We start from the raw sequence: 57,671 nt of genomic DNA, 5'->3' as shown, positions 1-57,671 counted from the left end.
CAATCGATTAAATCGCTACATATTCAAATCATGGTTGTTCTCTTAGTTATATTGTTCATTACTATTGCCCTTTTTATTTGGGGTAAATTTCCGCCAGATGTGGTTGCCTTGATGTCAATGATCGCTTTATTTTTGAGCGGAATTTTAGACTTATCAGAAACCTTAAGTGGCTTCAGCAATCCTACAGTATTAATGATCGCGGCGCTGTTTATTATTGGTGAAGGGCTTTCTCGAACCGGGTGGACAGCACTTGCAGGCCAAAAATTTGTCGCTTGGGCCGGGAAGAGTGTCCCAAAACTTTTGGTCTTAATAACTTTAGGCTCTGGAGTGCTTTCTGGGTTTGTTAGTAATACAGGAACCGTAGCTGCATTATTGCCAGTGACGGTATCGGCAGCATGGAAAGCTGGCACTGTACCTTCTAAACTTTTAATGCCAGTCGCTTTTGGTTCAAATACAGGAGGATTATTAACATTGACAGGAACGCCACCCAACATTATTGTTAGCAACACACTTACCGAGAAAGGGATGGAGAGTTTCTCCTTTTTTGAATTCGGACTTATAGGGTTACCTTTATTGATAATCGCAATTCTGTATTTCAAATATATAGGGTACCGATTGTTACCCAATCACAAAACTCAAAACCAACCAGTAAATATAGACAGTGAAGTGCATAAATGGATATCGAATTACAGCATAGGTAATAACATGTACCGTTTACGCATTCGATCCATGTCTCAATTGATTGGCACCAAGATTGGAGATTGGGAGTTTGAACAGAAACATAACGTGTCTGTCATGCGCTTACGCCGAAGGCATCCTAGTATTCTCAAAGCTACACCACAATTTGTTGAACTACCACAGCCAGACACCGAAATGCGCTACCATGATATCATTACGGTTAAAGGAAGTGCAACTGATGTTGATAAGATGATCCTTGAATTTCAACTTGGCCTTATCCCTAGAGACTTTAAGCCATCGGAAATCAAAAAGGAATTCATCAACCAAGAAATAGGAATGGCAGAAATGATTGTGACCCCAACCTCTTTTTTCGTAGGAAGAACCCTCCCATTAGGAAAATATCTGCAAAAATCGGGGATTCAGCTTTTGGGTGCTTCGAGAGATGGTAAGCCATTAGCCGATAAGAATATTACAATAAAAGCAGGTGATGCCTTTGTAATACGAGGCTCCTGGAAAAATATTGAAGCCTTACATGAGGTCTATGAAAATCTTGTTATTTCTGGAAGTCCGGAGGCTATGGCCAAAGATGTTGACGATATAACCATAAAATCGTATATCGCTTTAGGCACCTTGTTGTTGATGATTGTGTTATTGGTGTTCGAAATATTACCTGGGGCAATAGCAGCCTTAATATGCGCAGGGATTATGATGTTATCTGGCTGCGTGCCCATCAAGAAAGCATATACAGGCATAAGTTGGACAAGCGTTGTTATGATTGCTGCGATGATCCCAATGGGAATAGCTTTGCAAAAAACAGGCACTGCCGAACTCGTCTCAAACGGACTTGTAAGTACTTTGGGTAGTATTCACCCCATTATGCTGTTGGGAGGTATTTTTCTAACGACTACCATTTTTAGCCAGACCATTAATAATTCTGCAACCGCGGTATTAATGGCGCCTATAGCATTTATGGCTGCCGTTTCGTTGGGCGTATCACCAGAACCGTTTATGATTGTAGTCGCTATAAGCGCATCTACTGCCTTTTTAACCCCAGTGGGCACAACAACCAACGCCATGGTGATGGGTTCTGGCGGGTATAAATTTATAGATTATGTAAAAGTTGGAGCGCCGCTTTTATTGTTGTTTTTCGTGATCACGATGCTCGTGGTACCTGTATTTTGGCCATTTTGAATATTAAATATAAACACTAAAAAATAGAACTTATGAAAATTGTATCGAAGAAACCAAAAAATTCAGATCTCAAAAAATATGGCTTGGAAAATGTCACCGCACATTGGAACCTTGATGGAGAGACATTGCAAAAAATCACTGTAGAAAAAGGACAGGGTACTGAAACAGATAATGGAACCCTTTGTGTCAACACAGGGAAGTTTACAGGAAGATCACCGAAAGACCGTTTTTTAGTGAAAGACGATTATACCAAGGATAAGGTTTGGTGGGGACGAATCAACAAACCGTTAGAACCAGCTAATTTCGAGCGCCTTTACAATGAGGTTACCAGCTATTTATCTGGTAAAGAAATCTATGTTAGGGATGCATACGTCTGTGCCGATCCAAAATACCGAATGAATGTAAGAACAATCACAGAGTATCCTTGGTCAAACTATTTTGTCAAAAATATGTTTATAAGTCTGAAGGCTGACGAAATCGAAAACTTCGATGAAGAATGGTTGGTGCTTTGTGCTCCAGGTTACGAGGCAAAAGATCCTGAATCTTTCGGTTTGAGAGCTGGTAATTTCTCCATTCTCGACTTTACGCGTAAGGTTGCCTTGGTTGCTGGTTCTGCCTACACCGGGGAAATGAAGAAAGGCATTTTTTCAGCTTTAAACCTCATCCTTCCAACGGAAAAAAATGTTTTGCCAATGCACTGCTCGGCAAATGTTGGGGAAGAAGGCGATACAGCTATTTTCTTTGGACTTTCTGGGACTGGCAAAACAACCTTATCCGCCGATCCTGAACGGAAACTAATTGGCGATGACGAACACGGTTGGGCCGATGACAATACGATTTTTAATTTTGAAGGTGGCTGCTATGCCAAGGTTATTGATTTAACTGAAGAAAACGAACCAGACATTTTTAGGGCCATAAAGCCCGGGGCACTTTTAGAAAATATCGTTTTCAAAGAGGGCACTAAAGAGGTTGACTATTCAGATAGTTCTATAACACAAAATACACGCGTGAGCTATCCTATAGATCACATTGACACTATTGTGGAGCCTTCTTTTGCGAAAAACCCGAAAAATATTTTCTTTTTAACCTGTGATGCTTTTGGTGTTTTACCTCCCGTATCTAAATTGACACCGGGACAGGCTGCATATCACTTTATATCAGGTTACACCGCTAAAGTTGCCGGCACAGAGGCAGGTATCAATGAGCCAGTTCCTTCATTCTCTGCATGTTTCGGAGAACCCTTTATGCCACTTCACCCAACTGCTTATGCAGAAATGCTTAGTAAAAAAATGACTGATGCAGGTGTTAATGTATGGCTAATCAATACTGGCTGGAGTGGAGGTCCTTATGGTGTAGGTTCTAGAATCAAACTGAAATACACAAGAGCCATGATTTCTTCTATTTTGGAAGGTGAGCTGGAAAAAGTAGATTATGAACAACATCCTATTTTTGGCTTGTATATGCCAAAATACTGCAAAGATGTACCCACTGAAATGTTGGACCCTATGAATACTTGGTTGCAGAAAGGTGCCTACATCAGTAAAGCGATACAACTGGCGCATTCATTTCACTTGAATTTTGATAAGTTCGTCAATCAAGCTTCCCAAGATATAATGAATGGTGGCCCATTAATTGACGCTCACCAAGTGATGGATCATCACATGTAGGTTAAATGCTCTACCATTAGATCATAGCATTGTTGGTTTCAATATTATAATGAAACCAGCACTATAAATTCTGAAAACAGGCAATCCAACGGTAGCCCTTCTGGAAATAACTTTAGGTTATTGGTTTACTCCAGAAGGGCTATCTGCGTTGGGTTACCACATTGATTCTGCGAAACAGGGGCTCCATATCTCAAATTTCGAAGCAGCAGAACATGGCAAAGCGGCCGCCCAACTTCAAGACATAAAGCGTCTAGCGCTTTATCATGAATTTTTCCGAATAGGCTCAAAACGGCATTGGCAAATAGCCAGTGCTCAATAAAACGAAATGATGACGCCTAGAGCTAGCATGATTCGAGCGAACTATTGAAAATCGGTTTAAAACCAGTAAAAGACAATTTTAGTCCTATTATCTAGTCATATTATGTTAAATAGCGTTAATGCACAGCGAAATTATTTATAAAAAGTGTAGTTTAATGATCACTGTTTTGAATGGAACTGCTAATAAAAAGTCCATGCGTTTCAAAACAGATTGGTACAGATAGCGGAAAATACAGTTCATGCCCCTTGCCCTAAATTGGAAATCAATATCAAAATGCGGGTATTGAAGCCATGAGCCTTCAAAATAAAGGAAAGGCTGCAACCCTAAATTTGACTACCAGTTCCAAAGGCAGAACTAAGAAAATGCCTGGCGGGCATAATCAGACACCGCAGCAAGAATGAAACCAAGCTTTACAGCTTCAGAAGAAAAATGGATGATTTTATCAATAGGTTTCCACAGCTTAAAAACTGTAAACCTGCAATGAATGAAATACAAACTTCTAAAGTAGAAACCATTCAAATACATCAATTATTAATTTAAAACAAACATTATGAAAACACCAAATTATGACAAAACCGTAGGAAAACATCCCGTGCCTCATGCAAAAGGCATCGCTAAAGATGAAACTTCTGACATAGACAAGAAGAAAAAAGCTGCTGCCAAAAAAAAAGCAGGTAAAGACGAAGAGGAATAACTCAAATTTGAGATCAATACCTAAGTACCGCGTTGAGCATTCCAAAACCACAATGACGTGCCTGCTTATGTATAGTGAAACCTGAAAATCTGCCAAACCCTGTTGTTTGAGCAGATTTTTTTTTGAGACACCACAGCCAGTTCTCAGATGCCCTAAAGACATAAAGCACCTCTATAATGAAACCCCAAAGCATTAGCAAAACGAGTCGCCCTTAAAATGCTTGAAGTTTTTGGCCTGAATTTTTTGGTTTAAAAGCGAAGCAAGAACCCAACACTAGCATCTGAAACGCGCAAATAGGCCCACTTAGATGAAGCATCGAACTCTTCGAATTTCAAAATAAACTCAACCCTTATCCAGCGCAGCCATACGCTAGACCTTAAATGACCAGCTTATTCTTTCTTGATTTTTTGCAATAAACTCTCTTGGAACAATTTGTAAATACGGGTATATTCGTCCGTCCAGCTGCTAGGCTCTGCAAAACCGTGCTTTTCCATAGGATATAAGACCATGTCCCAATTGTGCTTCTCCAATTCTATCAAACGTTGAGACAATCGCAGCATATCCTGAGCATGCACATTGTCATCTACCAATCCGTGAAGGATCAATAGGTCCCCTTTGAGTCCGTCGGCAAAATAGATGGGAGAACTGCGACGGTAGGCCAGACTATCTGTGACTGGCGTATTTAAAATACGTGCGGTATAGCCATGGTTATAGGCTGCCCAATCACCAACAGAACGGATGGCAGCACCGGCATGAAAGGTGTCTGCTGCGTTGAACATGCCCATTAAGGTGATAAAACCGCCGTATGAACCCCCGTAAATCCCGATCTTATCTTTGTCAATGCCGTGGGTGTTGACCAAATAGTTTGCCCCATCCACTTGGTCGGATAGGTCTTTCCCGCCCATATGCCGGTAAATGCCGGTGCGCCAGTCGCGCCCGTACCCAGCACTGCCACGATAATCGATATCAAAGACGGTATAGCCGTTATCAACCAAAAGATTATGGAACATGTATTCCCTAAAATAGGAACTCCACCATTTGTGTGCATTTTGTAAATAGCCCGCCCCGTGAACGAAGATCACGGCAGCATTATTTTTAACATCGGGCTTCGGTTGGTATAGGCGTGCATAAACTTTAGCGCCATCTTCGGCCTTGAAAGTGATGATCTCAGGATCTCTCCACTTGTATTTTTTAAACGCTTCAGTGGTGGATTCTGTAAGCTGTTTTGCAGGTGCCGCCTTTTTTGAAAACATCGGATTTTCCTTCAGATACAGCTCGGTAGGTTTGTTGGAATAGGAATATAAAATGGCCATCTTAGTTTCATCTGGACTAAGCGACACCTCATTTTTTCCAGTCATGGTGGTCAATTGATTGAAGGCGCCACCGTTGATTGGCATACTGTAAAACTGCCGGTCACCGGGATGTATCTTGTTTGCTGTAAAATACCAGTGCTTTTTGTCATTGGATATCTTAGGCTCATAGATTTCAAAATCCCCAGTGGTCAAGGCTTCCTTTGTTTTGGTTTTTAGATCCATGGCATAGAGCTGCGAATATCCGGTTTCTTCAGACTGAAACCAAATGCGTTGATCGTTTGGCATCCACCCTATTGACCGCCCCCAACTGTTGATTCCAGGACCCGCTATCCAAGCCTCGTCGTGCTGGTGATCGAGATTCGTCACAGTGCCGTTCTTTATATTGAGCAGTACGATCCATCGGTCCTTATAATCGTTCGAGGCAATGTCTAAAAGCGCGCTTTTACCGTCGGCACTCCATACCGGTTCCGAAATGTAGCCAATACGGTCATCGTTCTTATAAGGTTTATCGGGGTAGTCTTTGGTATATTCGGGCACATAATCAAGCCCCTCAAGGTTCTCCAGCGATACCGTGTCCACTTTTCTATTGACAATGTCGTAGATGAACATTTTATAGGCGTCTGGCGTATCGCCTACTTTGCTTCGGGTCTGCTGGTCTTCGGTATAGCCAGATTCAGTGATGTAATGAGGTGCGATTGTGCTTTTATTCGTTGCCCTTTTAACCGTGAGATAGGTCACATAGTTCCCATCGGGACTCATCTGCTGGTTGGCAACCGATAAATCGCCTATAAAGATGGCAAACGCTTGTTTTGAATCGTTTCGCTTTTCAAGTCTGTCGCGTGCATCGGTTTTTTCTTTCCGTTCACGCAACACATCAAAAAGCGCCAGTTGGTCGTTGTAGAGCCATACATCTTTGCTGTCTTTCTTTTCATCGTTCTCCTTTGTATCCGTAAAATCGGTTATTTGGGTGGTGGTACCAGAAGCGATGTCCCAGGTAAATATATTGTTCCCCTTTTCAAAAGCGATCTTGGTTTCATTAGCCGTGAACTGCGGATTCCCTTCGTAACTGTTGGTGCGGGTAATGGGACGTGTTGCCTTCGAAGCGACATCTACAAGAAAAATATCTCCATGTTTGGCGTACAGCCTCTTCGTTCGGTTTGCATTGAAGTGGCCATAAGACGACGGCAATCCATATTCGGTATCGAAATCGACCTTGTTAATCTTTTCGTCCTTCAGCTTGTAGCCATACAACGAATCACTGTAAACGCCATCTGGATTCCAATCAAAATAAATGGTTTGGCCGTCTGCCGCCCATTGCACATTTGAGGGTAGATTGCCAATAAATTGATCACCCTGCATGATCTCTTTGATGGTCAAGGGAGATTGGTTGAACTTTTGGGCGGTCATGGTCATGATACCACAAAAAAGTAGGATTCCGAATAGGAGCACTTTTTTCATCTGTTGTCTTTTTGTGTGTAAGTTTCCATGCTTCTAATGCCATAATAGCATCTAAAACACAGCAAAAAACTCGTATTGAACGCAAGGTACAGTAAGTTTTTAAAATAGGCCCTTGTCATTGTTTCATGAGAACTCACTTAAGACAACATCGATGCCCTTAGTTTCCTGAACAAATGATCTGTTTTAGGTTCTATTTGATTTGTAGTGGACAAACCCGTATTGAGTTCTCAAGCCTTTAATCGGGCGCTCAGGATTGAAACCAGCTCATCCTTTTTTGCGATTACTGCGTATTTTCAAGTCGGTTTTAAACGAATACAACGTATTAAGTGCCAAGTTGAATACCGCCTGTTATAAATTCAGTATTTTTAAGCTTTCAAATTCCAAAACCACACGCTATGCAGCTTTTAAAGAAATTCACTTTTTTACTCGTTTTATCATCCTTCGCCATCCAAGCCCAAGAGATCAGAATCCCAGCAGATACCACGATCACGACTCAGCATTCCGCTAAAATCAATGGCAACATCCTAGAATATACCGCAACCACAGGCATGCAGCCGGTATGGAATAGTGACCATAAAGCCATGGCGACCTTGCATTATACCTTTTATAAGAAAAACGTTAAAAATACTTCCGAAGAACCCCAAAGACCCTTGCTCATTTCCTTCAACGGCGGCCCTGGCTCTGCCTCGGCTTGGATGCATATCGCTTACACCGGCCCTAAAATCTTAAAGATTAGCCCAGAAGGCTATCCCGTGCAACCTTACGGTTTGAAGGATAATCCGCATTCCATTTTGGATGTGGCCGATATATTATACGTCAATCCTGTAAACACCGGCTATTCCAGAACCTTAGATATTGATGGTAAAGCTCCAGACCGCGACTTGTTTTTTGGGGTCAATGCCGATATCAAATACCTCGCGTCATGGCTGGAGAATTTTGTAAGCCGAAACAATCTTTGGCTGTCGCCTAAATACCTCATTGGCGAAAGCTACGGTGGCACTCGGGTTTCTGGACTCGCGCTGGCATTGCAAGAACAACAATGGATGTACCTCAACGGCGTTATCTTAGTATCTCCGGCCGATTATTTGAGTTTTGACTCCGATACCGCGCTATCTTCCTCTTTGTTCCTGCCCTATTTTACCGCAGCCGCATGGTATCACAAAGCCTTGTCGCCAGCGCTTCAGCAGCAAACATTGGAAGCCATTCTCCCTGAGGTGGAAACTTATGCTTTAGATGTCTTGCTTCCGGCTTTGGCAAAAGGATCGCTACTCTCCACTTCGGAAAAAGAAAAAATCGCCCAGCAAATGGCGACCTATACCGGAATTTCTGAAAAAATAATCCTCCAACATAATCTCGACCTACCTTCCCGTTCGTTTTGGAAAGAACTGTTAAGGGACAAGAGCGGAAACACCATTGGCAGGTTGGATTCGCGATATTTAGGCATCGACAGAAAGTTAGCCGGCGACGGGCCAGATTACAGTCCGGAGCTGACCTCCTGGTTGCATTCCTTTACCCCGGCCATCAATTACTACATGCGCGAGGAGCTCAATTTTAAAACGGACTTAAGCTATAATATGTTCGGTTCGGTTAGGCCTTGGGACAACCGCGGCAATAACACCAGAGAAGATTTGAGACAAGCCATGGCAACAAATCCCTATTTAAACATCTTATTCCAAACCGGCTATTATGATGGTGCCACCACCTATTTTCACTCCAAATATTCAATGAGCCAAATTGACCCTAGCGGACAACTCAAGGACCGGATGCATTTTAAAATCTACCATAGCGGCCACATGATGTACCTGCGACAAGAAGACTTAAAGACCTCCAACGATGATCTTAGAGCATTTTTGAAACAAACGAACCAGAAGGGTAAGACTGCTAAGTATTAGAGGGTGTGAGATTATGGGTGGATGGTTCGATTTGTTTATTCCATGACCAAAAACGCTGAAAGCTGATGTTAAATATTTACGTTGGGACCAAAATTCCTAGGTAGAGAATCATCTAATGCCTAAAAACCACATCTTGTTCTACCAGCTGCTTCACATCAATGGTTGGAAGTAAATAGCCACTATAAGCGGTTCCTTCAGTTTTTGTATGAAGAATCCCTCGGGCAGAGCCGACAGCTAACAACGCAAAATGAAAAGCAGGTCCTTTTGCGACAAGATAAGAACCATCATCTTGTTTAACTTTATCTTCAAAGTCATTTTTTTTAATTTCAAAAAGCGCTTGAACTTCAAGAATTAGAAAAGGTTGATTTACCTTTAGTTTGTGAATACACATTAATACAAATATATTTACTATATGGATAGACATTTTGATGTAGATATTAAAGTCCGAACAGTGCAACTGACTGATTATAAGCAAATAAGTTGTAGTTAAAATTTATAGAAGACTTGTTAACAATTCACAACAATTTAATACGTTTGCCCAATGTTAGTTACAAGACAAGACATATTATCCTTAAAAACATTTTCAACTACAAAAGAAGCTGTAGCTATTGATAGTATTCCTAATACCTTTAAAAAAGATTTCCAACTATTCTTTTTTGGGAAAACGTTTTTTAAAAAGGATAATACTTTGTTTGCTTACCCTCACGATATAAAAAGATGGACACGTTTTATGTTTAATAAATACAATGGCTAATCATGTTGCCTGATTATTTCTTAAAATTTAACGAAGCTCTTTCAAGCTTTCAAGAAAATTTCCAAGAAACGAATGGACTCCAAAATTTAGAGATTCCCTAATCAATGATTATTCTTTTTATTCTGAAAGAGCTGAAGATGCAAACTTCAATATGGAGATACGATTCGTTTTTTAAACAATGAAAGCATAAGAGGTATTAACCTCAATTCCCTAATGGGGATATCTGCCCATCAAAGTGTCCTTAAAAATCTTTTAGATTCTTTAAATAACTTTAGTTTATCTGAAGATTCTATTAAGAAAGTACATCGTTGTTTAATGGGCAATCCTTTTGCTTGGGAAGCGGAATTTGAACCTGAACTTGTAGGTAATTACAGAAATATACCAATTGGTGGGTTCAGACAACCTTTTTTTGAAGACAAAGAATATGTTGCTCATTATCGATTAATCGATGTAATGGGCACTTGGGTTGAGATGTTCAATAATCGGTTTTCTGATATAGATAACACAACGGAAGAAAAGCACATACTTACAAGAATAGCCTATTTTCATAATAAGTTCTTGAATGAACTCCATCCTTTTGCTGACGGTAACGGTAGAGTTTGCAGAATAATTATTGGTGCTATTTTAATGCAAAATGATTGCCCACCTATATTTCCTGAAATAACAACTCAAGAGGAACAAATAGAATATATTACAACCATAGTAAACTGTGAAAGCGAAAAGAGCGACATCCTTTTAGTAACCTATTTCGCAGAAGGAATGACAGACTATTTAATGAAAAGAGTGAAGGAAAAATCTTATACTTTATCCTTTACCTCATTCATAAACCATTCTAAGGTTTTACCCTTCTTACCAAGTTCTCTTGTTAAATAATTCTCTTGCCCTCTTATAGCGATTCTCTTGGCGTTTAGCAGCTTCGAAATCGCTTCCCATTCCTCGTGCTTCCAATAGAGTTCTAATTCCTTGGGGAAATTTGGAGGGGTTTCGGTCGATGTCTCTAAGAAACTGTTCTCGAACTGATTGGTCCATATGGTGTTTAACTGGACAATACTGTTTTAAATATTAAGATATGTTTTTTTTGGAATACGCTGATGCTTTGCGTTGTGGGGAATATTTACTTATTACTTTCTGTTTTTATCCTCTTCCGTTTGTTGGAGTAGCATTTTTTGAGGAGATACAACAGGTAGAATCATTCCTTGCATATTTGTATTCGATAAACGCTCATAAATAATGCCTCTTGCAGTAGAGAAGCTAACTCCTAATAAGGTTGCAATTAATAATCCTGAGAAAACAGGTTCGTTCTTTTCGCTTAATTCAAAATATTTTTTTAATTCTTCTATTTGAAAATGAAAATCTATACTAAAATGAGCGTTTGCATTATTTGTTTCAGAACTGTTGGTTTGCAGGTCAATAAGCAACCCGATTTTAATACGCTCATCTTTTAAATTGTGCATTGTTTTATGTGCAACATTAATACTAAAAGGAATTTTACCTTTGTTGGGTAAATCTTTTATTGAACTTTCAATAACGTTAATATGAAAGAGGTGTAATTTTTCTGGATTTATTTTAATTTCCGACATCACATTGCAATATTGTAATTAGAATCTTCATAATCATTCATTGCGTTTTCAATTTCCCCACCTTGAATTAAACCTAAATACACGTATTTAACTTCTGTAATAGGCTCGATATTAATCAAATCAACACCCAAAACAAACTCCATTTTATTAATGCTTTTCATGGTTAAATTATGAGTACCAGATAACCATTTTGATACTTCAGAAGGTTTTTTGCCTAACATTTCAGCAAACTCACCTTTTTTAATATCACGTTCTTTTAAAATGGAATTAATCTTTTCTGTTAAGGCAAGATTTTTTTCTACTAATCTTGCTATTTCAGGATTACCATTTTCGTTTAACCAATTATCAATTATGTTGTTTTGTGGAAATTTCATAGTGTGTGTTTAGAAATAGATTTTGAAATCTTCATTACATTCTATTTGTGTAAAATCAGCGTTCCAAACGATGTCCTTGTCTATAAAAGCATTATCGATTGCTTTGGTAATTTGGTTTGCTAGTTTAAAATGATTTTTAACATTGGGGCAGTGTTGCGCTTTATTTGTTGTTTTAATGTCTCCACTAAATAAGAAAACAATGTGCTCATTTGCTCTCAAACAATATAAGCGCAAATTGTTTGCTTTCTTTTTACCATACGCTGTGTATTGAGGTTTACGGTCAACTCCTTTGGGTGGTAGCGCAGAAGCGTCGGCTGTTTCGCCTTCTGGTCTAAAGTGATGTGTTTGTGCACCATATTTGTTACCTATAACTTTCAGCCAATTAAGTATATGGTCTAACTTTTTTTCGTTCGTTTTTGTATGTTGTTTGATAAATTCTTCAAATAAAGAGAGTTCATTATCATTAATACACATCGAATAGTAGCCTACTTTTTTGTATTGTGCTATTGGCTTTATATGCGCAAAGTTATTCACTTATAAGTTAATTTACAAATTTATTTCACTTTTAAGTTAATTTTATGACAATTAACATAAAGCGTTTTATTAAACCAATTCATTATATTATTTCATAAATATAATCACTTATCTCAATTTCTTAATAGCTGGTTGTAACGCCATCTCGAATCTAGGCAAGTACGTTACCAGAAATTCATTTTATCCCGATCGTTTTTACCGAAGGCTTTTAAATATGCAAAGCACTTTGTTAATTAGAACAATAGTCGTGATAACTTACTATAAAATCTTGGGTTTGTTCTACTATCGTATCTACCATAGCCTCAAAATAATCAGTTTCGTTCTCAATTTTCCTAAAATAGCTGTACTCGACAAATTTAATGGATTAGCTTCTGTTGTTTTGAGATCTCGTATAATTGGCCAAGAAGAGTTTAAGCGCCTATCTCCATCTACTATAGCATCATATTCTCGCTGCTTATCTAAAACACCTACAAACATCCTTCCTCCTGTATTTCCTTTACCCGAAAACGATTCTAAACCAAACTGTACTCCTTTTTCATGAAGCGCATCTGAACTAAGCCATATTTGTGAATAATTATGGCTAACATCATTACCAAGGCGTGCGTTTAAAGTGGACGGCAACCTCATAATAGAAAAATAAAACTAACATAAGACGCATCATTTTTACACTAAAAAATACCTCTTCGTTTATACAAGACTATCTTCTCGTCCTTTTTAACCTTTGAAAAAAAACATTATGTAAGCATGATTTTATCTTTTTTCAAACATCAACTTAGGCAAGACCACTTTATATTCTTTCCCTTCTTTAGCATCAAACCAATACACTAAATAGGCGACACTTCCATTGGCTAGTTGATAACCGTCCTTAATAAAAGTGTCGTGCTTTTTAGCCATAAAATCTCTAGAAAATAGTAGCACATTCCCTCCATCTTGTTTAGCGCATCCTATTGCGATATTATCTGTAAACTGCACGGAATCATTTATAAGTTGATCCCCGGATTTTAAAGTATTGATTCTATTTACTGTTTTAGAATATTTTTGAGAGCCTAAATATATGTCTTTGTGCCCTAGTATTACTTCAAAATGTTTAGGTTGCTCTGTAGTTCCTTCAAATTTGGTTACCGATAGACTATTAGTATCAAATTCATCAAAAAAGGAGGAGTTACAATGTAACTGTAAACTTAATTTTGCTCTAGAACAGCCTACATATAGCACACGTTTAGATTCTGTCTTGGCAAAATCATAGTCTTCTAAGAGCAGGTACACATGATCAAATTCTTTTCCTTTGGATTTATGCAGGGTTGCAATTATAATTGCTTTGGAATCAGGATCAATGGCATCTTCCATTTTTATTTCACGAATATAGTCGTACCAATCTATTAATTGTTTCTGCTTATTATAATTCAATTCAAATTTTTGAATAAGCTTTAAACAAATATCAAGATGGCTGCTCGAATCGTGTTTTGATACAAAATGATTTTTGGCATCAGCCCATTCAGTATTGAAAATTAAACCAGCATCATTTGTGTTCAGTTTTAGATGATCTGTGAACGTTCTTAGCTCAAATAAGTGATCTAAACTAAAGCCTTCAAGTCCCGTAATAAGCTTCGTTTTTTGTCCAAATTCTTTTAAGAATGTATTGAGCATTAAAGCTTGTTTATTAGTCCTGACCAGTATAGCTCTTGTGCCAACGTAATTATCTTGAATTACTTTCTCTGCTAAGGATTTTTCTAGATAAGAAGTGTTGTACCTAATTAATTTAATATTGGATTTCAATGTTTTATCAATAGGTTCTAGCGCTTGTGTTTTTAATCGGTTTGGTATTTTTTTAAGCAATGCATTATTAAAATGAACAATGTGCGAACTACTTCTATAATTTTTGATTAATGCATAGGATGTCGCATTGTATTTCTCTCTAAATTCTAACATATTTTTATTTGAGGACCCTCTAAAACCATATATGTTTTGATCGTCATCACCAACAGCAATAACTCTGATGTTTTTAGCTTTATTTATTATGGTTTGTACCAGTTTCCATTCAACGGCATTTACATCTTGAAATTCATCGAGGAGCAATACACTTTTATTGATTATAGATGAGATATCAACTTCCTTGTTGTTAATTGCCGTAATACAATCTTGAATGACGTTTTCTGATTTTTTCAAGTCTCCTAGCTGCCCCAATAGTTGAAAACAGAAGCCATGAAAGGTTGTGATTTTAATAAGCCCAGTGTATTCTGGAACGAGTTCTCTTGCTCTTGCTCTAAATTCTAGAGAAGCAGCTTTTGAAAACGTAAGCATTAAAAATTGCTCCGGTTTAATATCTTCCAATAATAATAAACTAGCAATCTTATGAACAAGCACCTTGGTTTTGCCACTCCCGGGACCTGCAAGAACCAGTATGTTATCTGATTTATTATCGTCAACAATACTTCGCTGATCAATATCTAATTCTCCTGCGATTTTCTTAAACCGTTCAGGAGTAACCGGCCTACTGATTTCCATTTTACGTCTCGGAAAATATTTAGCCAAAAACTCTTCATAAGGTTGACTAAAATAATCATTGACATAGGCTAAAGCAGATTCGTAGTTTTTAAGTCTTCGTTTAGCATATTCACCAACAATATGAATCTGTTCCGTTTTATGAAGATAATGTTGACTCATTTTATTGAAATTCTCTAGTGTAAACCTTGGGAGTGACCTATCAATATCTTCAATGTTCAATCTATTATAGGACACCATAAAACCACCTTCTAGTTTTATTGATTTGATCTGATTTAGAAAGAGTAACGTTTTCTCATAACGTTTAATGTCTTCTTCTTTTATTTGTCCGAATAGTTGATTAGAGTTTTTAAGTTCTAACATTGAAAAACTTACAGGTAAGTCCTTTTTATCTTGAGAATCTCGATTTTCTTTTTGCTTTAAATAGAATTTTTCAAGAAGCTCATAAACATCTAATGTCAACTCGTGTCTCCATTTAATATCCTCATTTAATGAATCATAGTGCTTTATTTTTATTTGGTATAAGTCATTCTCTCTATCAACACGCTTTTTTTGGATAAAATTTCTCAGTTCCCAATAATTAAGAATGTTCCTCAGTTCATGTATTTCTGATTTAACATCTAAATCATTAATATTTTGATTTAGTTGTCGCATCGATATTTTAATGTCTCCAGTTAAAATCTGGTGCATTGCAGTTTCAATTTTCCGATACCGATCTAAAGTCTTTCTTGAGCTTTTTGCTGATTGGGTTAGGTTAATAAATGCCGTTAAATCTTTGGCATCGCCCAAAATCTTAAGCTCTCTTAATAATTCAATGACATCTCTAATTTCTTTTAGCCTTAGTCCAGTTCTATCTGCTAAATAATCAATTCTGCATTCATCATCTTTAACTATTCGCTGTAGAATTCTTGAGCAATTTTGAACTTGAATTTCAGTAATATTTTTGCTTTGATTAATTATTTTTAAAGCTTTGGATAAGTTAGGCACCAACAAACTATCTGCAAAGACCATGGGAGAATTTAATCTTCGTTTTAAGAAGCCTTGATCTTCTAGAGCAGCAATAGAAGTCTTAACTCTAGTTTCCAGCTCTTGAATTTCAGTATCCCATCCTGCTTTTTGTGCTATTTCTAAAGCGGAATTACTTATTTTTTTTTCTTTTCTATATTTTGATAAATTCTTGAGTGCTTGCCATATTTGTTGAATCTCTTTTTGATTTATTTTGGTCTGTTGCAATAAACTAAAGTGCTTGCTTAAATCTTGCTCATTAAATAGAATATAGCATTTAGCTTGAATTTTTTCATCTCTACCAGCCCGCCCGGCTTCTTGCACGTAATTCTCTAAAGAATCGGATATGTTATAATGGATTACAGATTTTACATCATCCTTATCAACTCCCATCCCAAAAGCAGAGGTAGCCACAATAATGTCCTTTTCATTATGCATGAAAGAATCCATGTTATCTTTCTTTACTTCTTTATCCAATCGTCCGTGAAAATAAGTAGAACTTAATCCCGCTTTCTGTATTAAGCCATGTATTTCTTCAACTCTTTTAGTTCTTGAGGCATAAATAATCACAGGCTTTTCACAATTTTCCAACACTGATAATAATGTATTCATCTTGTGGTCTGAATCCTTGATTTCAATGACCTCATATTTTAGATTAGTTCTAGTAGCCCTAGTGACGTACTCATCTAATTCAATGTTGAGCTTTATTTTAAAATATTTTTTAATGTCTTCAATTACTTGTGGCTTCGCAGTTGCTGTAAAACAAGACACAGGTATTTTCCCAAATGGTCTTTCTTCTTCAAGACTCAAAATAAAGTCAGCAATAAATAAATAATCTACTCTAAAATCTTGTCCCCAAGACGAAAAGCAATGCGCTTCATCTATAACAAACCTTGCTATTGAACGCTGTTTTAAAATTCTTAATATCGTTGGCGAGCGCAAAGACTCAGGAGACAGGTATAAAAGTTGGACTCCTCCTTTCTCCACCCTTTCAATGGCATCTTGCCTTTCTAGAGGAGATAATAACCCGTTTATAGCTGCTGCCTTTGTGATATCAAAACGGTTTTCAAGGTTCTCAACTTGATCTTTCATTAACGACACCAAGGGAGAGATAACAACTGTTAGTTGACGAGACAGAGAGCCTTTCATTAAAGCTGGTAACTGAAACGTAAGTGACTTACCTCCTCCTGTGGGAAAAACAGCCACAAAGGATCTTGCACTCAAGCCGGCCCGAACAGTTTTTTCTTGCAAACTTATGTCTTCATTAGGATCAAAGCTTCTAAAATCTTCATATCCAAAATAGCTTTGTAAAGCTTTTTTAGGGTTTAGATATGAATTACAATAAGTGCAAGTTTCTTTACCACAAAATTTAAATCTAACATTATCTAATATCTCTTGTGTTTTAGGAAGTGTGTTACTAACCCAATAAGCTAAAACAGATTTATCTTCTTTGGTATTTATTAATGAAAAAGCATAAGCTAATTCAATAGGATATTCTTTTACTAATTGAAAAATATTGGAGCTATCGCAAATTTTACTTTTAAATAAATTTACTATTTCAGTAGCAGCATCTAGATTGCTCATCTGAAAATCAATCAACTCTAAAAAACCCGAATACGCATCAGATCCAGTAAGTAATCTGACATAAATTTGCTGTACATTTTCTTCTAATTCCTTGAATCTATTGAGTTCATCTATTAATAATTGCCTTGTTAATTTGCAATCTGATAAGGGGTTGTTATAATCACTATCGTTAACGATTTTATACCCTTTTACAAGTTTATGGTAAGGATTATCACAAAATAATAGTGTGGACCATAATAGTGTATCAACTATCTTTTTATGTTTAAAAATGTCATTTCCTAGTACCCTTTCCAATAAAGGAATGTCGTGTGCAACTATATTATGACCGCAGATATATTCTGCTTGGTGTATCCAACTTTTAAGTTTCGTAAATTGACTTTCATGTAATTCTTGTCCATTAAAAAGAGCGCCAATATCCTTTATTTTTCCTTGTTTGGTAGTCTCAATGTCTATATATAGAACTTTATTCATCATAATTGATTGATACGCTGTAATGTTTCCATTTCTCCAATACTCGAAACCTGTCCATATATATCAACATCGGTTGATACTCTTGATAATTCTGCACCTTCATCTCGAGCATAGATACTTATAATTACGACGGTTTGGGTATCATTATTCATGTTACAATCTTTCTTTCAAAAGTGAAATAGCTAAATTTTGTTCTCGTACTTTACCCACTCTAATGGCATCTACTAGCGCTAAAATCTCGTGTAAATTTTGATCGTTTAATACCGCTTTGGGCACGGATTTATACAATGGCTGAATAGCTTGCCCACGCATATTGCCCCTAGCGTAAGGCCAAACATAATTCTGGTCACTTTGTATTTTATTATTCAATGGTGGTGCCGAATGAGCAGTTGCAATACCTCTTACAAGAGCACCAGGTTGTTGTGGAAAAACATATTTAATTCCATATTGTAAAAACTCTAACAAATTGAGCAGGTTCACTCGCTTGCGACTTGCATCTATTAATCCTGAATATTTTGATCTTGATAAGCATTCGGAGATTTCGGACTGGCTAATATTTAAATCTTCTGCAAGTGTATGTTGAAACCATTTTTGCTTTTCTAAAGTGCATATTTTTAAGAGAATTAAAATATCCTGTGGTTTTAAAGTGTTATTGCTTTTCATCATATTGCGTATTGCGATATGTAATAATAAGCTAATTTTTGTTATATATTAAAATTCATAACTATAATATCGCATATTGCGATATACGATATCCTTAACTAAGCATTAGTTTTAAGGCTCAAAAGACATAAAAGATCTTTTGCATCAAAGTAAAAATTGCGGTATGTTCTAAGGGTTAGATTAAGGAAAATCGTATTTTCAAAGCCTTAATGGAATGTTATAATTTTAAAACTTTCGATTCGCATCTGGAACCTGAAAGCTTGTTTTAGGGTTTAGGGTTTAGGATACTAAAAAATATCTATAATCTTAAAACACCTCTAAAAAATTTAACACCCCATGCATCTGCTCAGTAAACAAACAGCGCTCAAAAACCGCTGAAGATTATGTTGCCTCAAGGTATAGTAAGCACGAGATTTTGAGCGCAGAAACAAATATAAAAATATGCAGAACAAAGGACAATACTGCACCGCCCGAAGATTTATCAGAATGGGCAAATGGGATCTATTGGATGGAATGCAGGTATTTTCAACAGTACTGAAAATGAAACTATGTTTCCATTTCAATACTAGCCCGAATGACAACAACCCATGAACAGCGCATGTAAAAGCAACTCCCGCAAATTCCTCGGATCTACTCAAAAAAATGAATTCGCGGTGTTTCGATGCATTACACCTACCACTAAAATAAGCGCATTCGCAGTTTTAGCTAATTGTAACGTGCCTCAAGAACCAAAAGTCCCGATTTAGCGTTTCAAAAGCTTCAGTGTTTGTTGTCCTGATGCTGTTTTCAATCTTAAAATATAGAGGCCTGAACTTAGGTTCGAGGTGTCGATTGTAGTGTCATTTTTCAGCTGAATTGGGAGCACATTACCCAAAATATCGTAGAGCAGGACTTCGGAAATTGGAGCAACCGATTCCAATTGAATCAGGTTATCAAACGGATTCGGATACACTTTGATGGTGTTAGCTACCACTTCTGAAACATCCAAAGTCGCACACTGCGGATTAGTACCTTCCAGCATTGAAAGTGTGCCGTTATCTATGGACCAGTTTTCCCAAGTGCCACCAAAACCAGTTTCCCAATCGGATAAGTCGAAATAATTGGGACCCCCATAAGTACCCGGTACTTTATAGACTTTCATGGCCTCGCCATTTCGGTTCCAAGTAACAGGAGTTCCGGCCTCAACAGTTTCTGGTGCATAATCTGAAACGCAATTGGCTTGTAAAAAGTAGGCGTATTCCGGATAATCGGGATATTCGCCGTAAACGTAAGCTTTTCCGTTGGGCTCCACACATACCGCGGTATAATCATTACAGGCGATCCCAAAGGAGCGCGTGCCATTATCTTGTACAAATCGTGCCAAAAACACGCTTTGACGACCCTGACGGTCACGGTCGGCAAAATGGGAGTCGGCAATGACGTTTTCCATAAACGGCACTTCCAAGAAATCATTATAGCCCATGGTCACTCGGGGATGGTAAGGGTTGCTCAAAGCCACATCGGATTCCACAGTGCCGAATTCCCCAGAAAAATAAGAGCTTCCCATGATTGCCATGCCCGCACTTGTACCACCAATCACCCCTTGCTTCACGTTGATAAATTCGTTGAGCGCCGTTTCCATGGCATTGTCCTTAAAGTAAGAGACATAATCAAATTGATCACCTCCAGCAAACCAAATCGCCTCTGCATTGGCCACTTTAGCCAAAACCACAGGATCGGTCGCCCCTGCCGCGTTGTTGATCACAAAGGTGGTTACCGAATTGAGGGTCACGCCCAAATCACTATAAAAATAATCGTTGTAGCCATCGCTACCAGTAGCGCGCAACACCAGCACATCACCACCATTGGCCTTATTGAGAAACCAAAGCATGGCCTCATCATTTTCCGTAGCGCCACCCATCAAGCAAATGCCTGCTTCATGGTTAGTGCTTATATCTGTGCTGCTGCCCGTGGTATACTCGGTATAATTTTGGGCAAAAACACCCAGACTTAAACTGAGTGCTAAAATGAGTAGTGTTTTTTTCATGAGTCAATTATTTTTATGTTTAATTATGTATGTCAATTAGTTAGTCAGCATCAAGTCTTATTCTTGGCTATTGGCCTTTAGCTCTTAGCTCTCAATTCCAAAATCCAGTTTTCTAAATCAAATCAATATGCCACTCATCAAGTCAGCCTCAAGTCTAGACTCTAGCCTCTAGCCTCTAGCCTCTATTTTCTTTTTCACAGCTCACAGCTCAAAGCTCAAAGCCCAAAATTCCAAAATCAAACTAATAAGCCATTCATTAAGTCAGCCTCAAGTCTAACCTCTAACCTCTAATTTCCTTTCCAAGGCTCATAGCTCAAAGCTCATGGCTCTTGGCTCTTAATCAAATCAAATCAATATGCCACTCATCAAGTCAGCCTCAAGTCTAGACTCTAGCCTCTAGCCTCTATTTTCTTTTTCACAGCTCACAACTCAAAGCCCACAATTCCCAAATCAAACTAATAAGCCATTCATTAAGTAAGCCTCAAGTCTAACCTCTAGCCTCTACCCTCTATCCTCTATTTTCCTTTCCAAGGCTCATAGCTCAAAGCTCATGGCTCTTGGCTCTTAATCAAATCAAACCAATATACCACTCATCAAGTCAGCCTCAAGTCTAGACTCTATCCTCTAGCATCTAGTTTCCTTTCCATGGCTCACGACTCACAGCTCACATCTCACAGCTCAAAGCTCACAGCTCAAAACTCTACCCTCTCTATTCCCCCAGTTCCTTCTTCATCAACCGATACATCAAAACCGCAGTAATTTTCGCCTGGGTGGCAATTGTATTGAGATCGCCGGTTTCTTCAATGGTATGGTCGCCAGAACCACCGGTAAGGCCTAGTCCGTCGAGTGCCATCTCCACATGACCTGAAGTAAAGGAGATATCGGCGGCACCCGCATTTCTCGGGTTCACGGCTTCCACCGGACCAAATCCCAAATCCTGACTTACGCCATCGTAAATGCCCAAAAGTTTGGTATTGCCTTCGGTTAAAGCTAATGGCGGATACCCTTCATCATTGAAGATCAATTCCGCAGTGGTTTTGGGATAATGCGCCTGAACGATTTTCGTCATGACGTCCTGCGCCTTTTTCAACTGTTCTGGGCTAACTGCTCTAATATCGCCGTGCACCACCGTTTTTTCTGCTACGACGTTGTTTTTACCGAAAGCTGTTCCGCCAGTGAGGTCGTCGTTGATTGTGATATCTGTTCCGCCTAATATAAATCCGGGATTAAAGGTCAGGTCCTTTTCATTGGCCAATTGCAGATAAAATTCATTGAGGATGCGTGAGGTTTCGTAAATAGCGCCTACGCCAACCTCTTTTGAAAACACCTGTGAGGAATGGGCTGGCTGCCCTGTAACCGTCAATTGCCAATCGGAAGACCCTCTTCGGGACACCACAATGGTTTTCGGATTGTTATCCCCGTTTTCAAAACCCAGCGCAATATCAGCACGTTTGGCAGCATCTATGAGGTCTTTTTTGGATAATTCCAGCGGAGAACCACTTTTTTCCTCGTCACCGGTCATGATGATTTCAACAGACATGTCCTCCAAAACGCCAGCATCTTTTAAGGCTTTCATGGCTAAAATGATGATGACATCGCCACCCTTCATATCGGCAACACCAGGTCCTTTCATCATGGAATCGTCTAGCATGATGAACTCTTGAAACGGACTATCCAATTCAAAAACCGTATCCAAATGCCCGATCATCAAGAATTTTGGCCCTTTTTTACCGGTTGTCTTGGCGATGAGATGGCCTGCGCGATCGTAGGCTTCTCCAGAAGTCAATTGCGTTTCAAAGCCAAGCTGGTCGAGTTCTTCTTTATATAGGGTTCCAACGGCTCGCACACCCTCAAAATTCATGGTGCCACTGTTGATGTTGACCGTTTTCTTAAGTAGTGCTATGGAGGCCTCTAGGTGCTTATCTACCGATTTCAGAATCTTTTTTTCCATTTTGTCTTGTTGTGCCATACTCAAGGTACAGAATGCTAAGCTTGCAAAAAGGCTAATCTGTTTTAATTGTGTGTTCAAAATCATGTGTTTATTTTAGTGTAAAACTGTCGCCGGGAAGATAGATATTCAATGCCAGACCTTGGGCACCCAACTTCCCGTTTTTTTCTGTTTTGGACCGATCGGGATTTTCAAATACGATCACTTGCGACTCCCCAATAACCTCAGCCGATTTACCAATTACCAAAATGGCTGTAGACTCGTCAATCCCAATCCCCATAAGCTCTGGATGCTCAATCACAGCGCTAATCAACCGGTTATAACGACTGCGTTTCACAAAATGCTGATCGATGAGCACGTTGTTGAGCATGCCCAAACCTGTTTTCAATTCAATGTTTTCAGATTCGATGTTTCTAAAAGTGGATGCGTATTCTGGATGCTTCAGTTCATTTCCGGTAATCATCATTTTACTCATTACGGCTGCTCCGGCACTGGTTCCTGCGAGCAAACTACCATTCTCATAAGCCTCATGAATCGCCTTTTCCGCAGTGGTTCCTGCAACGATGTCCATAAATCGGTTTTGATCGCCTCCTGAAATATAAATCAGTTTGGCCTTTTTAATGGAATCCAATTTGGCTGAACCCAAGCGTTCTCCCTTTGCAAACTGCAAGCCGTGAACGTTATTGATTCCCACTTTTGTGAACTGCATTTTGGCGTAATAGACTGCCGAATCTGGCTCCACACTCGACATGGGCAATATAATGCCGTAGCCCTCTTTATCAATGCCAGATTCCTTGATGATGCGATCAATCATCGCCGCAGGTCTTGAGCCGCCGCCAATAATGACCAATTTTCCTTGGGCATCAGATTCTTGAGCGCAAGCTGAAAACTGAAACCCAGCAATAAGCATTACGACTAAACATAGTATATTTTTCAAAATCATCTCCTTTTTAAAATTAGTATGTGTTGCATTAGAATCACGGAATTTCATGTTGTAGTTCGATCACAATCAATGGTTTCCAATTCAAACCTTTCAGGTTTTGAAAAACTGAAAGGTTCTAGATAAGCTGCTCATCAACTATCCAGAATCAAGTCTTTTCCCAATCGCCCACAAGACGCTTTCTTAATTCTTAGTACTTTGTACTTTGTTCTTAATTCTTATAGTCTCAACCCAAACAGCAGTCTTGACTAATTGATAATCACAATCCCCCGAGTATCGCTTGAAGCCTGATAATACAATTCGGTTTCAGAGCCATCAAGGTTGGCGCGCATAAGCGCATCTGTATCGCGGTCGCCCCAATACATCTTATTTTCAGAGGCATCGAAACCAATGCCGTAAACCACACGTCCTATTCCCGTAGCGATGGTAGTGATGTTGGTACCGTCTAAGGCTGCAGATTTAATGCGAATATCGCCAGACCCCACATATTCGTCATAATAGATACGATCACCAATCACGCTCATGCTGCCGGTCTCAATATCTGGAATAACCAAGGTTTCATTGGACCCATCTAGGTTTTTTGACCAAATGCCACCAGAGTAATTGCCCCAAAATAATTTCCCGCTTGGTGCGTGTATCGCGACACCTTCAGGATCATTGGTTTGACCGGTTACAAAATCTTCCCTGTCATTGACATCGGTACTTCCCAAATCGGTGCTTTGAATTCCAGAACCCGTTGTCCAGTACAACTTGTCAGCATCATAATCTATAGCCATGCCAATAGGATCACTTAAACCACTTCTGAAATCTTCAAAATCAGAACCATCGGTGTTGCATCGGTAAATCTTACCAGCATCCAAATCACTGATGTATAATTTTTCATCTGAAGCATTGTAGACGATTTCATAAGCCGCCTGAGGTGCTACGTCTGCCAAAGGTGTGAAAATTGGCGCTTGGTCATTGATCAAGCCCTGAAAAAGCTGATTCCCATTTGTAAAATAAATAGGCGTGCCCACGGCATTCGGATCTTTGACCACGAGCGTGATAATTTCCTCCCTAACTTCCAAGGAAGCAGAGGTGGTCACCACCAATTTTACCTCATAAGCACCTGCCTCTAAATACGTATAGCTGGGACTGACCTCTGTGGAAGAATCGCCATTGCCAAAGTTCCAGTAATAGGTAGGCTCACCAACGGCTTGCGGCACGATGGAGGTATTTGTGAATGTTACCGTGGCTGGCGCAAATTCGTCGTTATCTATGGTATAAGTAAACTTTGGTACCGTGCTCGCTGCTGGTACCGGAAAATCATCGTCGGTACAGGAAACAAAACAACTTCCCAAACCCATGAACAGTAATACAATTGAAAAATATCTCATCATGATCTTATTTTATTAGTACAATTCCTCTTGGGCTCGCAAGGCCACTGGCTAAGACTTCACGTTCGCTCCCGTCTAGATTGGCGCGATACAACTCTCCAGAATCCCTCCCAGACCAATATAATTTGTTGTCTTCATTATCGATTTGGATGCCATAGATGCGTGTGCCATCGGTATCCACAGTTTGAATGTTGGAGCCGTCCAAATTTGCCACATTGAACGTGCCGGCATTTTGATCGTCAAAATAGACCTTATCATTTACCGTATCTACCGCAATGGCATAACCGTAAATCCCGGAAATAATGATTTGCGGATTCGAACCATCCAAATTAGCCTCATATAAATCTTCGTTATTCACTTCGTAAGCATACATTTTACCATTTTCAACATCAAGTGCCAAAGCTCTCCATTGTGCTGAAGGCAAATTCAAGACATTTTCGGGGCTAGAACCATCCAAATTAGCTCTAGAGACATTGCCGTCGTCATCTACCCAGTAAACTTTAGCGTTGACCTCATCAATTTGAACCGCATAAGGATCACCAATACCACTCACAATGGTTTCAGGGTTGGCACCATCAAGATCTGCCCTCCAAATATTTCCGAAGGGATAGGTGTCAAAATCACTGAAATAGATCTTTTCGTTAGTGGCATCGTAAGCCAGACCAACACCTCCTTTGCCTACAAGATCCACAAGATCGGTAGTTGTTCCCGAACCATCAAGAGTCAAGTTCCTTATAAATTCATCGCCCAAACTAATGTAATAAAGCGATGCAGGCGCTTCTGGAGCCATGGCCAAAGTGATCTCTTTCGTGCTGGTGTTGGAGCCAAAAGCCGAGGTTGCGGTTAGCGAAACGGTATAGCTGCCTTCGGAAGCATAAGTGAAGGCTGGGTTTTCTTCTGCGGAAGTTGTGCCAGCCCCATCTCCAAAATTCCAACTAAAACTGGTTGCTCCAACGGAAGTATTCGTGAACTGTACCGGCAAACCGGCGCTCAAATTCTCTTCATCTTCCACTGAGAAAGAACTGGCTGGGGTTACGGTAATTTCCATATTTGAAATTGTGGAACCTCCCGATCCGGTTGAAACCAAACTTACCAAAAACACATTGCTGCTGGTATATGATTTTGTTGGCGACACTTGCATGGACGTGGTACCATCTCCAAAACTCCATTTGTAAGCGGTGGCATTTTCCGAGTTGTTGGTAAATTGAATGGTTTCGCCAATGGCCACTTCTGAAGCGCTTACGGTAAATTCCGCTTGGGATTGTGGTGGCAAGGTGTCGTCGTCATTCTGGCAAGAAAAAATTGCCAAGACCATGAGACTTAAAATGGCGTATCTGTATAAAATTGTTTTCATAATCTGATTTTTTATTGGCGTTAGTATATTAGTATCATTATTTTTTGTAAAAAAATTTACGACTTCGTTCAAATCTATTTCCCTCAATGGGTGTTGCTACTTTCATATCATGAAACTCATTTCTCACAATTTTCATCAACAAAATCAATACCTGATCAATGCGTTAGAATCAAGTCTTGTTTCATGGGTCTCGTAGCGCAGCGGTCTTGGAATTTTTTTTAATATCCTGGATTTTGAACCATTGCTGGATCGTTATTGGTTTGGATTTCATCAAAGGGAATTGGGAATAAGGTCTGGTTCACACTGGTCACATTGAACAAAACGTCAACGGCCCTATCGGTTCTTACCAAATCAAACCAGCGATGGCCTTCAAAGGCAAATTCCACACGTCGTTCTTTTTCTATAGCACTTATCAATTGGCCCACATTGTTACTGGTAATATTTGATAGTCCTGCTCTGGCGCGAATGGTATTCAAATCGGCCTTGATTTGCGTGACCTCTGGCGCTGTTCCTTTTGCCAGAGCTTCCGCACGTATCAAATAAAGATCTGCAAGACGCAAGACGATAAAATTATCGGCGCCTAGGCTTAAATCATCGTACTTGATGGCATAGGCTAAAATTTCCGCGAAAGCGATACTGGTGTCAAAACGCGTGTCGCCTGCTTCATAAGCTTCCAAGAGATCTGCGGAAGGTTGCACCTCACGACGCCCATTGAGTGAACGCGGGAAATTGTACTCGGCAATGCGGTTACGCTCCAATTGTGAGAAGGAAATCTCAAAGATGGATTCTGCGGTATTTTCTTCAGCAAAAATATCGGCATAATTAGGAAGTAGGCTGTAACCGCCTTCATCAATCACTTCCGAAGCCATGCTGGCGGCCTGCGCATAATTTTTCTGATAAAGATAAACGCGTGCCAAAAGGGCTTTCGCTGCATATTTGGAACCTCTGGTTTTTGTGCCGGAACTTGGCATGTTTTCGGCAGCAAAAGTCAAGTCTGAAATGAGCTGTGCATACACGGCATCTAAAGGCGCTCTTGGAGCATCGAGTCCTGTAACCCCAACGGTTGGCGTCAATTTCAAAGGAATCGCACCGTAATAACGGGTCAGGTCAAAATGGTTCATGGCTCTTATGAAATAGAGTTCGGCCAAAGCTTCATCCTGTTCTTCCGCAGACATGTCGGCAATGCTTGGCACTTTAGCGATGACGTTGTTGGCCACGTTGATGCCATCGTACATAATCGCCCACATGTTGCTACTGCTGCCGTTTTCTGGAAGCAGGTTGTTGTTGTCTACCTCGGCATATTCCAATGCAGTGGCATCAAGCGGATGGGAAAGATTATCGGCCGCCAGGTCAGCAAAAATGCTATAGGTCCTGCCGTAGTAACTCAGACTCTGAAAGGAAGCATAAGCTCCCAAAATGCCTTTGTCAATATCTTCTTTGGTTTTAAAGGCCTCTGCGGCCGATATGGAATTTTGTGGTTCCACATCCAGCACATCACAGGAGTAAACTGCCATGCATGTAATCACTATATAAAGTATGTTTTTCATTTTTTTACATTTTAAGATTAACGCCCAAAGTGATGGTCTGCGCTTGCGGATAGGTAAAGAAATCGGTACCAATGACCGAATTGTCGTCGCCTCTATAATTGACCTCTGGATCTAAACCCGTATAATTTGTGAATGTGAACATATTCTGCGCACTCACATACACACGAATGGATTCGAAAAAGGACTTATCCAGCGCCCTTTTATCTACAGTGTAGCCTAAGGTCACGTTCTTGATTCTCAAATAAGAGCCATCTTCCAAAAATCTTGAGGATACGCGTTTGTTCTGGGCTGCTGCCACGGCATCGGTGGTTGCTCTCGGGATATCGGTAATATCGCCGGGTTGCATCCAACGTCTGGTAACGGCTGCCACTTGGTTGTCGCCACCTTGAAGGGATTCTAAGAACAAGCGGGAGCCATGAAACACATCGTTTCCATAAGAGCCTTGAAGAAACACCGTTAAATCAATGCCTTTATAGGAAAAATTATTTGTGAGACCCCCAATAAAATCGGGATGCGGATCTCCAACAATCGTGCGATCTGCGGATGTGATGACCCCATCAAAATTGGTGTCGGCATAGACAATATCCCCTGTTGAAGGATCCACGCCCAAGGATTCAAAACTGTAGAACACACCAATGGGCTGGCCTTCCATAATGCGATTGCCACCGCGCCCAATATCATCTATGGGTTGGCCATTATACAACTCTAAAACCTTATTGCGATTGCCTGAAATATTGAATTGGGTGTTCCACTTGAATTCACCTATAAAATTCTGTGAGGCGATTGTAAGTTCAATCCCTTTATTTTCCACCTTACCCACATTTTCGGTAATGGATGAGAAGCCTGAGCTTGGCGGCAGCGGGCGACTCAACAATAAATCGTTGGTTTGTTTATCATAATAATCGGCAGTGAGCGTGATGCGATCCTTAAACAAGCCCAAGTTAAGCCCAATGTTCAATTGTGTGGTACTTTCCCATTTTAAATCGGGATTGGGAATGTTGCTCGGAAAAATTGCTGGCGAACCACCATAAGAGGTGTTTCCGTAGAGTTCTGAAAACAAAAACGGACTAATATCATCATTCCCGGTCAAACCATAACTCACACGTAATTTGAGGTCTGAAATGACCCTGGAGTTTTTCAAAAATTCCTCCTGCGAGGCGCGCCAAGCCAAAGATGCTGCTGGGAAGAACCCCGTTTGATTGTTCTCGCCAAATTTGGTGGAGCTATCAAATCTACCCGTTACTGTCGCAATGTATTTATCACTGAAATTATAATTGACCCGCCCAAAAGAAGATCGTAAACCTTCGTCTGCAGCACTGGCACTAGCTGAGACAATGGTGGCTGCAGAATTGATGTACTCCAAATCATCATCGGCAAAATCCTGACCCCTAATAAAGGAGGATCTAAAATTGCGCTTCTCAAAGCTGTAACCTACCAAGGCCTCAATTTTATGCTGCCCAAAACGCTTGTTGAATTTCAACAGATTATTGGAAACAATGTTGGAGATATTACTATAAGTCTCAAAACCGAGTCCGTTAAATTTTGCGCCTTGCACCGTTCTAGTCGATTCGTAACCATGCTCTCTAAAGTTGAGAAAATCAACTCCCAATTTTGAAGAAAGCGTAAGGTAATCTGTGATGTAATAATCGAAATAGAAGTTAGAGTTCGTTCTGTAGGAGAAATTCTCATTGATGGCTTCATTGGCAATGGACAAAGGATTGGAGTAAGGCCCATCTTGATTGTAAGAACCATCTTCATTAAACACCGGAAAAATAGCCGGTGTTGATATCCCGTTTGGCAATGGCCCGTGCAAGGATTGGTCACTCTCCACCCTATCGGTCTTGGCATAACTTAAGCCAATACTTGCGCCAATCTTGAACTTATCTGAGATTTGATGGTCCACATTCACACGTGCATTCACACGGCTGTAATCAGTGCCAATCAAGATGCCTTCCTGTTCGAAAAGCGTGCCGCTCATAAAAAACTGGGTCTTTTCTGTACCACCTCTGGCAGACACCTCATAGCTATTTATAGGTGCTGTTCTAAAAATCACATCCTGCCAATCGGTATCCACTTGGTTGTTATTTATTTGCTCCTGGGTAAAAACCGTGGAATTGGTCAAATCATTGCGGTATTCCATCCATTCTCTGGCATTTAGCATGTCCAATTTATTCCAAGCCCTCTGCATTCCAGAATAGGCATTTACAGACACTACCGTTTCCTGTACCTTCCCGCGTTTGGTGGTAATGAGCACAATGCCGTTGGAAGCCCTTGCCCCATAAATGGCGGTGGCCGAGGCATCTTTCAAAATACTGATGGATTCAATATCACTCGGGTTAAGATCGGTCAATGCACTTGCACCTTGGCCAGAATAGCCAATTTGACCGTAGTCTCCTGTGGTAACGGGAATGCCGTCAATGATATATAAGGGCTGACTCGAGCCGCTAATAGAGGTTAAACCTCTAATACGCACCGACATTTCCCCACCAGGCGTCCCAGAGTTTTGGCTAACCTGCACACCAGCCGCTTGACCTTGGAGCACCGCATCTACAGAGCCCAAAGGCAAATCTTCGATTTGTTTTGCAGAGACCGTTGTGATGGCATCACTTATCAATGCTCTCTTTTCAGTACCATAACCAATAACCACAATTTCCTCCAAAGCTGTATTGTCCTCAAGCATGGTAATATTAAGCTCACTTTTACCTTCAATCGACACCTCTTGTGCCACATAGCCCAAATAGGTTACGACCAGCGTCTTAGTGTCTATTGGCACATCCAGTTTAAAGTTTCCATCAAAATCGGTAGAAGCACCTTTAGTGGTGCCTTTAACAATCACTGTTGCTCCCGCCAAAGGTGTTCCGTTGGGATCGCTAACGGTTCCCGTTATCTCTCGCAACTGTTGGTTGGTTTTCAATGCTTCAGCAGGCGTCTCAAGCTTACTCTTGATCACGATTTGGCGCTCATTGATCATGTAGGTCAAATCGGTATCGGCCAAAGCCTTATCCAGAATTCCAGCTACCGTAGATGCTTTCAAGTTAAGCGACACCCTATAATCAAAAATAGCGTCCTTATAGAAGAAAATGTACTCGCTCTTGCTTTGGATTTCCTTAAACAATTGCTCTAAACTTACATTAGTCACACTAATGTCCATTTTAGTCTGCGCCTCTGAAGTGTTGGCAAAGGCAGTGCCCAAGCCAATCGTAATCAATAGTAAGAAGGTTCGTATCATGTGCCCCAAATAATAATTGAAAGAGTTTATCCTTGGCATAGGACAAAGGTTCTTAGTTTTATTCATAATTTTGTGTTAGTGGTTAATATTGCTGTGCTACAGTGGTATTTTTATCATGGCTGGAGGATGTTGACGCATCTTCCGGCTTTTTTTTATGGTTTGTATGCGCTATAAATTTTGTTTTAGACTAATGATTAATTTATGGTCTGCAGTGCGTTCGTAAGTAAATCCAGGAGTTTCGGCGGCCTTGATGGTTTCCATCACGCTTTCGATATTGTCCTTCACATCCAAATACCCAGAAAAAGTCTCATTGGCCAAGGCGTCATCGGCAATGCTTATTTCAACATTGTAATACCTTGAAAGTTTCTTCATGATGGATTTCAAGGCATCGTTCTTAAAGATAAACACCCCATCGCGCCATGAAAAATAGCGTTCCACATCAACCTGGCTTTTTTGCACCTCCCTATCGTTTTTATTGAAGGCAGACAACATCCCAGGCTTAATCTTAACGCTTTTTTGAGTGTTGAAAAGCGCATTGGTTTTATAATTTATTTGCACGCTTCCGCTTTTAAGAACGGTGTAAATAGCTGCGTCATCCTTATAATTGCTCAGGTTGAACACCGTGCCCAATACTTGTAGGTCATGGTTTTTAGATTGTACGTGAAAAGGTTTGTTTTCGTTGTGGCTCACTTCAAATATCGCCTCACCTTCCAAATAGACCTCTCTTTTTTCCGCAGCAAATTTTGCAGGAAACACGAGCTTAGAACCAGAGTTGAGCCAAACCTTACTGCCATCGGAAAGTGTGATCTCTGAACGTTTCCCATAGGGCACCAGCAGTGTATTGTAAACAATGGCTTCGGAAGGGTTTGCATTTTGGTTGAGCGCTTTCGAGTCTCCAATTCGCACTTCCTTACCAGTTGTGGAATAACTTATCTTGGCGTTTTCTTCTGAAACATTGACCTTATGTTGATCGTTTAATATCAATTGAATCTCTTGCCCCGCCGGAATGTCTTTTTGGGAGGCTACAAAATGTTCAATCCCAGAAGCATTTGCACCACTGCCACGAAGCACAGAGAACGTAACCAGCAATAACACCACTGCCACCGAAGCGCCAACACCAAACCTAAACACGCGCTTTTTACGCTTATAATGGTAAATGGAACTGAAAATACGATGCCTTAAATGCAATTTATCCTTAGTGGAAAGGGGTTCAGAATTAAACGGATTCTTATTTTTTTGTGTCATATCAGATTTTAGTAACAACGAAATTAGCTTCATTGAAATCGGCTTTCGGCATGAAACCGCAAACCTCTCTATAACTATAAGTCAGTAGTTTCTGTTTTATAGACAGTTTTTTTGAAAAAAAATAAATTTAGCTGCGTATCATTCAGCAGTAAAAAAAATTAGGTTAGGCTTTAACCCTTTCCCACTAGGGGTTGAGCGTGTTTTTAAAGCTAGGATTTGCCTTTGGAAATTTTTAAATAATTGTAATCCGAAAAAGAATCAAGACCGTCCCGAGCGATCGGGACTGTGAGAACAAAGAACAAAGACTTAATAGTAACTAGCTGGCAAGCAGTTAAAATTTGTATTGAAAATGTCCTCTCACTTTCGATGAAATTATTTCAGAAAAAGCAAGGTGTCAACTTAATAGGTTCTTAAAACCCATGCTTAAAAGGGTTAATTATCGTAAAACTCTTAATCGGACACTATTGTTTTTAAACAACAAGATTCAAAAATCTGGCAAATGACTATAACGGTTTATAAGTAATACACGCATCCCGAAAATTATCGGAAGGAGCCAACTATTGACCTGAAGCCTCCATTTTATAGGAAGAATGTGAAGAACAGATGCATTTGCTTCCGTAAGGATTTGATTGCCCTATAGATGGTGGTTCTAGAAGAAGCCACTGAAATTTGCATGATCTCGGCGATTTCCTCGTAGGAGTGGTTTTCGGTAAATCTTAGAAACAAGCTTTTTCGCTGTTTTTTGCTGAGCGAGCTCATGGCTCTGGTAAGTTTGTAGGAACGCTCGTTCTTGATTTCGTTCTCAATGAGCCCCTGTTCTACAGAAGCTTGGCAATGGGCGAGGGTTTGAGGGATTTCTGAGGGCACTTCCCTCAGTTGTGATTGGCACTTCTTTAAAATCGTATTCTTGAGTGACCGCATGAGGTAATAGTCCACAGCGTCGGTTTTGGCAAGATTCTTCCGGTATTTATAAAGATTGAGAAATACATCGTGAATGCCGTCCATAACCACAGCTTTATCGGGAGTGAACTGCATGCCATAGGTAAACAAATCATCACTAAACGCATCGTACAACTTCCCCAAGGCATCCAAATCACCTTGCTGGAGTTTTGCCCAAAGCTGCACTGATTTATGCTGATTCTGTTTCAAAGTATGAGGCGTTGGAAAATTTCAAGTTTAACTGCATGTAATCCCTATATCTGTTGCAAAAGATTCCTGCGATTAAATAATAGGATCAGCGAAATTTAAAGCAAAGCTAAGGTTTTACAAAATTTTGTTTTGCAAATATTCTCAGCCTAAGCCGATTTCACTTGAGCGAAATTTTGTGAACGCCTAAAACATCCACATCAATCCTTAGATTTTATTCTGATAATACGCCAACACTTTTACCCGAAGTGCATATTCATACTTGACGTTCGCCAAATTGATTTGGGCAGTATCCAAATTGTTTTTGCTGATGATGTACGCCATGCTATTGGTTGTTGAATCGAATATCATTGTATCGAGGTGTTCACAGCTTTTGAAATGTAACCGGTTATTTTAAGACATTGAGCACAATGTCATTTACATAATAGTTAGTCCTACCTATCTTAAATTTAGTAAGATGGCCATCTTCTGCCAATTGGTTTAAATAATTAGCCGCAGTGATACGTGATATGACTAACTCCTTTTGTAGAAACTCTATGCGCTTTAGGCAATAGCTTGCCCACTTTCAAAGTTTCTAAATCTTGAGGATAGGGCACATTTTGGAGTTTCCAAGTCATTTATATTCGGTTTCTGAGGCCTGATTATATATCAAGATAATTCGATTTTCTTTACATATTGTATTTATAGGTATAAAGAAGCGCAATAATCATACATATTGATTTTTCGCCTAACGCAATACGCTTTCAACAGGATAAGACTTTTGTATGTTATTAAGGGCACAGCATCAATTTGTTACCCGAACATTCGAAACTCTTAATTGTCCTCCCTAAGCTCCAAGAGGGTTTATTTTGTCTCATCTTTGAGACTAAATCACTATGGCCTAAAGTACCATAGATTTTTTGAAACAGACTGAAAGTCTGTTGAATTCGTGAAATCAACAGTATCTCATTGAGTGCGCATTAAGGGAACAACAGATTTCGTGAATACCTTCCTATCGGACAGGCAGATCCGTGTAATTCGTGGCTAAACTATTTCTTGAAGCTAAAGCGAGATGCACTAAAGCACATCGTTTTGACTTTTTTTGAGACCAATAAAACCAGCTCTCCTTGCCATCTATCGGCACATTCATTCTGCCTCAATCATTTTTTTATTGCGCGCTCTCACGAAACTGCAAGCCTAAAACATCCACATCAATCCTTAGATTTTATTCTGATAATACGCCAACACTTTTACCCGAAGTGCATATTCATACTTGACGTTCGACAAATTGATTTGGGCAGTATCCAAATTGTTTTTGCTGATGATGTACGCCACGCTATTGGAAACACCATTGTTGAATCTAATTTCATTGATGCGGAAGGATTCTTCATAAGCCTCCACCTGATCCTGAAGCAGGTCATACCGTTGAAAGGCGGTTTGCATGGCATTATACGACTGGTTGACCGCTTGCTTGAGATCCAGTTTGGTCTGCTCTAAAGCTGTTCGGGCTTCGGCTTTCTTGATCTTTTCAAGCGCCACATTGTTCTTAGCCCTAAAGCCATTAAAAATTGGGATGCTCACCGCTACCCCTACTAAAGAATTGAGGTTGTTGTCAAATTGATCGCGATACGGAATTTCACTACTCAAAAAACTGGTTTGTTCAGTAAAAACAGAGTAGGCCTGATTATCAATATTCACAAAGTTACCGGTTTCAACGATACTGGTTCCCAAATCATTGAATAGTCGGGCAGCACTGGAAAAATTAGTGTTCAAATTGGCAAAGAGGCTTATTTCTGGAATGTATTGCGATTTGGCTACGGAGACCGCCTTTTCAGCTGCCGCCAAACTCAAATCACTTGCCTTAACCGAAGGAAACACCTCAAGCGCCTTTTGGTAAACAGCTTCCGCAGAAAACAGATAGGTTTCAAAATCCATTTCCATATTTAAAGGCGCCACGGTAATGGCCTCTTCCGCATTGACGAGGGTGTTGAGATTGATGAGTTCGGTTTCCAATGTATTCTTAGTTTCGGCGATATTTGCCGCATCCATGGCGATTTGCCCTTGCAGGTCGCGGTATTCGGCAGGATTGCCCGTTTCCTCTTCGTACAGACTTTTGAGTCGATCCAACTGACCTTGGGTGGTTTGCAATCGGGATTGGGCGAGCCTCACTAAATCCTGCGCATTCAAAACCTGAAGATAGGTCAAAGTCACATTGAGCACCAACAATTGTTTGGCAGCCTCTACGTCCATTTCCGCAGCTTCCAAATTGAGTTTGGCCTGTTTCCAACTGTTGATGAGTCTAAATCCATTAAAAATAGTGGCATCCAATCCCAGACCCGCATTGGAAAATATGAGTTCTTGGTTGGTGATGTCGTTCGTGAAAGGGTCGATGCTACGCCCATTACTAAGCCCTATATTATAGTTTCCGTTGATGTTGGGCAATAAAGCATTTTTACTCTGATTGAAGTTTATCGCTCTGCTCTGCTTCGCCAATTCCGAAGATTTTAGTTCGAGATTGTGTTCAATAGCCAAACTAATGCAGGCCTCAAGGCTTAGCGGAAGGCGGGTATCGGTTTGTGCGAAAATTAAAACAGTGCTGCTAAAAAATAGTACTACAAAAAGTTTAAGTCTCATGATTGATGTGATTGATGTGATTGATGAAAAAAATGTTTAAGTGCTTCAATTATTTAATGGGTAACTATTTTGATGTTCTAGACTCTAAATTGGATAAATCGACCAAAGAGCTAGAAGGTAAAAAGTAGACGCTAGAGCCTAGAGGCTAGAGACTAGAAGGTCTTTAAAATAAGAATTGGGCTTATAATTTGATACTTTCTGCCCTCCGTCTCCCGTCTCTCGTCTCCCGTTTTCCATCTCCCGTCTTCTGTCCAAAAATGACAATACAGTCGTCGTAAACGGCTCCCTACTTGTGATCTCGCCTTCCGTCGAGAAGGTGCAAGGTTCGCGACCCATAGGCGGCGTTGGTTTCAGAATGTGTGGCTTGTATGATGGTCACACCTTCTTGATTCAATTCCTTAAAAAGCTGCATGATCTCCTCGCCTTGGTTAGAATTTAGATTGCCGGTAGGCTCATCGGCCAGGATGAGTTTTGGTTTGGCCACCAAGGCCCGAGCGATGCCCACCAATTGCTGTTGCCCACCGCTCAATTGGGCGGGAAATAAATCCTTTTTACCCACAATGTTGAACCGGTCCAACATATCGGCCACCAAAGCTTTGCGCTCTGCAGATTTTATGTTTTTATAAAGCAATGGGGTTTCAATATTTTCATACACCGTGAGTTCATCGATAAGATGGTAGGCCTGAAACACAAACCCGATGTATTCCTTATACAATTTGGAACGGTTTTTTTCCTTCATCGCATGCACCGATTCGTCCAGGAACTTATATTCGCCTTCCTGAAATCCGTCCAACATCCCAATGACGTTCAGCAAGGTGGATTTCCCCGAACCAGAAGGCCCCATGATGGAAATGAATTCGCCCTCCTCTACTTCGAGATTGAGATCTTTGAGCAGAAAGACTCGGTTTCCGCCTTGGTTGACCCATTTGAAAATGTTGTTGAGTTCTAGTAACATATTTTTTTAATTTTAGTGTGTTATGATGGATTGTAAATGTTGATTCTTAACGATTCGTTTTAAAATTATCTTCTTTTTTTTCAGCATTTTAGAGGTATTAAAACTTGTGAATTATGGACACCTTCACAATCAACGTCACCAAAGACACTGCATAAGATTTGGAGAACAAAGCTCCGAAACTCCGATCGCACCTTGAAAATTATTTGGAAAAGCAGATTGATGAAATCATCCACAGAAGCAAATTCACGAAGCTCGATATTTTGCTGAAGGAAATAAGAAAAGAAGCGAAAGAAAATAGTCTTACGGAAGAAATTCTGAATGACATATTGAACGAAGATGACTGAATCTTTCGTTTTAGACACCAACGTATTCCTAAGCGCATTGCTTTTTGAAAATTCTAAACCTACACTTGCATACGAAAAAGCGAGAGCTTCCGGTCGACTTGTTGCAAGTGATACCACTTTAGAAGCATTTTTATCGTCATTTCCGCTTTTGTGATTGGATGAATGATTTTTTGTGTTTTTAATAGGAACTAAATTTAAATTATGGACCGTATTGTTATTGAAGTTTCTGAAGAAACGGCAAAAAAATGGAGATTGTCCTCGCCCGAAAAAAGAGAGCGAATTTCTCAACGGATGAACATTCGACTGAACCAAGAACTCTTGAAAGATTCGCCTGATGATTTTAAAAAATTTCTTGATGAAATAGGCAAAACCATTGAAGAAAGTGGCCTTACAGAGAAAATCCTTCAAGAGATTCTGGCTGAGAATGACTGATTTTTTTATTTTAGACACCAATGTTTTAATCAGTGCTGCCTTAACCCCCAATTCCACCAGTCGTAAAGTTTTGGACAAGGTTATGGGTTTAGGGGCAATGGCGTCTTCCAGAGAAACAATTACCGAATTCATGGACGTTTTGTATCGAAAGAAATTCGATACATAGTTTCTCTTTGAAGATGAGCGTATGGCCATAATTGATCGCATCGAAAGAAATAGCATAACCATTATTCCTGAAATCTCCATTACCGCCTGCCGCGACCCCAAAGACAACAAATTCCTAGAACTTGCAGTCGCCGCAAAAGCGTCCTGTATCATTACAGGCGATGATGATCTTTTGGTTTTGCATCCGTTTCGTAGTATTCCCATTTTCAATCCTTCTGATTTTTTAAGTTCATTTTAAAATAATTCCTTATCATTTCAAAAATGCTTTTTCTATTTTTTTACTGAATACTGCGACTGAGACTGAATACTTTTTTCATTCCGTCCTCAAACTCTTCACAGGATTTGCAATCGCCGCTTTTATCGCTTGGAAACTAACTGTAATCACGGTCAACAATAAGGCGCCCAATCCGGCAATCAAGAATACGCCTATTGAAATATCGGTTCTGTAAAAAAACTTCTCAATCCAATCACTCATAAAATAGTAAGCAAGTGGTGCGGCTATACAGATGGAAATTGCGATCAGAAGGATAAAGTCCTTTGAAAGCAGCAGCCATAAATTAGTGACCGTTGCTCCTAATACCTTTCGAACGCCTATTTCCTTTTTTCGTTGCTCGGCCATAAAAGAGGCTAACCCAAATAGACCGAGACAACTGATCAAAATCGCCAACAACGTAAATACTTTGGCAAGGCTAGCGATACGCTCTTCCGCAGCAAAGGTTTGCGCATATTCCTCATCCACAAAATCATAGCTAAAAGGCAGGTTGGGAAAATTTGTTTTGAATATTTTTTCTACGGAAGCTAAACTTTTGCTGGTTGCCTGATTGGGATTAAGCCTCAAATAATAAAAGCCGCCAGTACCATGACCAAATTGATACATTTGAGGTGAAACAGGTTCGTAAGCGGACTCATTGATCACATCTTCCACCACACCCACAATCTGCATTGGGACATCGTTAGGACCTGCCGCAGTCCCACGAATGTATTTTCCTACAGGGTTCTTAATACCCATATAGTCAACAGCAGTTTTGTTTAAAACAACCGCATTTGAATCTGTCGCAAAGTCACGCGAAAAAGAACGACCTTCTATTATTTTCATGCCTACAGCATCTATGTAATCAAAAGAAATAGCCATTTGCGCAAAACTTTCATTAAAATCAACAGGCTTACCGTCCCACTCAAATCCAGAAGAATAGTTCCAAATACTTGTCGCCGGGCTGGTACCCCAACCCATTTTGGCCACAGAGCCAGAACTTAAAAACGCGTTGCGAATGAGGTCATACTTTCCTGAAAAATCTTGACTCGAGGTCGGTAGCTGGATCAATTGAGCACTGTTGATACCTACCGGCCTATTTTTACTATAATCAATTTGATCCTTTACAATCAGCGTCCCAATAATAAGTGCTATGGAGACTGTAAACTGGGTTACCACAAGCACCTTTCTTGGCAGCGCAGCAAACTTGCCCATTTTAAAAGTACCTTTCAACACTTTTATGGGTTTGAATGACGATAGGTATAATGCGGGATAGCTACCAGAAACCAATGCTGTAAAACCTATAAACCCTAAAGATACCATCCAAAATAGACTACTTGACCACGGAAAGATGACGTCCTTTCCTGCTATGGTATTGAATGCGGGAAGTGATACTAGCACAAGCCCAATTGCGAGTATAAATGCGACTAAAACCACTAAAAAAGATTCGCTCAAAAATTGATATATCAGTTGTCTTCTTGTCGAGCCGATAGATTTCCTAATACCAACTTCGAGTGCACGTTTTTCTGACCTTGCGGTACTCAGATTCATAAAATTAATACTAGCAAGAAGCAAAACGAACAATCCGATGATACCAAATAACCAGACGTTTTCAATACGTCCACCAACTTGTTTCCCATTTTCAAAATTGGAATGTAAATACCAATCTGCCATTGGGAAGAGAAATAACTGCGAATTAAAAACATCCCCGACTGGAAGGTTATCTTTCTTTAGGTTTACAATTCGAGCATTTACCGCGGCCAAATCTGCGTTTTCTGAAAACTTTACGTAAATGAAAAATGGATTATAACTCCAATTAGAGTCTTGATTTTCAAGCCAACCCCACCGCGTGGACATCCAATGTTTAAAAGGCATTATAAAATGCATGCCGTTAAAGCTATTATTTTTGTAGATATCCTTATAAATACCGGTTACGACCATGGTGTGTTCATTGTCTGAGACAATAGATTTCCCCAATGGACTTTCACTTCCAAAAAGTGTTTGAGCCGTAGTTTCAGATAGAAGAATAGCATTAGTTTCCTTTAGTCCTTTTCTGGTGCCTTCAAGCATATCAAGCTCCAATAAGTCTGGGGCATCAACTTGCATAAAACGTCCACTGCTAGAGATGACTTTGTCTTTTAAACTTAGGTAACGTTCATCAGGTCTTGATGACATGACGATAGACTCAAACGCATCGCCAAAATGATCTCGTAATTGAAATTCTAATGCTAACGGAAGCCCTTCATTAGTTTCAACAGACCCATTAATAGTCTGGTTTTGCATGACCTGTGCAATCTGATCTTTACTTTCGAAATGATCATTATAGTTGAACTCATCTACAATCCATAGCCCAATAATCATCGTTACCGCAAGCCCTAGCGCCAACCCGAAGATGTTGATAAACGAATACACCTTGTTCTTTTTAAGGTTACGGAACGCGATTTTAATATAGTTTCTAATCATAATTTTATGTTTTTAGACCTCACAGTCCCGATAGCTATCGGGATGAAAACCTGTTAGGTCTTTTGTTAATCCACCCACTTGTTTTCTCCCCTCTTGGGGGAGATGCCCGCATAACCAGAGGAGGCCATTACTCCGTTCTCAAGCTCTTCACAGGATTTGCAATGGCCGCTTTTATGGCCTGAAAACTTACCGAAATTATCGCCACTAAAAAAGCTGCAATCCCAGCGAGCGCAAAAACCCACCAATTCAATCTGGTTTGATAGGCAAATTCCTGCAACCATTGGTTCATCACATACCAAGCTATCGGTGCCGCCAAAATAAAGGAGATGGTCACCAATTTGAGAAAATCCCTGTTGAGCAAGGTCAGAATTTGTAGGACTGATGCACCGCTCACTTTTCTGATGCCAATTTCCTTTTTGCGCTGTAAAATAGTGTAAGATGTGAGTCCGAAAAGCCCCAATCCTGCTATGAAAATCGCCAAACCCGTAAACAACTGAAATGCTGCTCCAAACTTAGTATCCTCTTTATATTGTGCTTCAAATTTTTTATCGAGAAAGGTATAGTCCAGAGTGCTCTGCGGAAAAATAGTCTTCCATTTTTGCTGAATCTGATCCAGATTTTTATCCATAACCGATAATGAAAGTCCAGTAGCATCCATCTTGACCAAAACATTCTGCAGACCAGTACCAAAAGCCCAATTGATATCGCCAATGAACATAGGCTCTATCTTGCTTTTCAAACCGAAATGGTGGTAGTCTTCAAAAACACCAGTAACCGTCCAAGTCTCGTCCCAAAATTTTACGTTTTTTCCGATAATCTCAGACATATCAGTGAACCCCATGATTCTGGCAAATGTTTCGTTGATCACGATATCGAAATTGTGAACCCCAGGATTCTTCCGCAGATAGGTTTTTCCTGCCAAAAAATCGATACCTAAAACCTCAAAATAATTGGGCTGCGCGCCATACAAATAAAACAACAGACGTTCATTGCTTGTTCCATCGGGATAAGTAATTCCAACATTAGAAGATAAATTATCATAACCATCACCGGGGTAGGTTTTAGCTTGGGTTACGCCCTTAACGAATGGTAATTGGGATAATTCGGACTCCAACACTACAGATTTCTGGCGTGTAATAGAATCATTTTCATTCGACAGCAATTCGCCCTTAAGCGCTACTAATTGAGAAAGATCAACGCCAAGTGGTTGTTCCCCTAAAAAACTGATCTGTTGCGATACGACCAAGGTGCCAATAATCAAAACGACAGTAGCGAAAAACTGCACCCCTATCAATCCCTTGCGAATGTTGACTCCGCCACGAGAGGCAACAACTTTTCCTTTTAAAGCGCGAATGGGCGAAAAACCACTAATGACCATCGCCGGATAAAGTCCCGAGACTAAAGTGCCCAAAAGAATAAATGCAAGATAAGGCAAGATGATGCCTAAATTTGAAAGCCCCAAAACGAGCTCTTTGCCAACAAAATTATTGAATAAAGGAAGCAATACATACGCCAACCCAATGGCCAGTGCTACAGCAAACAGATTGAGCAATAACGATTCCCCCAAAGACTGAACTATCAATTGTGATCTTTGCGCGCCAGCTACTTTACGTATGCCAACCTCCTTGGAGCGTTCCATCGATTTTGCTGTGGCGAGGTTGACATAATTCAGCCAGGACAGAATAAGAATGATAAAGCCAATTGCTGAAAGAAACCGAACCCGACTTAAGCTTCCGTTAGTTTCGGCTTCAAATGGTTTATCTGAATGCAAATGGATGTCTGAAATCGCCTCGATATTGTGTCTTTCATCTGGATCTTGTTCAAAATCGCTCATCATTATTTTTTTCCGAAGCGCTATTTTATCAATTCCAGGAGCAACCTTCAGATAGGTAAAAAAGTTATTGCCGCTCCAATTGGGTTTGGCATTATTTCCCATATCCCAAGTATTCATGGTTGGGTAGGATATCAAAAAATTCGTTTTATAATGTGTGTTTTGCGCAATATCGTTGATAATCCCAACAATTTCCAAGCGTATGCCATTCCCATCAAACACTTCCAGACTTTTGCCCAAAACCTGTTTTTTTCCAAAGAGCTTTTTCGCCAAGGTTTTTGTGAGAATTATGGTGTTTGGCTTTTCAAAATCGCTGAGATTGCCTTCGATTAGCGGATGATCAAAAATCTTGAAATAACTCGCATCTGCCAATGAGCCATTGGGTTGCTGGATAATTTTTTCGCCATTGACGAAGGTCACTTTTTCCAAACGGTACAATCTTACCTGCTCGATGATCTCGGGAAATTCTTTTTTCAAGGTCGGACCGCTAAGGTTATAGGTCTGCGCATCGCCAGGTACAAAGTTTCCACCTTCAGCATAATCCATATACACCCGAAACACCTCATCTGAACCTTCAAATTTATCGTAACTGCGCTCGTAACCCACATAAAGTGTGATGATCACAAATGCCGCAATCCCCAAGGCCAGCCCAACGATATTGAGGATGGAGTATAATTTGTTCTTGAACAAATACCGCAGCGCAATCTTAAAGTGGTTTCGTATCATTTTGAAAATGTTAATTTTAATTATTTTACTGAATACTGTGACTGAAACTGCATACTTTTTTCACTCCGTCCTCAAACTCTTCACAGGATTTGCAATCGCCGCTTTTATGGCCTGAAAGCTTACCGTTATCAATGCAATTAAAACCGCTGCCAATCCTGCCAAAGCGAACACCCACCAACTCATTTCTGTTCGGTATGCAAAATCAAGCAACCATTTGTTCATGAGCCAATACGCAATGGGTGCGGCGATCACAAAAGCAACCAGCACCAGTTTTAAAAAATCTTTCGTCAATAATTTCGTGAGGTTGGCAACTGTTGCGCCCAAGACCTTACGTACGCCAATTTCCTTGGTGCGCTGTTCTGCCATAAACGCGGCCAGACCAAAAAGACCAAGGCAAGCAATAAAAATGGCCAAAGCAGAAAAAATCGTTGCAGTACTCGCTGTTTTTTCTTCGGAAGCATATAACTGCGCCACGTGCCTATCGACAAATTGATAATCGAATGCCGTATTGGGCAGATTCTCATTAAAGGTTTTTTCCAGCTGACCCATAAACTGGGGCAATTTTTGGGTGTTATAGCGTACCAAAAGGGTTCGGATGCCTTCTGGTGCGCTACTCGATTTGTAATACATATAACCTCCAACATCTTCCTTGAGCGAGCTGAAATTGAAGTTTTTAACAACGCCAGTAATTATCGCCCTTGAACCAAGTTCGGTATTGATGATTTTACCTACGGCATCTTCCGCAGTTTTATAATCGAGGTAGCTCAGGATTTTTTCGTTGATCAAGGTGTAGATTATGGAATCTCCTTCGGCTATGTGTTCTGGAAGCTCGTTACCAGCGAGTAAATTCAATTTCAAGGTTTTAACGACCTTACCGTTGGTGCGGCAACTTGCTATGGGCAAACCAACATTATCGGTTACTAATTTTTGAACCGAACGGCCACTTTCTCCTACACCCGGCATGGCTTGAACGGCCGATACGCTCTCAACATTACTGTGTTTCTCAACGGCCTTGGTAAAAGCATCGATCTGTTGCTGATTTTCAGCAGATTTAACCGAAATAGCAATAATGCCGTTAGGATCGTAACCTAGATTTTTATTTTTTATAAATGCCATTTGCTGAAGGATGATCGTGACCGCAATGATCAATACGATGGAAGCTGCAAACTGAAATACCACAAGGCCTTTGCGCACATATTCTGAAGCCGAATTTTTCTTCTTTGATTTATTGACCAAGATAAGTGGCGAGATTCCAGACATAGCAATGGCCGGATAACTACCAGCAATGATCGTGACCACAATCCAAATAAGCAATAGACCAACTAAAATAGGTGCTGCCAATAAATCTGAAAAAGCAAGTTCACTGCTTGTCACATTTTGAAACAAAGGCAGCGTCAAGAAGGAGGCTGCATAACCCACAATGATGGAAACTAGGACAAGAATACCGGTTTCCACATAAAAGAGGAAAAGCATTTGTCGCCTGTTTGCACCCAAAACTTTGTTGACTCCAATGCCTTTGGCGCGTTTTCGGGAATTTGCCGTGGCGAGGTTCATATAGTTGATACAGGCTATAAAAAGTACGAGTAATGAAAGGAACATAAGACTTTTAATAGTCGTTATATTGCCAAGCTTGGTAGAATAACCTTCCCTAACATCTGCCGAATAGAGGTGTATTTTTGTTAATGGTTGAAAAATGAACTTTGTGAAATACTGTCCGTCCTTGTCCACATTTTTATCTATTAATGCCGTGGCTCGCTTTTCGATTTCGGCAACATCGGCATTTGGTTGCAGTTGCACGTAGGTTTCATAACTGGCATTGCTCCAATAAACATTAGTACCCATCCAAGAATCCATGATATTATAGACCATGGCGCAATCCATCACACTGTTTTTGGGCAGGTCCGCATAAATACCCGAAACCTGCAACGTATCGCTGTTATTTACAGTGATCAATTTGTGCATTGCTTCTTTTGCGCCAAATAATTTTTCTTTAGCCGACATTGACAGCACGATGGATTTCGGCTCTGAGAAAGCCGTTTCACTGTTCCCTTGCAGAAATTTAAAATCGAACATTTTAAAGAGTGAAGCATCGGCGAGGTAGAGTCCGTCTTCTGTATAATTCTTATCGCCGATCTTGAGGGAGGCGGTTGCCCCAAAATCATCCTTGATAAGCCGGGTCATCGTTTCAACCTGCGGAATTTCCGCCACAATTGCGGGACCAACAGCATTTGGCATGGTCGCCCAAGTTTCATAATCGTAGGCTTCCGAAGTCTCCATATTGACCCGATAAATGTCTTCTGAATTTGAATACATCTTGTCGTAGCTCAGTTCTTTATTCACAAAAGAAAACAGAATGACGCAAACGCATACGCCAATCGCCAAACCTGCAATGTTGAGCAGGGTAAAGAGTTTGTTGGCAAGTATGTTTCGCCAAGCGATTTTAAAATAGTTTCTAATCATAACATTGTGTTTTTTATCCCCTCCCCAACCCTTCCCGAAGGAGAGGGAGTTATTTCTGAGTAATCGTTCCCATTTCGGGCCTGACTGCCGGAAGAAGGGGTTAGGGGGCCATTATTCTGTTCTTAAGCTTTTTACTGGGTTTGCAATGGCGGCTTTTACCGCTTGAAAGCTCACGGTTATTAAGGCAATCAAAACCGCGGACAACCCGGCAATTGCAAAAACCCATAATTTTATGTCAATTCTGTAAGCGAATCCCTGAAGCCAGTTTTGCATCACGTACCACGAAATAGGAACGGATACTAAAATGGAGAGCAGCACCAACTTTAAAAAATCCTTTGATAGCAATTTTACGATCCCCAAAACACTTGAACCTAAAACCTTCCGCACACCTATTTCCTTCCGGCGTTGTTCTGCTGTAAAAGCTGATAACCCAAAAAGCCCCAGGCAAGAAATGATAATCGCCAACATCGCAAAAATTTGGGAAAGATTCTCCACCAATTGTTCACTTTTAAAGCGCTCGTTAAAAGCCTCATCTACAAATCTGTACTCAAACGGAAAACCAGGGTTTTGTGTTTTAAGAACATCTTCTATTTTTGTCAGCGTTTTATTTATAGCCGCACCGGCCGCAGGTTTTATATACATATAATTTGCTTCTTCTGCCTGATGATAAAACATAACCGGATCGCTTGTGCCATACATATCGCCGTATAAAAAATCTTTGACGACACCATTAATAGTTAATATTTGACCATTATAATTAATCCTATTTCCTACAACATTATCGGTGTCCATAAGTTTTGCAAAAGATTCAGATATCAGAACTTTAGTGCTATCTGCGTCTTCGGAAGTTCCAAAACCTTTACCCTCTTTTATTTTCATTCCGGCAGTATTAAAAAATTGCGGAGTAATTGTTCTAATGGAAATCAAGATATCTGCGTCTGATGGTTTTCCTTGCCAATCAACACCAGAGGTATTATTTCCGCCAGACAAAATTTGTGAATTCATCAAGGCTGCACTTTCAACTAAGCCAGAAGAGATCAACGCTTGCTCAATAGATTTGAAGTTTTTGATAATGTCGCCGTTTGCAGCTGGCATTTCAATGAGGTTTTCTTTTACAATCCCCAAATTTCGATTTTTTATGTGCTGCACTTGTTGATAAACCAATATGGTGCTAATGATAAAAATTATAGATATTGAAAATTGAATTACTACCAATGTCTTTCTTGTAAAAGAGGCGCTTCCCGATTGTCTTCGGTTTCCTTTTAAGACTTCAATAGGTTTAAAGGAAGACAGATAAAACGCGGGATAAAGTCCGGAAATAATTCCGCAGAAAAGGGTAATAAATACTATTGGAAGAACATGTATTGGCTCTGTAATTGCCAAGCTCAGATCTTTTTCAATTAGCGCATTAAACTGCGGAATTAGCGCTATTAAGAGTGCCACACTAACAATTCCGCTGATGAAAGCTGTCATAACCGCTTCTGTTAAAAACTGAAAAATCAACTGTTTTTTACCTGAGCCCAAAGCTTTGCGCATCCCCACTTCATTTGCACGTTTCTCGCTTCGGGCAGTGGATAAGTTCATAAAATTAATGCAAGCGATAACCAAGATAATTAGAGCGATGAAACTGAATAGTCGAACATACTCAATCCTGCCACCATCTATTTTACCATTCACAAATTTGTCGCGTAAATGCCAATCGTTTGCCGAAAACAAAATCGCTTCGGTTTCCGCATCTCCTGTTTTGGCGGGTAATATTGCTTTTACTTTTTCATTGACATTCGCAACATTTACATCTGGAGCCAATTTCACAAAAGTGTTCGTGAAATTAGCACCGTAACCCTGAGTCCATTCTTTACCGTCGGTAAAATTTTCAAAAGGAACCAACCAATCAAAAGTATAGGTTGTGTTTTCGGGAAAATCTGCAACAACACCTGTTATGGTATATGTGTCTTTTTTGTCAAATTGAATATTCTTGCCGATGGCATCTTCACTTTTATCGAAAAAGACAGAAGCTGCTTTTTCAGTGAGAATAACCGATTTTTTATCCTTAAAGGCTTCTTTAGAATTTCCTGCGATAAAATTAAGCCCAAAAATGTTTATCAAATCTTCATCCGCAAAACTGCCTGCGCTATTTACAGATTTTTCGCCAACGCTTAGTAACTGGCCAACATCTCGTTTTCTTGCCGATTTAGTAATTTCAGGTATTTCAGATTTTAAAACTGAAGCTAAAGGTCCTGGAGTGGCCTCAAAGAAGGTTCGCCATTCGCCATCGTACTTTTGATTGGTAGGAATAGCAAAAACCAATTCTTTATCAGGGATGGATTGGTCAAAATTCAACTCATCTTCAACCCAAAGAAGAATAAGGCTGGCACAAGTAATCCCAATGGCCAGACCAAAAATATTGATGAATGAATACCCTTTGTTTTTCCAAAGATTCCGCCACGCGATTTTTATATAATTTCTAATCATAATTGTGTCTTTTGTTATTCCATCCAACCGTTTTCTCCCCTCTTGGGGGAGATGCCCGCATGGGCAGAGGGGGCCTATTCCGTTCTCAAACTTTTCACAGGGTTTGCAATGGCTGCTTTTATGGCTTGAAAGCTCACGGTTAAAAGGGTTATTAGCAATGCAGCGCCTCCAGCAATCAGAAACACCCACCACTCAATCGTTATTCTGTATGGGAAATCCTGTAACCACTTTTGCATCACAACATAGGCAAGCGGTGCGGCGATAATGAAGGCGATGCCTACCAACCGTACAAAATCCTTGGTTAAAAGTCGTACCATATTTTGAACGCTGGCCCCTAAAACTTTGCGGATGCCGATTTCCTTTTTCTTCTGTTCGGCCACGAAAGAAACGAGTCCGAATAAGCCCAAACAACTAATCAAGATGGCCAAGGAAGTAAAGACCACAGAGATTTTGCCCAGGCGTTTTTCTTCAGCATATAATTTTTCTACTTCCTTATCTACAAAGTTGAAAACGAATGGTGTGTTTGCATTGATATTTTTCCAGCTACGTTCCAGATCGTTCAAAAGATTTTTATAGTTATTGGTATTGGCCTTAAGTATAATCCAGCCCGGAGACGTTTCATTAAAAATAAGCATGGGAGCAATTTCTTCTTTGAGGGAAGCAAAATGATAGTCCTCGGCAACACCCACCAGTTCATGATTTGTTGAACTGCCCTCATTGGCTTGTACTAAAATGGAACCAATAGCCTTATCCAACGGAATATTAAAGGCATCCAAGGTTGCCTTATTCACAACGACCTGAATACTGTCATTTGAACGAAGATCACGACCAACCAATAATTTGGTGCCTACAGTATTAAAATAATTAGGACTAACACCAGTGTAATGGACCAAAGTTAGATGGGTTGGATTTTTACCTGGGAGGTGCATCCCCAGATCGCCTAAAATCAATTCTGAAGGGTAATTATTACTTCCTGAAACCTCGGCAACTCCTTTTATTGATGAGAACTGGGTTGCTAGGGAATTGAAATTGCGCAAATCCGTTTCGGTTCCCAACCGAATGGCTATAAGGTTATCCTTATTAAAACCCATATCCATTTTTTGCGAATGTCTTACCTGTTGTGAGATGATGATCACAGAGGAAATCAATCCAATCGAAACCACGAACTGAAAAACTACCAAGCCCTTTCTTAAATAGCCGTTGCCTATATTCAGATTTACCGAAGATTTTAGAACCTTTACGGGTTTTATGGAAGAAAGAATCAATGCAGGATAGAGCCCGGCGATAAGACCGGTCAAAATACCAAGGCCCAAAAGTGTTACTAAAATAGGCCATGAAAAAATATTTGAATAGCCAATTGCACCTTGGGTCAATTCGTTTACAAATGGCAAGGCCAAAGCGGTAAGCGGCAGGCTCAACACGGAAGCAAAAAGTGACAGCAAAACCGATTCTCCCAAAAATTGACGTATCAAGTCCCCCTTATCGGCACCGATGGCTTTACGCACCCCAATTTCCTTCGCTCGCTTATTGGCGCGTGCAGTACTCAGGTTTATAAAATTGATACAAGCCACCAACTGAATAAAAAGCGCTAAAATAAGCAACAAATACAGATAATTGATATCTGAAATTTTGTCGATTTGGCTTCGTATCCCTTTAGAATACAAATGGATATCTGAAACTTTTTGCAAAGAAAGTGACTTTTCAAAACCCACAGCTGCGAGGTCTGCTGCTCCGTGTCTTTGGAGAAATACAGGTAACTTTTTTTGTAATCCTCCTACATTTGCACCCGTAATTAGTTTTACATAAGTGAGCGCAAAATTCTGGGTGGCAAAATTCTGAACAGAGCGCACAAAACTTCCCACACCATTGGAATTCATTGTGAGTATATAATTTGGGTTCAGGTGCGATTTTCCAAAGTCATCTTTGAAAACACCTTTTATCGTCAGTGTTTGCTGCCCTTCTCCACTTCCCAGCACCAAAGTTTTTCCCAATGCTTTTTCGTTACCAAAAATTTTCATCGCCAAACTTTTCGAAAGTACCACCGCATTTGGCGCATTTAAAGCACCTTCTGGTTTACCTTCAAGAAATGGGTAGTTAAAAAGCTTGAAGAAGGTAGAGTCTGCAATGTATCCCCTTGGTTCATAATATGCTTTGTCACTTCCTGTTGCGCGTAAGAGACCATTATTTCCTTCTCCAAAATAGACCACTCGACACACTTCTTTTACCTCAGGATAATCTTCTTTCAATGCAAATGCGATGGGTGGAGAACTTCCAGCAGATACTTGTGTTCCTATACCATCTGACGTGACAGTAGTCGTAATTCTATAAATCGAATTGGAATTCTTGAATTGCTTTTCATAACCAAACTGCGCCATCACATAGATTAGGATGCTCAAACAGCACACCGTACCCACCGTTAGCCCCAGCAGATTGATAAAGGTCTGTAGCTTATTCTTCTGAAGGCTTCGCCACGCGATTTTAAAATAATTCCTGATCATAATTTTCTGTTTTTAGAGACCTCACAGTCCCGATAGCTATCGGGATGAAAACCTGTGAGGTCTTTTGTTAATCCATCCAACTGTTTTCTCCCCTTTTGGGGGAGATGCCCGCATGGGCAGAGGGGGCCTATTCCGTTCTTAGACTCTTTACTGGGATCTTACTTGCTGTTGAAAGCGTTTTCACGCTCATGATAATTAATGCCAATGCGACGATTCCAAAACCGCTGGCAGCGAAAATCCACCAATTGAGTCTTGTTTTATAAGCGTAATCCTGTAACCAATTGTGCAAACCATAATAGGCAATCGGTGCAGCCACGATGAAGGCTACCAATACCAGCACTATAAAATCCTTGCAAAGCAATAGGTTGAGTTGCGCCAAGGATGCGCCCAATACCTTGCGGATGCCAATCTCCTTGACACGACGCTCAGTGGTATAAATCACCAAGCCCAAAAGCCCGAGACAACTTATAAGTACCGATAACCCTGTCGCCCAGTTTAAGAGCTTGGTCATGCTACTTTCAGTTTGATAGAATTTTGCAATGGTTTGGTCAATGAATTCCATTTTGAAATCAGATTCCGGATACACAGTTTGCCAAGCAGTTTCCGCCTTTGCGATGGTTTCAGGCCAGTTTTTGGAACCCTGTTGATTCAGCTGCATGTGAATGGTGTTGAATTGCGAATAACGCTTTCGGCTCCAATCCCCCACAAAAGCCATGGGTTGAATTTGTGTTTTCAATGAGCGCTGGTTAAAATCTTCCATGACCCCAACTATTGGGACGGCATCCTTTCCTTGGCCGAGCGTTTTGCCGATAGCTTCTGCGGGACTCTCAAATCCCAGTACTTTCCTGCAAGCATCGTTGATGACGTACTCGTGGATGGTATCATTGCGCAGTTTTCGGCCAGCCAATAATTCGATATCATAAAGATTGAGATAGGCCTCATCGCCATAAAGCAATTCCAAATCGGTACGTACTTCGGTTTTCCCATTCAGATAGACCACTTCCGTGGCATGCGTATTAAATGATGCCGGTGGAGAACCACCGAGACTGATGTTTTCGATTTGAGGAATTGCTTTCAATTTTTGAATGAAGACTTCCCTTTTCTGAAGCGACTGGTCCATCCAAGGGGTTCTGATGTAGGTGATGGCTTCCGTTTTAAAACCCATATCCTTTTCCATAAGAAAATGAATCTGCTTGCCCACTGCCACGGTGGAAATAATAAAAACCTGTGCGATGATGAATTGAAATACGATCAAGCCCTTCCGAAGTGAAAGATGGCTATTGGTTATAAATATTCGATTTTTAAGCACCGAAACCGGTTTGAACGACGACAATACCATCGCAGGATAAAAACCAGCCAATACAGCAATGATGACCAACAAGAGCATTCCGAAGCCAATAATAAATGGGTCGGCAAAGAGACCAAAATGCAGCCCTTCAGGGAGGAAATCGGCAAACACCTTAATCAAGCCCGCTGCCAAAAGAATTGATAAAAACGCGGCAAAAAGTGTCAGCAAAAAGGTCTCCCACAAAAATTGAAATATGAGCTGTTTTTTAGAACTGCCCAGCGTCTTGCGAATACCGATTTCCTTGGCGCGTTGCGTGGCTTGGGCGGTATTTAAGTTGATGAAATTAATGCAGCCCAAAATCAGTAAAAATGCAGCAATCCAGATCAAACTAGTGAGCACGGTTTTATTGGCGTTATAGTCCGTAAAATCGAAAACACCATAATTTCCACCAAAGTGAAGTTCGCTTAAAGCTTGCAGATAGAAGTGGCGATGTTCATTATACTTTACCGCATTTTCGCTCTCGTTTGATTTGGCAAAAACATCCAATTGGCGCTGTACCTTAGAACGTGCATTTTTGTCATTGAGCTTTACAAACAATTGGGTGCTGGAGCTGGTGCTGTTCCAATTATCATCAGTAATCTGATCCTGCATGTAAGACTGCTTGCCAGTGTCCAGCGAAATGATTTCTTCAAAAGTGAAATCGGTTCTGTCCTTGAAATTGGCTACGATTCCGGTTACCGCTACAGCTACTGAATCATCATAAACTAAAGTCTCGCCTAAAATCTCATTGTAACTCTTGTTGGGGAAGTATTTTTTAGCCCGATTTTCAGTGAGCACCACCTTATTTGGCGCATCAATGGCCGAAATCGCATTGCCTGCAAGCCATTCATAATTTAAGAATCCAAAAAAATCGGGATCGGCATAAATCACGCGTTCCGGATTATTAAATGCTTTGGAAAAACCAGCATTCATGACCTTACTTGGTTCTGCGGTAAAAAAAGCGGTGGATTGCTGAATGCCGGTTAGCTTCTGTTTGACTTCAGCAATCAAAGGCACTGAAACCCCGTAATTGTAATCCTCCCCCTCGGGCGAATTATAAACCGTTGTCACACGGTAAATGAGATCTCCATCTTTATGGAATTTATCAAAGGTAAAATCATAGTAAACCATCAAGCCAATCACAAAGGACGCGCTCAAGCCAATGGCCAAACTAATCACATTAATTGCAGAGAAGCCCTTGTTCTTAGAGATGTTCCGCCAGGCGATTTTGATGTAGTTTCTAAACATGATTTTTATTTTCTTAGACCTCACAGTCCCGATAGCTATCGGGATAAAAACCTGTGAGGTCTTTTGTTAATCCATCCAACTGTTTTCTCCCCTCTTGGGGTAGATGCCAGCATGGGCAGAGGGGGCCTATTCTGTCTTTAAACTTTTTACAGGGTTGGCAATTGCGGCTTTAATGCTTTGGTAACTTACCGTAAGTATCGCAATGAGGATCACTAAGAATGCTGCAAAGGCTAATATCTCCCAACTGATCTGTATGCGATAGGAAAAATCCTGTAACCATATATTCATAACAAACCACCCTAATGGTAATGCGATTGCAGTAGCAATAGCGACTAATTTCAGAAAGTCTGTGGTCAACCCAAAAGTGATTTGACTCACACTTGCTCCCAGTACTTTTCTGACTCCTATTTCTTTAGTTCGTTTTTGGGCATTAAATGCAGCCAGACCAAAGAGACCTAGACAGGCTATGAAAATAGATAAGGAAGTAAAAACAATAAAGATGTTGCCCAATCGACGCTCTTCATTATAAGAGGTATCAAATGCGTCATCCATAAAGCGATAATTGAAGGGCTGGCCAGGAGCTTGTTCATTCCAGATGTTTTCAATACTTGAGATGGCACTGGCAAAGTCATCTGTTTGCAATTTAACAGCCATTGATCCGGTTGACTTATTCAGGAATAGTCCCAGCGCACCAATGTCTTCTCGCAAAGATTCATAATGAAAATCCTTGATCACTCCAATAATGCGATAGAACACAGGCTTCCCAAGTTCGACGTCCTCTGTGATTCTTTTTCCAAGAGCCTCCTGTGCACTTAAACCAAGTGTTGTAAGTGTGGATTCATTAATGATAGTGGCGGTAGAATCTGCTACAGATTGATTGTTAAAACCTCGGCCGGCGATTAACTCCATTCCAAAAGTTTTCATGTAATCGTGATCGACATCCCAAGTTTGCATTTGAATCGCAAATTTTTGATCCATAGCGTCTTCTCTAAAAAAGGAACTATTGGATCTAGCTGAAGCTATAGGCATAAAGCTGCTCAACGTGGCGCTTTTAACTGCGCTCAAACTTAGCACCTCGTGCTTAAAAGCATTTACCTGTTGTCCTGCTGCATAGCTGTCACTAATTACGAGAACCTGTTCTTTACTGTATCCTAAATCTTTGTTCTGTATAAATTGCAATTGTTGAAAAATAACGAGTGTTCCTACAATTAGAAATACAGCAATCCCAAATTGAAATACGACAAGCATGCTCCTGATATTCCATTTGCTACCGTTTTTAAATCCATTTCCCTTGAGTGTCTCCACGGGAATAAATCGAGATATGACGAAAGCTGGATAGCTGCCAGAAAAAAGTCCCAATACCATCGTAAAGAGTAAAATGGCAACATAGAATAATGGCTCTGTGAAAGGAATTGAAATAGTTCTACCAGCAAGGTCGTTAAAAAAGGGCAGCGCAATAAAAGCTACTATAACGGCAAGAATCATGGATGCAAAAGAAATCAAACTAGATTCTGTCAAAAATTGAACTATTAATTGGATTCTATTAGACCCTAATGTCTTGCGTATGCCTACTTCCTTAGCTCTTTTTAAGGAATGCGCAGTGGATAGGTTCATGAAATTCACGCAGGCTAAAAAAATAAGGAAGAACCCTATAAATGATAGAATGTATACGTTTTGGATGGTTCCCTTTTCGCCCATTTCAATCTGGTTGTCAGAATGGAGGTGAATATTTGTCAACGGTATGGTATGATACCTTATGTAATTTCCAGATGCTGCAAAAGATGCTGCAGTCATACCAGGAAATGTCTTTTGAGCCCAAGGCAATATATATTTTTCAAGCAAACCATCCAGTTGTAGTTGAAAATGATCCATTCGGGTTGCTGGCAACACCTTAACGAATGTAAAGTAGTTATTACTACCCCAAATATTCTCTCTGGAGGCTACATTTCCGGCCATTGCCATAAATATGCTGTAATCCTTAAGAAAGGAATTTTTAGGTAAATCCTCCATGACACCGGTTACGACATATGTATCTTCATTATTTAATAAAAGACTTTTTCCTACTACGTTGATACTGCCAAAATGATTTTCAGCAGCCGTTCTGGTCATTACTAGGGTATTGGCTTCCTTGAGTGCTGTTTCCTTGTTACCATCAATAAGTTCAAGACCGAACATATCAAAAAAGGTAGCATCCACGTAGGTCGTTGAGAGCTCTTTGATATTGGCCGATTTATCACTGCTTCTAAATAAATTACTGCCAAGGATTCTAAACCGAACTGTATTTTCAACCTCAGCAAAATCTCTTTGTAAGGCCGCCGCCATAGGTGGCGCAGTTTCAGCACTTTTAATTTCTGCACCGCCAAATTTGATGTCCATATCAATGCGGTATATACGACCAGCATCTGCAAACATCTTGTCATAGCTCAACTCATCATATATATACAACCCAATCAATAAGCTGCCAGCCATACCTATAGCTAGACCAAACGTATTGATCAAGGTAAAAAATGGCTGATTTTTTAAGCTTCTAAATGCGATTTTAATATGATTCCTAAACATGATTGCTCGTTTTTTGATTTTTGATTGATAGACCTCACAGTCCCGATAGCTATCGGGATGAAAACCTGTTAGGTCTGGCATTGACGATTACTTATTAATTTCCGTCCCAGTAAGAGTTCCCCTTTGGGGCTTAGGGGGCTACCGAACTCTTATAATCCGCCAAAATATTCTCTGTGACTTTTTGCCCATCCAACATTCTAATAATGCGGTGGCTGTATTTCGCATCGTGCTCGCTGTGTGTGACCATGATGATGGTGGTGCCGGCTTCGTTCAATTCGGTCAACAGGTCCATGACTTCGTTACCGTTGCTGCTGTCCAAATTTCCCGTGGGCTCATCGGCAAGAATGAGTTTGGGATTGTTAACCACAGCTCTGGCGACTGCCACACGCTGTTGTTGCCCTCCAGATAATTGCTGCGGAAAATGTTTCCGCCGGTGCATGATGCCCATCTTTTCAAGAACGGCATCCACGCGTTCCTTCCGTTCGGCAGCTTTTACGCCAGTATAAATGAGCGGAAGCTCTACGTTTTCAAAAACCGTAAGTTCATCTATCAAATTAAAACTCTGGAATACGAAGCCGATGTTGTGTTTCCGAAGCTCGGCACGTTTTCGTTCATTAAAACCTGCCACCTCAATATCGTTGAAGATGAAGCTGCCGCCATCGGGATCGTCCAACAAGCCTAAAATATTCAGCAAGGTGGACTTGCCACAACCCGAAGGCCCCATGATGGCGACAAATTCGCCTTCCCGAACCTTAAAGGATAATTTATTCAAGGCAATGGTACGCACTTCTTCTGTGGCGTAATACTTTTCTAAATCTATTATTGTTATCATAGTGTATTGGTATACTTAGTTTATTTTTTGTGTCATTCCGTGCGAAGACCGGTTGTTATTCAGAGCGCAGCGCGGGAATCTATTCAAATTTATAGTTCAGACCTACAAGTATCGCTCGTGCCCTGCCTCTATCGGCAGGCAGGCAGGCAGGCAGGCAGGTCGGGTTAATCTTTTAAAATCAGCTCTTCCACATCGCCATAATTATCATAACTGCTAGTGATGACTTTATCGCCTGGTTGCAAACCAGAAAGGACTTCATAGTATTCGGTGTTTTGGCTGCCTAAAGTGATATCCACTTTATAAGCAGTGTTGCCATCTTCACTCACTTTAAAAATCCAATTCCCACCAGTTTGCTGAAAAAAGCCTCCCTTCGGAATCAATAAGGCTTGTTTTTCATCACTTAAGGCCAAACGTATTTGTAAGGTTTGTCCACGACGGATGCCTTCAGGCACATTTTCCGAAAATTGCATATCCACTTGAAATCTGCCATTGGTCACTTGCGTATAGACCTTATTAATGCTGAGCTCGAAACTTTTTCCGTCGAAACTGAAGCTACCGGTTTGCCCCGTATAAATTCTTGAAATGTAATGCTCATCGATATCGGCGCGCACCTTAAAGCCACTCAGCACATCAATTTGCCCCAAACGTTCGCCTTTGTTTTTAGACTGGCCAATTTCAGCATCTAAAGAGGTCAATTGCCCATCTACTGGAGCTTTAACCACAAGGTCGGCGACTTTACGGCGCATGAGCTCAAGCGCATTTTGGGTTCGGGCATAACTGCTTTGCACTTGGCCCTTCTCTTGTTTAACCGCAATGGAATCCTGACTCAGGATTTGCTTTGAAAGCTGCATCCGTTCCTTCTGATAGTCGTATTCATTTTGTGCCTTGATCAAATCCTGTCTGCCAATGGCACCCTTTTCATAAAGTCTGCTATTGAGGTCGTAAACGCGTTTCGCTTCAATCAAACCACTTTCCACATCGGTATATTGGTTGAGTTTATTGATGG

At 40.3% G+C, this 57,671-nt stretch carries 41 protein-coding genes (2 of these 41 cut by a window edge); 10 read left to right on the top strand and 31 right to left on the bottom strand.

Annotated features, from left to right (window positions below):
• From ESY88_RS09945 to ESY88_RS21005, 4 genes are all read left to right on the top strand, one after another.
• Positions 1–11, top strand: partial view of a universal stress protein gene (locus ESY88_RS09945; protein WP_147087119.1) — the 3' end only. The gene continues 766 nt to the left of window position 1, outside the view; the window shows 11 of its 777 coding nt (coding positions 767–777); its start codon lies off the left edge, out of view; its stop codon occupies positions 9–11.
• A 19-nt stretch (positions 12–30) separates the two neighbouring features.
• Complete coding sequence (locus ESY88_RS09940; protein ID WP_147087118.1) at positions 31–1,869, top strand: SLC13 family permease; 1,839 nt, start codon at positions 31–33, stop codon at positions 1,867–1,869.
• A gap of 32 nt (positions 1,870–1,901) precedes the next feature.
• Positions 1,902–3,536, top strand: coding sequence for a phosphoenolpyruvate carboxykinase (ATP) (gene pckA, locus ESY88_RS09935; protein WP_147087117.1), 1,635 nt, complete (start codon positions 1,902–1,904; stop codon positions 3,534–3,536).
• An 869-nt stretch (positions 3,537–4,405) separates the two neighbouring features.
• The gene (locus ESY88_RS21005; protein WP_189702575.1) at positions 4,406–4,549 is read left to right on the top strand and encodes a hypothetical protein; all 144 of its coding nucleotides are present in this window, start codon (positions 4,406–4,408) and stop codon (positions 4,547–4,549) included.
• Between the two features lie 389 nt (positions 4,550–4,938).
• Here ESY88_RS21005 and ESY88_RS09930 read toward each other — a convergent pair whose 3' ends face one another.
• Entirely contained in the window at positions 4,939–7,320 is a 2,382-nt protein-coding gene (locus ESY88_RS09930; protein WP_147087116.1) for a S9 family peptidase, read from the bottom strand.
• A 395-nt stretch (positions 7,321–7,715) separates the two neighbouring features.
• On the opposite strand from ESY88_RS09930, the gene ESY88_RS09925 reads away from it, so the two are divergent.
• Positions 7,716–9,212, top strand: coding sequence for a S10 family peptidase (locus ESY88_RS09925; RefSeq protein ID WP_147087115.1), 1,497 nt, complete (start codon positions 7,716–7,718; stop codon positions 9,210–9,212).
• A gap of 112 nt (positions 9,213–9,324) precedes the next feature.
• Here ESY88_RS09925 and ESY88_RS09920 read toward each other — a convergent pair whose 3' ends face one another.
• A complete protein-coding gene (locus tag ESY88_RS09920) occupies positions 9,325–9,636 on the bottom strand; it encodes a hypothetical protein (protein WP_147087114.1) in 312 nt (103 codons plus the stop codon).
• A 117-nt stretch (positions 9,637–9,753) separates the two neighbouring features.
• On the opposite strand from ESY88_RS09920, the gene ESY88_RS09915 reads away from it, so the two are divergent.
• Positions 9,754–9,966, top strand: coding sequence for a hypothetical protein (locus ESY88_RS09915; protein WP_147087113.1), 213 nt, complete (start codon positions 9,754–9,756; stop codon positions 9,964–9,966).
• 213 nt (positions 9,967–10,179) lie between these two features.
• On the top strand, positions 10,180–10,839 hold the full coding sequence (locus ESY88_RS09910) for a Fic family protein (RefSeq protein ID WP_223270795.1): 660 nt from the start codon (positions 10,180–10,182) through the stop codon (positions 10,837–10,839).
• Positions 10,840–11,087: 248 nt separating this feature from the next.
• On the opposite strand, the gene ESY88_RS09905 is transcribed toward ESY88_RS09910, so the two are convergent.
• The 20 genes from ESY88_RS09905 to ESY88_RS09825 all read right to left on the bottom strand — a co-directional run bounded on the left by ESY88_RS09905 (position 11,088) and on the right by ESY88_RS09825 (position 37,058).
• Positions 11,088–11,546: a hypothetical protein gene (locus tag ESY88_RS09905; RefSeq protein ID WP_147087112.1), complete on the bottom strand. Its 459-nt coding sequence runs from the start codon at positions 11,544–11,546 to the stop codon at positions 11,088–11,090.
• A complete protein-coding gene (locus ESY88_RS09900; RefSeq protein WP_147087111.1) occupies positions 11,546–11,920 on the bottom strand; it encodes a helix-turn-helix domain-containing protein in 375 nt (124 codons plus the stop codon). Before ESY88_RS09900 ends, ESY88_RS09905 begins: the two co-directional genes overlap by 1 nt.
• 9 nt (positions 11,921–11,929) lie before the next feature.
• Positions 11,930–12,454 carry a hypothetical protein gene (locus ESY88_RS09895; protein WP_147087110.1) on the bottom strand — a complete coding sequence of 175 codons (525 nt, stop codon included), beginning with the start codon at positions 12,452–12,454 and terminating at the stop codon, positions 11,930–11,932.
• Positions 12,455–12,745: 291 nt separating this feature from the next.
• Complete coding sequence (locus tag ESY88_RS09890; protein ID WP_147087109.1) at positions 12,746–13,075, bottom strand: hypothetical protein; 330 nt, start codon at positions 13,073–13,075, stop codon at positions 12,746–12,748.
• 129 nt (positions 13,076–13,204) lie between these two features.
• Positions 13,205–18,016: a RecQ family ATP-dependent DNA helicase gene (locus ESY88_RS09885; RefSeq protein WP_147087143.1), complete on the bottom strand. Its 4,812-nt coding sequence runs from the start codon at positions 18,014–18,016 to the stop codon at positions 13,205–13,207.
• On the bottom strand, positions 18,016–18,168 hold the full coding sequence (locus ESY88_RS21000; RefSeq protein ID WP_189702574.1) for a hypothetical protein: 153 nt from the start codon (positions 18,166–18,168) through the stop codon (positions 18,016–18,018). Before ESY88_RS21000 ends, ESY88_RS09885 begins: the two co-directional genes overlap by 1 nt.
• A gap of 1 nt (position 18,169) precedes the next feature.
• Entirely contained in the window at positions 18,170–18,679 is a 510-nt protein-coding gene (locus ESY88_RS09880; protein ID WP_147087142.1) for a hypothetical protein, read from the bottom strand.
• A 742-nt stretch (positions 18,680–19,421) separates the two neighbouring features.
• Complete coding sequence (locus ESY88_RS09875) at positions 19,422–20,705, bottom strand: T9SS type A sorting domain-containing protein (protein ID WP_147087108.1); 1,284 nt, start codon at positions 20,703–20,705, stop codon at positions 19,422–19,424.
• Between the two features lie 709 nt (positions 20,706–21,414).
• Positions 21,415–22,734: a M20/M25/M40 family metallo-hydrolase gene (locus ESY88_RS09870; protein WP_223270794.1), complete on the bottom strand. Its 1,320-nt coding sequence runs from the start codon at positions 22,732–22,734 to the stop codon at positions 21,415–21,417.
• Positions 22,735–22,744: 10 nt separating this feature from the next.
• Positions 22,745–23,596, bottom strand: a complete 852-nt coding sequence (locus ESY88_RS09865; protein ID WP_147087141.1) for a cyanophycinase — start codon at positions 23,594–23,596, stop codon at positions 22,745–22,747.
• Between the two features lie 245 nt (positions 23,597–23,841).
• A complete protein-coding gene (locus ESY88_RS09860; RefSeq protein ID WP_189702573.1) occupies positions 23,842–24,969 on the bottom strand; it encodes a PKD domain-containing protein in 1,128 nt (375 codons plus the stop codon).
• 7 nt (positions 24,970–24,976) lie between these two features.
• Positions 24,977–26,323 carry a PKD domain-containing protein gene (locus ESY88_RS21825; protein ID WP_147087106.1) on the bottom strand — a complete coding sequence of 449 codons (1,347 nt, stop codon included), beginning with the start codon at positions 26,321–26,323 and terminating at the stop codon, positions 24,977–24,979.
• Between the two features lie 218 nt (positions 26,324–26,541).
• A complete protein-coding gene (locus ESY88_RS09850) occupies positions 26,542–27,870 on the bottom strand; it encodes a RagB/SusD family nutrient uptake outer membrane protein (RefSeq protein WP_147087105.1) in 1,329 nt (442 codons plus the stop codon).
• 4 nt (positions 27,871–27,874) lie between these two features.
• Positions 27,875–31,165, bottom strand: coding sequence for a SusC/RagA family TonB-linked outer membrane protein (locus ESY88_RS09845; protein ID WP_223270792.1), 3,291 nt, complete (start codon positions 31,163–31,165; stop codon positions 27,875–27,877).
• A gap of 102 nt (positions 31,166–31,267) precedes the next feature.
• Positions 31,268–32,344 (bottom strand): FecR family protein, encoded by a 1,077-nt coding sequence (locus ESY88_RS09840; protein WP_189702572.1) that lies wholly within the window; start codon positions 32,342–32,344, stop codon positions 31,268–31,270.
• 579 nt (positions 32,345–32,923) lie between these two features.
• Positions 32,924–33,493, bottom strand: coding sequence for an RNA polymerase sigma factor (locus ESY88_RS09835; protein ID WP_147087103.1), 570 nt, complete (start codon positions 33,491–33,493; stop codon positions 32,924–32,926).
• Positions 33,494–33,878: 385 nt separating this feature from the next.
• The gene (locus ESY88_RS21885) at positions 33,879–33,992 is read right to left on the bottom strand and encodes a hypothetical protein (RefSeq protein ID WP_394343952.1); all 114 of its coding nucleotides are present in this window, start codon (positions 33,990–33,992) and stop codon (positions 33,879–33,881) included.
• Positions 33,979–34,107 (bottom strand): hypothetical protein, encoded by a 129-nt coding sequence (locus tag ESY88_RS21705; protein WP_262713101.1) that lies wholly within the window; start codon positions 34,105–34,107, stop codon positions 33,979–33,981. Before ESY88_RS21705 ends, ESY88_RS21885 begins: the two co-directional genes overlap by 14 nt.
• 580 nt (positions 34,108–34,687) lie before the next feature.
• The gene (locus ESY88_RS09830; protein ID WP_147087102.1) at positions 34,688–36,103 is read right to left on the bottom strand and encodes a TolC family protein; all 1,416 of its coding nucleotides are present in this window, start codon (positions 36,101–36,103) and stop codon (positions 34,688–34,690) included.
• A 286-nt stretch (positions 36,104–36,389) separates the two neighbouring features.
• A complete protein-coding gene (locus ESY88_RS09825; protein ID WP_147087101.1) occupies positions 36,390–37,058 on the bottom strand; it encodes an ABC transporter ATP-binding protein in 669 nt (222 codons plus the stop codon).
• 336 nt (positions 37,059–37,394) lie between these two features.
• Between ESY88_RS09825 and ESY88_RS20995 the strand changes: the two genes are divergently transcribed.
• The 3 genes from ESY88_RS20995 (at position 37,395) to ESY88_RS09815 (ending at position 38,237) form a co-directional block, all read left to right on the top strand.
• A complete protein-coding gene (locus ESY88_RS20995; RefSeq protein ID WP_189702571.1) occupies positions 37,395–37,556 on the top strand; it encodes a PIN domain-containing protein in 162 nt (53 codons plus the stop codon).
• A gap of 47 nt (positions 37,557–37,603) precedes the next feature.
• Positions 37,604–37,834, top strand: a complete 231-nt coding sequence (locus tag ESY88_RS09820; protein ID WP_147087100.1) for a hypothetical protein — start codon at positions 37,604–37,606, stop codon at positions 37,832–37,834.
• Between the two features lie 187 nt (positions 37,835–38,021).
• Positions 38,022–38,237 carry a putative toxin-antitoxin system toxin component, PIN family gene (locus ESY88_RS09815; protein ID WP_147087099.1) on the top strand — a complete coding sequence of 72 codons (216 nt, stop codon included), beginning with the start codon at positions 38,022–38,024 and terminating at the stop codon, positions 38,235–38,237.
• 75 nt (positions 38,238–38,312) lie between these two features.
• On the opposite strand, the gene ESY88_RS09810 is transcribed toward ESY88_RS09815, so the two are convergent.
• The 9 genes from ESY88_RS09810 to ESY88_RS09770 form a co-directional block, all read right to left on the bottom strand.
• Complete coding sequence (locus ESY88_RS09810; protein ID WP_147087098.1) at positions 38,313–40,712, bottom strand: ABC transporter permease; 2,400 nt, start codon at positions 40,710–40,712, stop codon at positions 38,313–38,315.
• Between the two features lie 127 nt (positions 40,713–40,839).
• Positions 40,840–43,269, bottom strand: a complete 2,430-nt coding sequence (locus ESY88_RS09805; RefSeq protein ID WP_147087097.1) for an ABC transporter permease — start codon at positions 43,267–43,269, stop codon at positions 40,840–40,842.
• A gap of 60 nt (positions 43,270–43,329) precedes the next feature.
• Positions 43,330–45,729, bottom strand: coding sequence for an ABC transporter permease (locus tag ESY88_RS09800; protein WP_147087096.1), 2,400 nt, complete (start codon positions 45,727–45,729; stop codon positions 43,330–43,332).
• A gap of 111 nt (positions 45,730–45,840) precedes the next feature.
• Positions 45,841–48,201, bottom strand: a complete 2,361-nt coding sequence (locus tag ESY88_RS09795; protein ID WP_147087095.1) for an ABC transporter permease — start codon at positions 48,199–48,201, stop codon at positions 45,841–45,843.
• 74 nt (positions 48,202–48,275) lie between these two features.
• Positions 48,276–50,699, bottom strand: a complete 2,424-nt coding sequence (locus ESY88_RS09790) for an ABC transporter permease (RefSeq protein ID WP_147087094.1) — start codon at positions 50,697–50,699, stop codon at positions 48,276–48,278.
• Positions 50,700–50,826: 127 nt separating this feature from the next.
• On the bottom strand, positions 50,827–53,274 hold the full coding sequence (locus tag ESY88_RS09785) for an ABC transporter permease (RefSeq protein WP_147087093.1): 2,448 nt from the start codon (positions 53,272–53,274) through the stop codon (positions 50,827–50,829).
• A 126-nt stretch (positions 53,275–53,400) separates the two neighbouring features.
• Positions 53,401–55,833: an ABC transporter permease gene (locus ESY88_RS09780; RefSeq protein ID WP_147087138.1), complete on the bottom strand. Its 2,433-nt coding sequence runs from the start codon at positions 55,831–55,833 to the stop codon at positions 53,401–53,403.
• Positions 55,834–55,963: 130 nt separating this feature from the next.
• Positions 55,964–56,665 (bottom strand): ABC transporter ATP-binding protein, encoded by a 702-nt coding sequence (locus tag ESY88_RS09775; RefSeq protein ID WP_147087092.1) that lies wholly within the window; start codon positions 56,663–56,665, stop codon positions 55,964–55,966.
• Positions 56,666–56,829: 164 nt separating this feature from the next.
• Positions 56,830–57,671, bottom strand: partial view of an efflux RND transporter periplasmic adaptor subunit gene (locus ESY88_RS09770; RefSeq protein ID WP_147087091.1) — the 3' portion only. The gene runs 412 nt beyond the window's last position; 842 of the gene's 1,254 nt are visible here — the last part of the coding sequence; its start codon lies off the right edge, out of view — the gene reads right to left on this strand; the stop codon is at positions 56,830–56,832.

Origin of the sequence: Subsaximicrobium wynnwilliamsii (genome assembly GCF_007997225.1) — a bacterium.
Taxonomy (GTDB): Bacteria; Bacteroidota; Bacteroidia; order Flavobacteriales; family Flavobacteriaceae; genus Psychroserpens; species Psychroserpens wynnwilliamsii.
This window is presented reverse-complemented; position numbering and strand designations above follow the sequence as displayed.

Bases quoted from the DNA above. Each gene is read 5' to 3' on its own strand.
- ESY88_RS09815 (WP_147087099.1), top strand. From the start codon at position 38,022: ATGGCCATAATTGATCGCATCGAAAGAAATAGCATAACCATTATTCCT.
- ESY88_RS09830 (WP_147087102.1), bottom strand. From the start codon at position 36,103: ATGAGACTTAAACTTTTTGTAGTACTATTTTTTAGCAGCACTGTTTTA.
- ESY88_RS09865 (WP_147087141.1), bottom strand. From the start codon at position 23,596: ATGATTTTGAAAAATATACTATGTTTAGTCGTAATGCTTATTGCTGGG.
- ESY88_RS09925 (WP_147087115.1), top strand. From the start codon at position 7,716: ATGCAGCTTTTAAAGAAATTCACTTTTTTACTCGTTTTATCATCCTTC.
- ESY88_RS09860 (WP_189702573.1), bottom strand. From the start codon at position 24,969: ATGAGATATTTTTCAATTGTATTACTGTTCATGGGTTTGGGAAGTTGT.
- ESY88_RS09910 (WP_223270795.1), top strand. From the start codon at position 10,180: ATGGGGATATCTGCCCATCAAAGTGTCCTTAAAAATCTTTTAGATTCT.
- ESY88_RS09805 (WP_147087097.1), bottom strand. From the start codon at position 43,269: ATGATACGAAACCACTTTAAGATTGCGCTGCGGTATTTGTTCAAGAAC.
- ESY88_RS09880 (WP_147087142.1), bottom strand. From the start codon at position 18,679: ATGAAAAGCAATAACACTTTAAAACCACAGGATATTTTAATTCTCTTA.
- ESY88_RS09900 (WP_147087111.1), bottom strand. From the start codon at position 11,920: ATGAAATTTCCACAAAACAACATAATTGATAATTGGTTAAACGAAAAT.
- ESY88_RS21000 (WP_189702574.1), bottom strand. From the start codon at position 18,168: ATGAATAATGATACCCAAACCGTCGTAATTATAAGTATCTATGCTCGA.
- ESY88_RS09795 (WP_147087095.1), bottom strand. From the start codon at position 48,201: ATGATTAGAAATTATATAAAAATCGCGTGGCGGAATCTTTGGAAAAAC.
- pckA (WP_147087117.1), top strand. From the start codon at position 1,902: ATGAAAATTGTATCGAAGAAACCAAAAAATTCAGATCTCAAAAAATAT.
- ESY88_RS21825 (WP_147087106.1), bottom strand. From the start codon at position 26,323: ATGAAAACAATTTTATACAGATACGCCATTTTAAGTCTCATGGTCTTG.
- ESY88_RS09810 (WP_147087098.1), bottom strand. From the start codon at position 40,712: ATGATTAGAAACTATATTAAAATCGCGTTCCGTAACCTTAAAAAGAAC.
- ESY88_RS09825 (WP_147087101.1), bottom strand. From the start codon at position 37,058: ATGTTACTAGAACTCAACAACATTTTCAAATGGGTCAACCAAGGCGGA.
- ESY88_RS09850 (WP_147087105.1), bottom strand. From the start codon at position 27,870: ATGAAAAACATACTTTATATAGTGATTACATGCATGGCAGTTTACTCC.
- ESY88_RS09920 (WP_147087114.1), bottom strand. From the start codon at position 9,636: ATGTCTATCCATATAGTAAATATATTTGTATTAATGTGTATTCACAAA.
- ESY88_RS09790 (WP_147087094.1), bottom strand. From the start codon at position 50,699: ATGATCAGGAATTATTTTAAAATCGCGTGGCGAAGCCTTCAGAAGAAT.
- ESY88_RS09775 (WP_147087092.1), bottom strand. From the start codon at position 56,665: ATGATAACAATAATAGATTTAGAAAAGTATTACGCCACAGAAGAAGTG.
- ESY88_RS09915 (WP_147087113.1), top strand. From the start codon at position 9,754: ATGTTAGTTACAAGACAAGACATATTATCCTTAAAAACATTTTCAACT.
- ESY88_RS21005 (WP_189702575.1), top strand. From the start codon at position 4,406: ATGAAAACACCAAATTATGACAAAACCGTAGGAAAACATCCCGTGCCT.
- ESY88_RS09840 (WP_189702572.1), bottom strand. From the start codon at position 32,344: ATGACACAAAAAAATAAGAATCCGTTTAATTCTGAACCCCTTTCCACT.
- ESY88_RS09845 (WP_223270792.1), bottom strand. From the start codon at position 31,165: ATGAATAAAACTAAGAACCTTTGTCCTATGCCAAGGATAAACTCTTTC.
- ESY88_RS09940 (WP_147087118.1), top strand. From the start codon at position 31: ATGGTTGTTCTCTTAGTTATATTGTTCATTACTATTGCCCTTTTTATT.
- ESY88_RS09885 (WP_147087143.1), bottom strand. From the start codon at position 18,016: ATGAATAAAGTTCTATATATAGACATTGAGACTACCAAACAAGGAAAA.
- ESY88_RS21705 (WP_262713101.1), bottom strand. From the start codon at position 34,107: ATGACTTGGAAACTCCAAAATGTGCCCTATCCTCAAGATTTAGAAACT.
- ESY88_RS20995 (WP_189702571.1), top strand. From the start codon at position 37,395: ATGACTGAATCTTTCGTTTTAGACACCAACGTATTCCTAAGCGCATTG.
- ESY88_RS09820 (WP_147087100.1), top strand. From the start codon at position 37,604: ATGGACCGTATTGTTATTGAAGTTTCTGAAGAAACGGCAAAAAAATGG.
- ESY88_RS09875 (WP_147087108.1), bottom strand. From the start codon at position 20,705: ATGAAAAAAACACTACTCATTTTAGCACTCAGTTTAAGTCTGGGTGTT.
- ESY88_RS09785 (WP_147087093.1), bottom strand. From the start codon at position 53,274: ATGTTTAGAAACTACATCAAAATCGCCTGGCGGAACATCTCTAAGAAC.
- ESY88_RS09905 (WP_147087112.1), bottom strand. From the start codon at position 11,546: ATGTCGGAAATTAAAATAAATCCAGAAAAATTACACCTCTTTCATATT.
- ESY88_RS09800 (WP_147087096.1), bottom strand. From the start codon at position 45,729: ATGATTAGAAACTATTTTAAAATCGCTTGGCGAAACATACTTGCCAAC.
- ESY88_RS09780 (WP_147087138.1), bottom strand. From the start codon at position 55,833: ATGTTTAGGAATCATATTAAAATCGCATTTAGAAGCTTAAAAAATCAG.
- ESY88_RS09930 (WP_147087116.1), bottom strand. From the start codon at position 7,320: ATGAAAAAAGTGCTCCTATTCGGAATCCTACTTTTTTGTGGTATCATG.